The sequence below is a fragment of the Marinobacter maroccanus genome, from assembly GCF_002933275.1.
GTDB lineage: Bacteria > Pseudomonadota > Gammaproteobacteria > Pseudomonadales > Oleiphilaceae > Marinobacter > Marinobacter maroccanus.
In genome coordinates this window covers 1-57,671 of sequence record NZ_PSSX01000020.1, presented here as the reverse complement: position 1 = coordinate 57,671, position 57,671 = coordinate 1, and the positions used below count along the sequence as shown (strand labels likewise).

General features: G+C 57.2%; 51 protein-coding genes, 1 tRNA gene and 1 pseudogene. 31 read left to right on the top strand and 22 right to left on the bottom strand.

Features of this window, described 5'->3' with window-relative positions:
- The first annotated feature begins 158 nt into the window (after positions 1–158).
- The 18 genes and pseudogenes from leuB to cobA all read left to right on the top strand — a co-directional run.
- Positions 159–1,232 (top strand): 3-isopropylmalate dehydrogenase, encoded by a 1,074-nt coding sequence (gene leuB / locus KEHDKFFH_RS17305; RefSeq protein ID WP_104323067.1) that lies wholly within the window; start codon positions 159–161, stop codon positions 1,230–1,232.
- Positions 1,233–1,361: 129 nt separating this feature from the next.
- On the top strand, positions 1,362–2,477 hold the full coding sequence (gene asd / locus KEHDKFFH_RS17300) for an aspartate-semialdehyde dehydrogenase (protein ID WP_104323066.1): 1,116 nt from the start codon (positions 1,362–1,364) through the stop codon (positions 2,475–2,477).
- Positions 2,478–2,791: 314 nt separating this feature from the next.
- Positions 2,792–6,043 (top strand): FimV/HubP family polar landmark protein, encoded by a 3,252-nt coding sequence (locus KEHDKFFH_RS17295; protein WP_104323065.1) that lies wholly within the window; start codon positions 2,792–2,794, stop codon positions 6,041–6,043.
- Between the two features lie 106 nt (positions 6,044–6,149).
- A complete protein-coding gene (gene truA / locus KEHDKFFH_RS17290; protein WP_104323064.1) occupies positions 6,150–7,058 on the top strand; it encodes a tRNA pseudouridine(38-40) synthase TruA in 909 nt (302 codons plus the stop codon).
- Positions 7,055–7,684, top strand: coding sequence for a phosphoribosylanthranilate isomerase (locus tag KEHDKFFH_RS17285; protein WP_104323063.1), 630 nt, complete (start codon positions 7,055–7,057; stop codon positions 7,682–7,684). The genes truA and KEHDKFFH_RS17285 overlap by 4 nt, the downstream gene beginning before the upstream one ends.
- Positions 7,677–8,885, top strand: coding sequence for a tryptophan synthase subunit beta (trpB, locus tag KEHDKFFH_RS17280; RefSeq protein ID WP_422385704.1), 1,209 nt, complete (start codon positions 7,677–7,679; stop codon positions 8,883–8,885). The genes KEHDKFFH_RS17285 and trpB overlap by 8 nt, the downstream gene beginning before the upstream one ends.
- Positions 8,886–8,904: 19 nt before the next feature.
- The gene (gene trpA / locus KEHDKFFH_RS17275; protein ID WP_104323061.1) at positions 8,905–9,717 is read left to right on the top strand and encodes a tryptophan synthase subunit alpha; all 813 of its coding nucleotides are present in this window, start codon (positions 8,905–8,907) and stop codon (positions 9,715–9,717) included.
- A gap of 46 nt (positions 9,718–9,763) precedes the next feature.
- Complete coding sequence (gene accD, locus KEHDKFFH_RS17270) at positions 9,764–10,690, top strand: acetyl-CoA carboxylase, carboxyltransferase subunit beta (RefSeq protein ID WP_104323060.1); 927 nt, start codon at positions 9,764–9,766, stop codon at positions 10,688–10,690.
- A complete protein-coding gene (gene folC, locus KEHDKFFH_RS17265; protein ID WP_104323059.1) occupies positions 10,674–11,999 on the top strand; it encodes a bifunctional tetrahydrofolate synthase/dihydrofolate synthase in 1,326 nt (441 codons plus the stop codon). The genes accD and folC overlap by 17 nt, the downstream gene beginning before the upstream one ends.
- A 123-nt stretch (positions 12,000–12,122) precedes the next feature.
- On the top strand, positions 12,123–12,794 hold the full coding sequence (locus KEHDKFFH_RS17260) for an SPOR domain-containing protein (RefSeq protein WP_104323058.1): 672 nt from the start codon (positions 12,123–12,125) through the stop codon (positions 12,792–12,794).
- Between the two features lie 91 nt (positions 12,795–12,885).
- The gene (locus KEHDKFFH_RS17255; protein WP_104323057.1) at positions 12,886–13,419 is read left to right on the top strand and encodes a CvpA family protein; all 534 of its coding nucleotides are present in this window, start codon (positions 12,886–12,888) and stop codon (positions 13,417–13,419) included.
- A gap of 70 nt (positions 13,420–13,489) precedes the next feature.
- Positions 13,490–15,016: an amidophosphoribosyltransferase gene (purF, locus tag KEHDKFFH_RS17250; RefSeq protein ID WP_104323056.1), complete on the top strand. Its 1,527-nt coding sequence runs from the start codon at positions 13,490–13,492 to the stop codon at positions 15,014–15,016.
- A 26-nt stretch (positions 15,017–15,042) separates the two neighbouring features.
- Positions 15,043–16,284, top strand: a complete 1,242-nt coding sequence (locus tag KEHDKFFH_RS17245; protein WP_104323055.1) for an O-succinylhomoserine sulfhydrylase — start codon at positions 15,043–15,045, stop codon at positions 16,282–16,284.
- A 6-nt stretch (positions 16,285–16,290) separates the two neighbouring features.
- Positions 16,291–18,861 carry a DNA translocase FtsK gene (locus tag KEHDKFFH_RS17240; RefSeq protein ID WP_104323054.1) on the top strand — a complete coding sequence of 857 codons (2,571 nt, stop codon included), beginning with the start codon at positions 16,291–16,293 and terminating at the stop codon, positions 18,859–18,861.
- A 12-nt stretch (positions 18,862–18,873) separates the two neighbouring features.
- Positions 18,874–19,521: an outer membrane lipoprotein periplasmic chaperone LolA gene (gene lolA, locus KEHDKFFH_RS17235; RefSeq protein WP_104323053.1), complete on the top strand. Its 648-nt coding sequence runs from the start codon at positions 18,874–18,876 to the stop codon at positions 19,519–19,521.
- The gene (locus KEHDKFFH_RS17230) at positions 19,521–20,858 is read left to right on the top strand and encodes a replication-associated recombination protein A (protein ID WP_104323052.1); all 1,338 of its coding nucleotides are present in this window, start codon (positions 19,521–19,523) and stop codon (positions 20,856–20,858) included. The genes lolA and KEHDKFFH_RS17230 overlap by 1 nt, the downstream gene beginning before the upstream one ends.
- Before the next feature lie 87 nt (positions 20,859–20,945).
- Entirely contained in the window at positions 20,946–22,220 is a 1,275-nt protein-coding gene (gene serS / locus KEHDKFFH_RS17225; RefSeq protein ID WP_104323051.1) for a serine--tRNA ligase, read from the top strand.
- Positions 22,208–23,074, top strand: a pseudogene (gene cobA / locus KEHDKFFH_RS17220) (uroporphyrinogen-III C-methyltransferase); the annotation flags it as partial. The gene serS and the pseudogene cobA, both read left to right, overlap by 13 nt.
- A 27-nt stretch (positions 23,075–23,101) precedes the next feature.
- On the opposite strand, the gene KEHDKFFH_RS17215 reads toward cobA, so the two are convergent.
- A complete protein-coding gene (locus KEHDKFFH_RS17215) occupies positions 23,102–24,178 on the bottom strand; it encodes a 3-deoxy-7-phosphoheptulonate synthase (protein WP_008171726.1) in 1,077 nt (358 codons plus the stop codon).
- A 175-nt stretch (positions 24,179–24,353) separates the two neighbouring features.
- Here KEHDKFFH_RS17215 and KEHDKFFH_RS17210 point away from each other — a divergent pair, with 175 nt between their 5' ends.
- Positions 24,354–26,177 (top strand): DUF1631 family protein, encoded by a 1,824-nt coding sequence (locus KEHDKFFH_RS17210; RefSeq protein ID WP_104323049.1) that lies wholly within the window; start codon positions 24,354–24,356, stop codon positions 26,175–26,177.
- A gap of 25 nt (positions 26,178–26,202) precedes the next feature.
- Positions 26,203–26,607, top strand: a complete 405-nt coding sequence (locus KEHDKFFH_RS17205) for a PilZ domain-containing protein (RefSeq protein ID WP_104323048.1) — start codon at positions 26,203–26,205, stop codon at positions 26,605–26,607.
- Positions 26,608–26,676: 69 nt separating this feature from the next.
- On the opposite strand, the gene KEHDKFFH_RS17200 is transcribed toward KEHDKFFH_RS17205, so the two are convergent.
- The 7 genes from KEHDKFFH_RS17200 to gloB all read right to left on the bottom strand — a co-directional run bounded on the left by KEHDKFFH_RS17200 (position 26,677) and on the right by gloB (position 35,759).
- On the bottom strand, positions 26,677–27,462 hold the full coding sequence (locus KEHDKFFH_RS17200; protein WP_104323047.1) for an enoyl-ACP reductase FabI: 786 nt from the start codon (positions 27,460–27,462) through the stop codon (positions 26,677–26,679).
- A gap of 65 nt (positions 27,463–27,527) precedes the next feature.
- A complete protein-coding gene (locus KEHDKFFH_RS17195) occupies positions 27,528–29,132 on the bottom strand; it encodes an ABC transporter ATP-binding protein (RefSeq protein WP_104323046.1) in 1,605 nt (534 codons plus the stop codon).
- Between the two features lies 1 nt (position 29,133).
- On the bottom strand, positions 29,134–30,162 hold the full coding sequence (locus tag KEHDKFFH_RS17190) for an ABC transporter permease (protein ID WP_104323045.1): 1,029 nt from the start codon (positions 30,160–30,162) through the stop codon (positions 29,134–29,136).
- Positions 30,159–31,244, bottom strand: a complete 1,086-nt coding sequence (locus KEHDKFFH_RS17185) for a microcin C ABC transporter permease YejB (RefSeq protein WP_104323044.1) — start codon at positions 31,242–31,244, stop codon at positions 30,159–30,161. The genes KEHDKFFH_RS17190 and KEHDKFFH_RS17185 overlap by 4 nt, the downstream gene beginning before the upstream one ends.
- Positions 31,245–31,259: 15 nt before the next feature.
- The gene (locus KEHDKFFH_RS17180) at positions 31,260–33,083 is read right to left on the bottom strand and encodes an extracellular solute-binding protein (RefSeq protein ID WP_104323043.1); all 1,824 of its coding nucleotides are present in this window, start codon (positions 33,081–33,083) and stop codon (positions 31,260–31,262) included.
- Positions 33,084–33,095: 12 nt separating this feature from the next.
- Positions 33,096–34,796 (bottom strand): LysM peptidoglycan-binding domain-containing protein, encoded by a 1,701-nt coding sequence (locus tag KEHDKFFH_RS17175; RefSeq protein ID WP_104323042.1) that lies wholly within the window; start codon positions 34,794–34,796, stop codon positions 33,096–33,098.
- Between the two features lie 168 nt (positions 34,797–34,964).
- A complete protein-coding gene (gene gloB / locus KEHDKFFH_RS17170; RefSeq protein ID WP_104323041.1) occupies positions 34,965–35,759 on the bottom strand; it encodes a hydroxyacylglutathione hydrolase in 795 nt (264 codons plus the stop codon).
- A 96-nt stretch (positions 35,760–35,855) separates the two neighbouring features.
- Between gloB and KEHDKFFH_RS17165 the strand changes: the two genes are divergently transcribed.
- From KEHDKFFH_RS17165 to KEHDKFFH_RS17145, 5 genes are all read left to right on the top strand, one after another.
- The gene (locus tag KEHDKFFH_RS17165) at positions 35,856–36,650 is read left to right on the top strand and encodes a class I SAM-dependent methyltransferase (protein WP_104323083.1); all 795 of its coding nucleotides are present in this window, start codon (positions 35,856–35,858) and stop codon (positions 36,648–36,650) included.
- 28 nt (positions 36,651–36,678) lie between these two features.
- On the top strand, positions 36,679–37,122 hold the full coding sequence (gene rnhA, locus KEHDKFFH_RS17160) for a ribonuclease HI (protein WP_104323040.1): 444 nt from the start codon (positions 36,679–36,681) through the stop codon (positions 37,120–37,122).
- Between the two features lie 22 nt (positions 37,123–37,144).
- A complete protein-coding gene (gene dnaQ, locus KEHDKFFH_RS17155; RefSeq protein ID WP_104323039.1) occupies positions 37,145–37,855 on the top strand; it encodes a DNA polymerase III subunit epsilon in 711 nt (236 codons plus the stop codon).
- Between the two features lie 218 nt (positions 37,856–38,073).
- The gene (locus KEHDKFFH_RS17150; RefSeq protein ID WP_104323038.1) at positions 38,074–39,780 is read left to right on the top strand and encodes a FimL-related protein; all 1,707 of its coding nucleotides are present in this window, start codon (positions 38,074–38,076) and stop codon (positions 39,778–39,780) included.
- A gap of 4 nt (positions 39,781–39,784) precedes the next feature.
- Positions 39,785–40,432, top strand: coding sequence for a multidrug transporter (locus KEHDKFFH_RS17145; protein ID WP_104323037.1), 648 nt, complete (start codon positions 39,785–39,787; stop codon positions 40,430–40,432).
- Positions 40,433–40,497: 65 nt separating this feature from the next.
- Here KEHDKFFH_RS17145 and KEHDKFFH_RS17140 read toward each other — a convergent pair whose 3' ends face one another.
- Entirely contained in the window at positions 40,498–40,812 is a 315-nt protein-coding gene (locus tag KEHDKFFH_RS17140; protein ID WP_104323036.1) for an SCP2 sterol-binding domain-containing protein, read from the bottom strand.
- A 231-nt stretch (positions 40,813–41,043) separates the two neighbouring features.
- On the opposite strand from KEHDKFFH_RS17140, the gene sohB reads away from it, so the two are divergent.
- Both sohB and KEHDKFFH_RS17130 read left to right on the top strand, forming a co-directional pair.
- On the top strand, positions 41,044–42,105 hold the full coding sequence (gene sohB, locus KEHDKFFH_RS17135) for a protease SohB (RefSeq protein WP_104323035.1): 1,062 nt from the start codon (positions 41,044–41,046) through the stop codon (positions 42,103–42,105).
- A 23-nt stretch (positions 42,106–42,128) separates the two neighbouring features.
- Positions 42,129–43,127 carry a YhdH/YhfP family quinone oxidoreductase gene (locus KEHDKFFH_RS17130; protein ID WP_104323034.1) on the top strand — a complete coding sequence of 333 codons (999 nt, stop codon included), beginning with the start codon at positions 42,129–42,131 and terminating at the stop codon, positions 43,125–43,127.
- 205 nt (positions 43,128–43,332) lie between these two features.
- Here the strand turns inward: KEHDKFFH_RS17130 and KEHDKFFH_RS17125 are convergent, their stop codons facing one another.
- The 4 genes from KEHDKFFH_RS17125 to metH form a co-directional block, all read right to left on the bottom strand.
- Entirely contained in the window at positions 43,333–43,839 is a 507-nt protein-coding gene (locus KEHDKFFH_RS17125; RefSeq protein ID WP_104323033.1) for a DUF934 domain-containing protein, read from the bottom strand.
- Entirely contained in the window at positions 43,832–45,484 is a 1,653-nt protein-coding gene (locus KEHDKFFH_RS17120) for a nitrite/sulfite reductase (RefSeq protein WP_104323032.1), read from the bottom strand. The genes KEHDKFFH_RS17125 and KEHDKFFH_RS17120 overlap by 8 nt, the downstream gene beginning before the upstream one ends.
- A 361-nt stretch (positions 45,485–45,845) precedes the next feature.
- The gene (locus tag KEHDKFFH_RS17115) at positions 45,846–46,082 is read right to left on the bottom strand and encodes a DUF2970 domain-containing protein (protein ID WP_104323031.1); all 237 of its coding nucleotides are present in this window, start codon (positions 46,080–46,082) and stop codon (positions 45,846–45,848) included.
- A gap of 33 nt (positions 46,083–46,115) precedes the next feature.
- Positions 46,116–49,814 carry a methionine synthase gene (metH, locus tag KEHDKFFH_RS17110; protein ID WP_104323030.1) on the bottom strand — a complete coding sequence of 1,233 codons (3,699 nt, stop codon included), beginning with the start codon at positions 49,812–49,814 and terminating at the stop codon, positions 46,116–46,118.
- 232 nt (positions 49,815–50,046) lie between these two features.
- Here metH and nfuA point away from each other — a divergent pair, with 232 nt between their 5' ends.
- Entirely contained in the window at positions 50,047–50,634 is a 588-nt protein-coding gene (gene nfuA, locus KEHDKFFH_RS17105; protein ID WP_104323029.1) for a Fe-S biogenesis protein NfuA, read from the top strand.
- A gap of 223 nt (positions 50,635–50,857) precedes the next feature.
- Positions 50,858–52,051, top strand: coding sequence for a DUF445 domain-containing protein (locus tag KEHDKFFH_RS17100; protein ID WP_192875801.1), 1,194 nt, complete (start codon positions 50,858–50,860; stop codon positions 52,049–52,051).
- A 15-nt stretch (positions 52,052–52,066) separates the two neighbouring features.
- On the opposite strand, the gene KEHDKFFH_RS17095 is transcribed toward KEHDKFFH_RS17100, so the two are convergent.
- The 5 genes from KEHDKFFH_RS17095 to KEHDKFFH_RS17075 all read right to left on the bottom strand — a co-directional run bounded on the left by KEHDKFFH_RS17095 (position 52,067) and on the right by KEHDKFFH_RS17075 (position 54,255).
- Positions 52,067–52,393 carry a TusE/DsrC/DsvC family sulfur relay protein gene (locus tag KEHDKFFH_RS17095; RefSeq protein ID WP_104323028.1) on the bottom strand — a complete coding sequence of 109 codons (327 nt, stop codon included), beginning with the start codon at positions 52,391–52,393 and terminating at the stop codon, positions 52,067–52,069.
- 3 nt (positions 52,394–52,396) lie between these two features.
- Entirely contained in the window at positions 52,397–52,678 is a 282-nt protein-coding gene (gene tusB / locus KEHDKFFH_RS17090) for a sulfurtransferase complex subunit TusB (protein WP_104323027.1), read from the bottom strand.
- Between the two features lie 5 nt (positions 52,679–52,683).
- A complete protein-coding gene (locus KEHDKFFH_RS17085; RefSeq protein ID WP_104323026.1) occupies positions 52,684–53,034 on the bottom strand; it encodes a DsrE family protein in 351 nt (116 codons plus the stop codon).
- A gap of 2 nt (positions 53,035–53,036) precedes the next feature.
- Positions 53,037–53,453 (bottom strand): sulfurtransferase complex subunit TusD, encoded by a 417-nt coding sequence (gene tusD / locus KEHDKFFH_RS17080; RefSeq protein ID WP_104323025.1) that lies wholly within the window; start codon positions 53,451–53,453, stop codon positions 53,037–53,039.
- Positions 53,454–53,556: 103 nt separating this feature from the next.
- Positions 53,557–54,255, bottom strand: a complete 699-nt coding sequence (locus tag KEHDKFFH_RS17075; protein WP_104323024.1) for a Bax inhibitor-1/YccA family protein — start codon at positions 54,253–54,255, stop codon at positions 53,557–53,559.
- 211 nt (positions 54,256–54,466) lie between these two features.
- On the opposite strand from KEHDKFFH_RS17075, the gene KEHDKFFH_RS17070 reads away from it, so the two are divergent.
- A tRNA-Ser gene (locus KEHDKFFH_RS17070) sits at positions 54,467–54,557 on the top strand.
- Between the two features lie 207 nt (positions 54,558–54,764).
- A complete protein-coding gene (locus tag KEHDKFFH_RS20505; protein ID WP_277872185.1) occupies positions 54,765–54,896 on the top strand; it encodes a hypothetical protein in 132 nt (43 codons plus the stop codon).
- A gap of 47 nt (positions 54,897–54,943) precedes the next feature.
- On the opposite strand, the gene hemH is transcribed toward KEHDKFFH_RS20505, so the two are convergent.
- The 4 genes from hemH to KEHDKFFH_RS17045 form a co-directional block, all read right to left on the bottom strand.
- Positions 54,944–56,053 carry a ferrochelatase gene (gene hemH, locus KEHDKFFH_RS17060; protein ID WP_104323022.1) on the bottom strand — a complete coding sequence of 370 codons (1,110 nt, stop codon included), beginning with the start codon at positions 56,051–56,053 and terminating at the stop codon, positions 54,944–54,946.
- 37 nt (positions 56,054–56,090) lie between these two features.
- Positions 56,091–56,522 carry a protein tyrosine phosphatase family protein gene (locus tag KEHDKFFH_RS17055; RefSeq protein WP_104323081.1) on the bottom strand — a complete coding sequence of 144 codons (432 nt, stop codon included), beginning with the start codon at positions 56,520–56,522 and terminating at the stop codon, positions 56,091–56,093.
- Between the two features lie 96 nt (positions 56,523–56,618).
- Complete coding sequence (locus tag KEHDKFFH_RS17050) at positions 56,619–57,044, bottom strand: YeeE/YedE family protein (RefSeq protein ID WP_104323021.1); 426 nt, start codon at positions 57,042–57,044, stop codon at positions 56,619–56,621.
- Between the two features lie 4 nt (positions 57,045–57,048).
- Positions 57,049–57,486, bottom strand: a complete 438-nt coding sequence (locus KEHDKFFH_RS17045; protein ID WP_104323020.1) for a YeeE/YedE family protein — start codon at positions 57,484–57,486, stop codon at positions 57,049–57,051.
- Positions 57,487–57,671 lie beyond the last annotated feature (185 nt).

Genomic DNA, 57,671 nt, shown 5'->3' with positions numbered 1-57,671 from the left:
AGAGGCGTAATCCGACAGAGGCACAGCAGAAATCACAATCAAGTAGGTCGGATTGGCCAAGGGCGTAATCCGAAAGAGACCCGGTAGAAAATACAATCAAGTAGGTCGGATTAGCCAAAGGCGTAATCCGACATCAAGGAATGAAACAAGGAACCAGTATGTCCAGAACAATCCTGATGCTTCCCGGCGACGGTATCGGCCCGGAAATCGTTGCCGAAGCGGAAAAGGTACTTCACAAAATCAACGATCAGTTCAATCTGGGCCTGAGCTTCGAATCCGGCCTGGTAGGTGGCGCGGCGATTGATGAAGCCGACACGCCGCTTCCGAATGAGACCCTTGAGAAGGCGACCAAGGCCGACGCCATTCTGCTGGGCGCCGTTGGCGGCCCCCAGTGGGACAGCCTGCCCATGGCCAAGCGCCCGGAAAAAGGGCTGCTGGGGCTTCGCTCCAATCTCGAGCTGTTCGCCAATCTGCGACCGGCAATACTTTACCCGCAACTGGCATCCGCCTCGTCCCTGAAGCCTGAAGTTGTTTCCGGTCTGGATATCATGATTGTCCGTGAGCTGACCGGTGGTATCTATTTTGGTCAGCCTCGTGGCGTGCGTGAGCTTGAGAGCGGCGAACGCCAGGGTTACAACACTTACGCCTACACAGAATCGGAAATTCGTCGTATTGGTCGGGTCGCTTTCGAGGCCGCTCAGCAGCGGGGCAAGAAGCTGTGCTCCGTGGACAAGGCCAATGTGCTGGAAGTGACTGTTCTGTGGCGGGAAATCATGAATGATCTGCGTCGGGAATATCCGGACGTGGAGCTGTCCCATATGTATGTGGACAATGCCGCTATGCAGCTGGTCCGGGCACCCAAGCAGTTCGATGTGATTGTGACTGGAAACATGTTTGGTGATATTCTTTCGGACGAAGCGGCTATGCTCACCGGCTCCATTGGCATGTTGCCATCGGCGTCGCTGAACTCGGAAAAGCAGGGCATGTATGAGCCCTGCCATGGGTCTGCACCGGATATCGCCGGGCAGGGCATTGCCAATCCGCTGGCCACCATCCTCAGTGCTGCCATGATGCTGCGGTACAGTCTGAATGAGGAAAAAGCCGCCGAAGCCATTGAAGCGGCGGTCAGCAAGGTCCTGGATCAGGGGCTGCGAACAGCAGACATTATGTCTGAGGGCGCAAAGAAGGTGTCCACCCGGGAAATGGGTGAGGCGGTTCTGGCTGCGCTGTAAAGATCGGGCCCTGACAGGCGTATTTGAGACCCGACGGCAACGCGATGCAGTTGCCGCGGGATCATCCATCCTGTCCCTGCCAGCGATAAAGGCATGGGGCGGGCATAAAACGAGGTCTGAAGATCGCACATGAAGCGAGTTGGACTTGTAGGTTGGCGTGGCATGGTGGGCTCGGTCCTCATGCAACGCATGCGTGAAGAAAACGATTTCGCCGATATCGAACCGGTATTTTTTACCACGTCCCAGGCTGGCAAGCCTGCACCGGACGTGGGAAAAGACGACGTTCCGCCTCTGCAGGACGCGTTTGACGTCGAGATTCTGAAAACCATGGATGTGATCGTGACCTGTCAGGGTGGCGACTACACCGGCGAGGTTTATCAGAAGCTCCGGGACGCGGGCTGGGAAGGTTACTGGATTGATGCAGCGTCCACGCTGCGGATGGTCGATCACTCCGTGATTGTTCTGGATCCGGTCAACCGTAACGTGATTGATGCCGCGCTGGAGAAAGGGGTCAAGGATTACATCGGTGGCAACTGCACCGTGAGCCTGATGATGCTGGCGCTCGGTGGCCTGCTGGAGCAGGATCTGATTGAGTGGGTGTCGCCCATGACCTATCAGGCGGCTTCCGGTTCCGGCGCGCAGAACATGCGCGAGCTGTTGAACCAGATGGGCGAGCTCAATAACAGCGTCAAGACTGAGCTGGATGATCCGTCGTCCGCGATTCTGGAAATCGACCGCAAGGTAACAGAAACCATGCGGTCGGACGGTTTTCCGACCGAGCACTTCCAGGTGCCCCTGGCGGGCAGTCTTATTCCGTTCATCGACAAGCAGCTCGATAACGGCATGAGCAAGGAAGAGTGGAAGGCGGGTGTTGAGACCAACAAGATTCTTGGTCGCTCCGATAACCCGATTCCCATCGATGGCATCTGCGTGCGGATCGGTGCCATGCGCTCCCACAGTCAGGCACTGACCATCAAGCTGAAGAAGGATCTCCCGGTTTCTGAAATCGAGTCGATTCTTGCCAAGGCTAATGACTGGGTGAAGGTCATTCCCAATGATCGTGATGCGACCATTGAGGAACTGACTCCAGCAAAGGTTACCGGTACCTTGAGCGTGCCGATCGGGCGTATCCGCAAGCTGACCATGGGGCCGGAGTATATTTCCGCGTTTACCGTGGGTGATCAGCTGCTGTGGGGTGCCGCCGAGCCACTGCGTCGTATGCTCCGGATCCTTCAGGAGCGTTAAAAATTGTTACACAGAGGCAATAAATGCCAACTGTGTCCGGTTTCGGTAAACCGGTTAGGGGGCGGAGGCTGATTTCAGCCTCCGCCCCTGTTATTTTCAAGAGCGCTAGATAGTTCCGCGCGATTGATAAAAAAATGGTACAAGGATTGCGGCTGATTGATTGATAAAAGAGGTTTTATCAACAATACTTGCCGGACTGAAAATTAAAAAGAACACATAATAACGAGAATTATCCAGACGGAAGTCATCCAACCTCGTCCGATTCTGTTTGAAAGAGAGCAGTAACGAATAACGGAGACTGGAAAGGAAAAAGCATGAAGGTACGCAAGCTTGCGGTTGCCCTGGCTCTGGCGGGAGGGCTCGGATCCGGCGTCGCACAGGCCCTGGGGCTGGGTGAAATTGAACTTCAGTCCTATCTGAATGAGCCACTGGACGCAGACATCGTTTTGCGCCAGAGTAGTGGCGTCAATCCAGCGGACGTGTTCGTGAATATTGCTTCGGAACAGGCGTATGAGCGGGTGGGGCTGGATCGTAACCAGTTTCTCAGCAAGCTCCGGTTCCAGGTGGTTACCGGCAATGATGGTAGCCTCATTGTCAATGTCTCTTCCCGTGAACCACTCAGGGAGCCTTACCTTAACTTCCTGCTCGAGTTGACCTGGCCAAGCGGCCGGTTGATGCGGGAATACGCCGTGCTCGTCGACCCGCCCGTTTACGCGGAAGAGTCCGGCGTACAGGAGCAAGTCAGTACTCCAACCGTTTCTACGACTCAGACAACCAGTCAACCGACTACCACTCGCAGTGCCGAGTCCGTGCGCCGCCAGGCTCAGGCTGAGCGGTCCCTTGGCACCGGATATCAGGCCGATACCTTCGGGCCGACGGGCGCTTCAGACACACTGTGGACCATTGCATCCCGGATGCGCCCTGACAGCAGCGTTTCCATGCAGCAGGTCATGCTGGCAATCCAGGACCTGAATCCGAATGCCTTCATTGGTAACAACATCAATCGCCTGAAACGTGGCGAAGTTTTGCGTGCCCCTTCTCTCGATCAGATCCAGAGTCGGACCCGTGCCGAGGCTACCCGTTTGGTTGCCCAGCAGAATCAGGAATTCCAGGCCCCCCAGCGCATTGTGGATGCAACCGCTGAGCGGCAGCCCGAACCTGCGACCCAGCAGGAGGCCGCTTCCGGTGGCGATGAACTGAAACTGGTGGTCTCCGATGAAACCGGTACTGAGTCCAGTGAAAGTGGCTCTGCAGGTGGTGACAGCGAGTTGCCAGGCGGCGTTGATGCCGGCACGGCGGTGGCCATGGAAGAGCTTGAGAGCGCTCGTCGCGAAAACGAGGAGCTGAACAGTCGCGTTGATGATCTTCAGGACCAGGTGCAGACCCTGCAGCGTCTGCTTGAGCTGAAAAACACTCAGCTTGCAGAAATGCAGCAGGCAACCGGTGCGGAGCCGACAGAACAGACTGCGCCCGTTGAAGGCGAAGCCGCCGATGCAGCAACGGACGAAGCTGCTGAAGGTGAAACGCCCGTAGCCATTGATGCGGATATGGCGGACGGGGAGACAGAAGAGACTTCTGGTTCAGCAGGATCAACGGATATGGCCGAATCTGAGGCCATGGTCGATGACACTGAGGGAATGGCCGAGCCTGATGGTACAGCCGATGATCAGGTTGTTGGTGACGCCGGTGAGGCGCCAGAGCAAACAGGCATGGCCGCTGAGGAAGAGCCAGCGGGTTCGGACGCTGTCGAACCTGTTGAGGAAACGGCTGCAGCAGCGCCAGCCGCCTCAGAACCGGGTCAGGCAGAGGAGCCGGCTCCCAAGCCGACACCCCAGGCACCGGCAGCGGACAAGGGTTTTCCGGGTAACGTCATTGATGCCATTACCGGTAATCCGATGTATCAGATTGCCCTCGGTGGTGGCCTGATTGTTCTTCTGTTGTTGCTTCTGCTGCTGGCACGTCGCAATGCCAATCGGGAAAAGGCGTTCTATGAGCAGCTCAACAGTGAAGCCGACGAAGGAACAGACTCGTTTGATTTGAGCCTTGACGAGGAAGATCAGGAATCGGTTGCAGGCGACGCTTTGGCAGAGGCAGATTCCTATATTGCCTATGGCCAGCATGATCAGGCCGCACAAACACTGGAAACGGCAATCTCCCGGGAGCCCAGTCGGACTGATCTGCGCCTGAAGCTACTGGGTGTCTACGCGGACACCCAGGATCGCGACTCCTTCGAGAAGCAGTTTGGTGAAATCGAGGCTCTGGAAGACGAAGAGGCACTGACATCAGCCAATGAGCTGCGCGCAAGGTTGGAAGAGGCAGAGTCGATGCCCAGCATCGATGATCTCGAATCGCAGTTGCGTTCAGACTCCTTTGCAACTTCCTACGATTCCGAAGACGTTGGAGAGGCGCCGGCTGAACAGCAGGATAAGCCGGAATCCGATGAGCTTCTGGCCGATCAGTTCGATTCGGAGCAGGAAGAGCCTGCTGAGAATGAGTTCGGAGATTTTGACACGGATCTGTCAGAGACCGACCTGTCCGATTTCGAGCTTGACGAGCTTGAAGAACAGGAAGCCGCCAAGTCTTCCGACGGTGAAGAGGCTGAGGACGATAAGGAAGAAAGTCGGGACGACATGATCGAATATGATCTGTCGGGCCTTGAACTGGAATCTGATGAAGAAAAGTCCTCGACCGAAGACGCCTCGGAACTGGAAGAGTCCGGTGACTGGGACCTGTCGTCCGAGTTCGAGCAGGACTCTGACGAATTGACTCGTGCAGAGCCTGGAGTTGATGAATCCGAAGACGACCTGAGCCTTGACCTGGAAGAGGCTGATCTTGCTGAAGATGATCTGAATGACGAGCAGTCAAAGGCCGAACCGGAAACGTCATCGGAAGAGCTTTCAGAAACGGACGCCGATGCCGACATCGATTCTCTGGATGAATCCTTCCTGGATGAGCTCGATGCTGAACTGGACAAGGTAGCCGGCGAAGAAGATGAGCTGGGTGGCAGCGAGATTGAAGAATCCTCGCTGGACGACCTGGAGCTTGATGTCTCTGATGAAGATCTGGCTCTTATGGAAGAGTTTTCCGACACAGCCGATTCAGCGAATCCTGATGAGACCGAAGAAGCGTCTCTTGACGATGAGCTTGGCCTTGAAGACACGCTTGGTGAGGGCGATGCGGAAGAGGCTGATCCCGAGCAAACTGTCGAGGGTGCCGAGGAGCTCGAGCAGCAGGGCATTGTCGAAGAACTGGAAGAGCCCGAAGCGCCGGTCAGTGAAGAGGAGGCGCCCGAAGAGGATCTGGATCTGCCAGTGGCTTCTGATGAGGTTCCCGATGGATCAGGTAAGTCACAGGTCGCTGATATCGAAGAAAGCGAACTGGGTGATGAAGACGACTTCGACTTCCTCGCAGGAACCGATGAAGCTGCCACCAAGCTTGATCTTGCGCGGGCTTATATCGAGATGGGTGATGCGGACGGAGCCCGCGATATCCTAGAAGAAGTCGCACTGGAAGGAAACGACGATCAGAAATCCGAGGCGCAGGACCTCCTTAAAAATCTGTCCTGATCCGTTATAATCGGCTCTGACAGGCAGCAAGCGCCGGCTGCCGGGTTAATTCCCGGCAACAAGCCGGCGCTTTGTTTTTACAGTAACACTCTTTCCGGATTCTCACTTGTTTCTCGAAACCCAGCAACTGACTACGGATAACGCCATCGGGGCAGGGCGTGTCGCGCTCGCGTTTGAGTATGACGGGCGCGGTTTTCATGGTTGGCAGTTGCAGAAGTCCGGCGTCCGTTCGGTGGAAGCAGAACTTACCCAGGCTGTCGCAAAGGTTGCGGATCATCCGGTTGATCTGGTGTGTGCCGGGCGAACCGATGCCGGCGTTCATGCCAGTTATCAGATTGCCCATTTTGACACCCCCTCAGTGCGCAATCTCCGATCCTGGGTTATGGGTATCAATACAGCGTTACCCGAAGATATTTCCGTGCATTGGGCCGGGAATGGCGTCGGCGATTTCCACGCGCGATTTTCAGCTACCTACCGGCGCTACCGCTACATCATCTATAACCACCCCGTGCGTCCCGGTATTCAAAGAGGTCAGGTAAGCTGGACTTTCCGGCCGCTGGATGCGGAACGCATGCATGATGCGGCGCAGGCGCTGGCCGGAGAGCATGATTTTTCCTCCTTTCGGGCCGCCGGCTGCCAATCCCGAACACCCATTCGGTTTCTTGAGCGGATATCGGTAACCCGGAAGCGGGACTTTGTCGTAATAGACGTGCAGGCCAACGCGTTTTTGCATCACATGGTCCGGAATATTGCCGGTGCCCTGATGGCGGTTGGTTCGGGAAAGCAGCGACCGGACTGGATTCATGAGATACTGGTGGCCCGGGATCGAAGAGCTGCAGGTGTAACCGCACCTCCGTATGGTCTTTACCTGGTCGACGTGGGCTATCCTGACGAGCTCGGGGTACCGGCCGCCGAATGTGGTCCGGGTTTTCTGCGGCCATGGTTCAGCAGGACCGAAAACCGTCCGGTCACACCCACACACATTCATGTCAAACAGCGGGTTCCGAGCCAATGAGCGTAAGGGTCAAGATTTGCGGCCTCACTCGTCCCGAAGATATTGATGGCGCTGTTCAATCCGGTGCGGACGCACTGGGCCTCGTGTTCTATGAACCCAGTCCCCGTTCGGTGTCTGTACAACAGGCGGTGGAGCTGGCGAAACGCGTTCCTGCGTTTGTTTCGGTCGTCGGTCTATTTGTTAACCCCAGCCAGCAGGATGTTGAGACGGTTCTGGATCAGGTGCCGCTGGACTTGCTGCAGTTTCACGGCGACGAAGATGCCGGTTTTTGTGCCGGTTTCGGGCGACGCTGGATCAAGGCCATTCGGGTTCGGGAGGCGGGACAGATAGAAGCCGCCTTTGACGAGTTCCGGAATGCATCCGGCCTGTTGGTAGACGCCTGGGATCCGGACCGGTATGGCGGTACCGGGAAGTCGTTCAACTGGGATCTGATCCCCGACCATCGACCGCTCCCGATTATATTGGCCGGTGGGTTGTCATCTGATAACGTATTTGCCGCTGTCAAGCAGGTGAAACCCTGGGCTGTGGATGTCAGTGGCGGTGTTGAACAGGACAAAGGCATCAAGGACATCCAGAAAATTTCTCATTTCATTAAAGAGGTTCACCGTGTCTGTAAAACTGACTGAAGAAATGCTGAGCGCACTGCCGGACGCGCGGGGTCACTTCGGGGCCTTTGGCGGGCGGTTTGTTTCCGAGACTCTGATGGATTCCCTGATGACGCTCGAGAAAGAATACGCCCGTCTGAAGAAAGATCCGGAATTCCAGGCGCGGTTTGATAAGGAGCTGGCCGACTATGTGGGCCGGCCGACGCCTTTGTATTTCGCCGAGCGCCTCACCCGCGAGACCGGAGGAGCCCAGATCTGGTTGAAGCGTGAGGATCTTTGTCATACCGGGGCCCACAAGGTAAACAACACCATCGGGCAGGCCCTGCTTGCCAGTTTCCTCGGCAAGAAGCGGATTATTGCCGAAACCGGTGCCGGCCAGCACGGTGTTGCCACCGCCACGGTCTGCGCCCGTTTGGGGCTTGAGTGCCATGTGTTTATGGGGGCTGAAGATGTTCAGCGCCAGTCTCTGAACGTGTTCCGCATGAAGCTCCTCGGTGCAACGGTGCATTCTGTCCAGGGCGGTACCAAGACCCTGAAAGATGCCATGAACGACGCTATGCGTGACTGGGTGGCGAATGTGGACGACACCTTCTACATCATCGGTACCGTTGCTGGACCACACCCGTACCCGCTGTTGGTAAGGGATTTCCAGTCAGTGATCGGCCGTGAAACACGCCGTCAGGCCCTCGAGAAAACCGGAAAATTGCCGGATGCTCTGGTGGCCTGTGTCGGTGGCGGCTCCAACGCCATCGGGATGTTCTACCCGTTCCTGGCTGATGAGTCGGTAGAGCTCTACGGGGTAGAAGCCGGAGGCCTGGGTATTGAAACTGGCAAGCACGCAGCGCCGCTTTGTGCCGGCCGCCCGGGGGTTCTCCACGGCAACCGAACCTACCTGATGGAAGACGAGAATGGCCAGATCGCAGGCACCCATTCGGTCAGTGCCGGCCTTGACTACCCGGGTGTCGGACCCGAGCACAGCTGGTTGAAGGATATTGGCAGAGCGCACTACGTTTCCGTGACGGATGACGAAGCTATGGAAGGATTCCGGAAGCTGACCCGGGTTGAGGGCATCATGCCTGCTCTGGAAACCGCTCACGCAGTTGCCTATGCCATCAAATTGGCGGCGACCATGGATAAAGACCAGACCGTCGTTATCAACGTTTCCGGGCGTGGCGACAAGGACATCAACACGGTTGCCAAGCTTGAAGGCATCGAGATCTGAAGAATTAACAGGAGCAGGCATGAGCCGAATTGAAGGGGTCCTCAAGGCCCTGAAAGGACAAGGTCGAAAGGCACTTATTCCCTACATAACCGCCGGTGACCCCCATCCCGATGTCACGGTAGATCTGATGCATACGCTTGTGAAAGCCGGCGCCGACATTATTGAGCTGGGTGTACCGTTCTCTGATCCGATGGCAGATGGTCCTGTTATCCAGTTGGCCTGCGAGCGGGCACTGGTGCATGGCACCTCGCTGCGGCAGGTAATTGCCATGGTGAAGGAGTTCCGGAAGTCAGATGACCAGACTCCTGTGGTGTTGATGGGCTACCTGAATCCGATGGAGGCCATGGGCTACGAGCGCTTTGCAGACGCCGCCAAGGACGCTGGTGTGGACGGCATCCTGACCGTGGACCTGCCGCCGGAAGAGGCCGACGAGGTCGCTCCGCTGTTCACCCAGCGAGATCTCGACGCCATTTTCCTGCTGTCGCCAACGACCACCGATGACCGGATCCGGGCAATCAGTGAGCACTCATCCGGTTATGTGTACTATGTTTCTATCAAGGGTGTGACAGGATCCGCTTCCATTAACGTGGACGAAGTTGCCGCCAAGGTGGGTCATATTCACGAACTGACTGCACTTCCCGTTGGTGTCGGCTTCGGTATCCGTGATGCGGAAACGGCCGCAGCGGTTGGTCGGGTATCCGATGGTGTAATTGTTGGCAGCGTCCTGGTCGATACAATAGCCAGAAATCAGGCAGATACCGACCAGCTTAAACGGGCATTGACGGATCTGCTCCACCCGATGCGTGAAGCACTGGACAGTCTCGCCTCCTGATTGAAGGGGAGGAGGGCAAACAGGCGTCAAAGGACAGGATGAGACCATGAGTAACTGGCTGGACAAGATCATGCCGAGCAAGATTCGCTCGGAATCCAAGCAGAGAACTGGAGTGCCAGAGGGGTTATGGAAGAAGTGCCCCAAGTGTGGCGCCTTTCTCTACAAGCCGGAACTTGAGAAAAACCTGGATGTTTGCCCCAAATGCAACCATCACCTGAGGGTCGCGGCCCGCCGTCGTCTGGATGTTTTCCTTGATCCGGATGGGCGGGAAGAGATTGCCGCCGAGCTTGAGCCCTGGGATCGCCTTAAGTTCAAAGACAGTAAACGCTACAAGGATCGTCTGTCCCAGGCCCAGAAAGGCACTGGTGAGAAAGACGCACTGGTGGCTATGAAAGGCACGACGCTGGGTGTGCCTCTGGTTGCATGTTCCTTTGAATTTGGCTTCCTGGGCGGCTCCATGGGCCAGGTAGTCGGCGAAAAGTTCGTCCAGGCAGCCAATGTTGCCCTCAAGGAGCGAATTCCCCTGGTGTGTTTCTCTGCCAGTGGCGGTGCCCGGATGCAGGAAGCGATCCTGTCGCTGATGCAGATGTCGAAAACGGCCGCAGTGCTTGAGCGGATGAAGCTTGAGGGGATTCCCTACATTTCGGTAATGACAGACCCTGTGTTTGGTGGTGTTTCTGCCAGCCTGGCCATGCTGGGCGATCTCAACATTGCCGAGCCGAATGCATTGATTGGGTTCGCCGGCCCGCGGGTTATCGAACAGACGGTTCGTGAAAAGCTTCCCGAAGGATTCCAGCGCAGCGAGTTCCTGCTGGAGCATGGCGCCATCGACATGATTCTCCACCGTCACCAGCTGCGTGAGCGCATTGCCCACGTGCTGGCCAAGTTCACCGGCCAGGAGCGTCCCGGAACCGAAGAGCCCATCGAGTTTGAAGTGACGGAAAAGCCTGAAACCGATGCCCCCGCCGAGTAACCGTCCAGATCAGCCTCCGGCCTCGCCGGGGGTTGGTGCCACTGTCGATCAGTGGCTTGCCTACCTCGAAGCTATTCATCCCACAGAGATCGATCTGGGCCTGGATAGGGTGCTCGTGGTTTTGCGCCGGTTGTTCCGCCGAAAGCCGGGCGCCCGAATCATCACGGTAGCAGGTACCAATGGCAAGGGCAGCGCCGTGGCGGCTGTAGAGCGGCTGTTGCGTGCCGCCGGCCGCCGAACCGGAGCCTATACCTCACCGCATCTCCAGCGCTATAACGAGCGTGTGCGCCTGAATGGCGAGGATATTTCCGACGATGCCCTGGTTAAGGCGTTTGAGGCGGTTGAGGCCGCTCGTGGCAATGTCTCGCTCACCTATTTTGAATTTGGAACCCTGGCAGCCTTCGTGGCGTTTGATGAGGCCAGCCTGGATGACTGGGTCCTGGAAGTTGGCCTTGGCGGGCGGCTGGACGCGGTGAATGTTCTGGATGCAGATTTCGCCATACTGACATCGGTGGACATCGACCACGTTGCCTACCTTGGCGATAATCGGGAAGTCATTGGTTTTGAGAAAGCGGGGGTGCTCAGGCCGGGTATTCCCGCGGTCTATGCGGACGCCGATCCGCCACGCTCGGTGCTCCAGCAGTCGGCGGCCCAGAAGGTTCAGATGGCTATGTTCGGGCGGGATTATGAGTTAATGCCAGAAGCACAGACCGTGTCCGGATTTCCGTCAGTGGTGCTGAATTATCAGAACCAGCCGATTCGCTTGCCTGCCGGGCCGTTGCCGGTTAAGAGCGTTGCCGCGGCCGTCGTAGCAGTGCGACAGCTTGAACCAGGCCTGTCGGTTGCCGTTATTGAACAGGTGCTTTTAGGCCTTTGCGTGCCCGGCCGATTTGAGCGCCTTGGTTCCTCCCCGGATATTTTTCTGGATGTCGGTCATAATCCCCATGCGGCCGGTTGGTTGGCTGAACAGCTGGGTAGCGTGAAACCCCCTGGCCGGCGGGTCCATGCGGTTTATGGTGCCCTGGCGGACAAGGACGTCGAAGGTGTCGGAAAAGCCATGGCCGGGGTCGTTGATGTCTGGTACCTGGCCAGCCTGAATGTACCGAGGGGGCTTTCCGGGAATGAGTTGCAGGCAAGGCTGGCCGATGCCGGTATCGGTCATGCTCCGGCGTTCGAATCCGTAGGAGAGGCGCTCAAATCCTCGCTTTCTTCCGCTGCCCCGAATGATCTTGTCGTCGTTTTCGGTTCGTTCTTCACGGTCGCCGAGGGTCGGGAGATTCTGCTTGCTGACGATTCGGCAGAGAGTTAGAGTAGCCGCCTTAAACTTTGTCCATGGCGGCGGGTAGCACTTTGAGTTCCGGCTCCCGGGCAGTTAGTATCTGCGGATAGGTGCCTCTCGGGGCGCAGTCACAACAGTTGGGAGCCTAGCAACGTGGATGGACTGAAACAGAGAATAATCGGGGCGCTGGTCCTTGTTTCCCTGGCGGTTATCTTTGTTCCCATGCTCTTTGATGAGCCCCATTCCGAGCGTACCTCCACCACCATCAAGATTCCGGAGGAGCCACCGTTCCCCGAGGTGGAAGCACCCGAATCCGAACTGGAGCCCGCCCCATCCTACGGCCTTGAGTCCGGCGAAAGCAGTGTGGCAGCGCCACCGGTTGCAGAAGATGGCAGTGGCTCCCCGGGATATCGCATACTTGAGGAATCTCCGGGCGACGAAGCGACCTCCGAGGTGACACACTCGCCTGACGGCGAGCAGCCTTCGGCGGCCCCTGCCCAGGAGCAGGCCAGTGCCCCGTCCGAAACTGGGGATCAAGTCTCAGAGAGTTCGGCCAGGGAAACCGCTGAATACGAACGCTCCCTGGAAGGCGCCTGGGTGGTCCAGCTGGGAAGCTTCGGCAATTCCGACAACGCCCGCCGACTCAGGGATCAGGTGCGAGAGAAAGGCTATGGCTCTCATCTGCAGGAAGTTGTCCGCGGGGACACCACGCTGACCCGTGTTTTCAGCGGTCCTTTTGCATCCAAATCTGAAGCCGAATCCGCCAAGAGGGCATTGGACGATGCCTTTGGTCTGAACAGTCTGGTAACCTCCGGGGAAAAATAGCGGTCGGGTTCCGGTTTATGTGTGTCTGGCGGTTTGGCGAGCCGGGGTTTCCTGATAGAATTCGCGCTTCCTTTTCTCCACCGGGTTTTCAATGGAAGCGCTGATCTGGATTGACTGGGTCATTATCGCCCTCATTACAGTTTCCACCCTTATCAGTCTGAAGCGGGGCTTTGTTCGGGAAGCCTTGTCTCTGGTGACCTGGGTGGGGGCGTTCATTCTGGCCAGAACCTTCCATCCCCAGATGCAGTCCCTGCTGGAAAGCACGGTTGAAACGCCCCTGGTTCGGCTCATTGCGGCGTTTGCCATACTCTTCTTTGGAACCCTCATCGTCGGGGCCATCATCAATAACATGATTGGCCACCTGATTCGGGCCACTGGACTGTCCGCCACCGACCGGGTGCTTGGCATGGGGTTTGGGCTTTTGCGCGGTGTCGTGGTGGTGATTGTTGCCATTGCCTTCACCCGTTACACACCGCTCGCCCAGGATACCTGGTGGCGAACCTCGATTATCATTGATCGCCTGGCCGTGGTGGAAGACTGGTCCAGACGAACCCTGGGCGATGAATTTGCTCGTTTTCTGGGACCTGCGCCGGAAAACGCGCCGGAACCGGAATCCGGTACTTAGCAGGAAGGCGTGGAACCCGCGTCCACGTCCCGGTAACATTCAGTTTTAACACTCGGAGATTGCTTTATCCATGTGTGGCATTGTCGGCATCGTCAGTACTTCCAACGTCAATCAGTCGCTCTATGATGCGCTGACTGTACTTCAGCACCGGGGCCAGGACGCGGCGGGCATTGTGACATTTCAGGATGAGCGGTTTTTCCTCCGCAAGGACAATGGCCTGGTGCGGGATGTATTCCACACCCGGCACATGCGGCGACTGGTGGGGAATGTAGGCATCGGCCACGTTCGCTATCCGACAGCGGGCAGTTCCAGCTCCGCCGAAGCCCAGCCGTTCTATGTGAACAGTCCATACGGTATTACCCTTGCCCATAACGGCAATTTGACCAACGCTGATGACCTCAGCAAGGACCTGTTCCGGACCGATCTGCGGCACATCAACACCAACTCCGACTCGGAAGTACTGTTGAATGTGTTCGCCCATGAGCTGCAGAAGCTGGGCAAGCTGGACCCGACCAAGGACGAGATTTTCGCGGCGGTCAGCGCGGTTCACAAGCGCTGCCGGGGCGCCTACGCCGTTATTGCAATGATTACCGGTTACGGCATTGTGGGCTTCCGGGATCCGAATGGCATCCGGCCGGCCTGTTACGGTGAGCGCACTGACGAGAATGGCCGCAAGGAGTACATGATTGCTTCTGAAAGCGTTGCCCTGAATGCGGCGGGCTACACCCTCGTGCGCGACATTGCGCCAGGTGAGGCGGTCTACATCGAAACCGATGGTACCCTTTATACCCGCCAGTGCGCAGAGCAGCCCCATCTTTACCCATGCATTTTCGAGCACGTGTATTTTGCCCGGCCGGACTCCATTATTGACAAGGTGTCGGTCTACAAGGCACGTCTGCGTATGGGAGAAACACTGGCAGAGAAGGTCCTCCGGGAAACACCGGATCACGATATCGACGTGGTTATGCCGATTCCTGATACCAGCCGGACGTCGGCCATGCAGATGGCGCACCGTCTGGGCGTGAAATTCCGGGAAGGGTTTATCAAGAACCGGTATATCGGTCGGACCTTTATCATGCCGGGCCAGAAAATGCGCAAGAAATCGGTCCGCCAGAAACTCAACCCGATCGATCTGGAATTCCGGGGCAAGAATGTGATGCTGGTGGATGATTCCATCGTGCGTGGCACCACCTGTAAGGAAATTGTCCAGATGGCCAGGGATGCCGGCGCCCGCAAGGTTTATTTTGCATCCGCGGCGCCCCCCGTGCGCTACCCGAACGTTTACGGTATCGATATGCCGTCGGCCAGCGAGCTGATTGCCCATGGCCGCACCGTTGAGCAAATCCGGGAACTGATCGGCGCCGACTGGCTGCTCTATCAGGATCTGGAAGACCTGATAACCTGCGTCAGTGACGTGAACGATGACGTCGAGGGTTGGGAGTGCTCGGTCTTTACCGGCAACTACGTGACCGGTGATATCGATGAAGCGTATCTGAGCCGGATCGACGGCTTGCGGAACGACGAAAAGCGATCCGAGGGTGCCAGCGGCGCCGACGGGGATAACGGTATTATTGACTTGCATAACGACGAAGACTGAACGCCGCTTTCAGGCAGGAGATGTAGATGACCTTTCGCCGCGAAGAAACTGTCTGGATCCCGGAATCCGATCTGGAGGGGATGTCCGTGGATACCCTGGCCGTGAGGGCAGGGCAGATCCGCACCGGGCAGCTTGAGCACAGCGATGCCATATTCCCGACGTCCAGCTTCGTGTATGGCAGCGCGGCACAGGCGGCGGCGAGATTTGGCGGCGAAGAGCCCGGCAACATCTACTCCCGGTTTACCAACCCTACGGTCCAGGCGTTTGAAGGCCGGATCGCTGCCATGGAGGGCGGTGAGCGTGCGGTCGCCACGGCCTCTGGTATGTCCGCCATTCTGAGTACCTGCATGGCGCTGCTGCAGAGCGGCGACCACGTGATCTGCTCCCGGGGTGTATTCGGCACCACTAATGTTTTGTTCCAGAAATACATGGCCCGTTTTGGCGTGGAAACCACGTTTGTCAGTCTCACGGATATGGACGAGTGGCAGGCGTCGGTGCGTCCTGAAACCCGGATGCTGTTCATTGAAACTCCGTCCAATCCCCTCTGTGAAGTGGCGGATATGGCGGCGCTGGGGCGGTTGGCTCATGATAACGACGCGCTGTTCGTGGTGGATAACTGTTTCTGCACCCCTGTGCTGCAGCGTCCCCTGGAGCAGGGCGCGGATATCGTGATCCACTCGGCCACAAAGTACCTGGATGGCCAGGGCCGCTGTGTCGGTGGTGTAGTGGTCGGGTCCGAAAAGATGATGGAAGAGATCTATGGCTTCCTGCGGTCGGCCGGTCCCACCATGAGCCCCTTTAATGCCTGGGTGTTCCAGAAGGGATTGGAAACCTTACCAATTCGTATGCGCGCCCACTGTGACAATGCGTTAGAGTTGGCGCTGTGGCTGGAGCAACAGCCGGCGGTTGAGCGTGTTTTCTATGCCGGGCTCCAGAGTCATCCGCAACATGAGTTGGCGAAGAAACAGCAAACCGGATTTGGTGGTGTGCTGTCGTTCCAGCTCAAGGGTGCGCGGGAAGAGGCCTGGTCCTTCATTGATGGCACCCGAATGATTTCCATCACGGCAAACCTGGGTGACGTTAAAACCACGATCACACATCCGGCCACGACGACTCACGGGCGCTTATCGCCGGAGGATAAGGCGCGGGCCGGGATTACGGAAAACCTGATCAGGATTTCCGTGGGAATCGAAGCTGTTGAAGACCTGAAAACCGACCTTGAAAGGGGCTTTCAGGCGCTTCGGAACGCAAGCACCGATAACGTCTGAGCAGTCATGGCCGAATCTGCAAAAGCGAAGAAAGCACCACAGGAACTGACAGAGAAGCAGCTGCGCTTTCGCCGCCTGGCAGCCCAGGGCGCCCGTGAAGGCGCTGTTATCGCGCTGATAGCCTTGTCTATATACCTTTCCATGGCACTGGTTACCTTCAGCCCCTCGGATCCGGGTTGGGCAAGTATTGGCCATGACACCAGCGTGCAGAACTATGCCGGTCGCACCGGCGCCTGGCTGGCCAGCCTTTTCATGGACTTCTTTGGCCACGTCGCGTATCTGTTCCCGGTGATGATCGCCGGCTACGCGCTGATGCTCATCCGTCGGCGCAACGATTCCCTGGATTTGCACTGGCCGCTCTTCATGATGCGGTTTGGTGGCTTCCTGCTGATCCTTCTCTCGGCAACCAGCCTGTTGTCGCTTTATTCGGTGTTTGGTCTCGGGGTCTCCTCGGGCGGTGTGCTTGGAACGGCCGTAGCCGATGCCATGGTGCGTTTTTTCAACCTGCCGGCCACGACGCTTTTGCTGATCGCCATCTTCCTCTTCGCACTGACTGTCACCACCGGCCTGTCCTGGTTCTGGTTGATGGATCAGTTGGGTGGCCTGACCCTCAGAACGGGGCAGGCCATCAAGAGCCTTTTCAAAGGCAAGCCGAAGCCAGAAAAACCAGAGCCCAAAGCTGAGCCCCCGGTGGTCAAAGACCGAGTTCCGCCCGTTGATAACGCACGGAAAAAGGCTGATACCAATAAGCCGCGCTGGTGGCAGCGGATTCCCGGTTTCGGTCCGAAAAAGCCGAAAACCCCGAAGGCTGCCCCCAGGCCGGAAGCCGGTCGAAAGGAGCCAGCACTGGATGGTCTCTCTGCCGAGGTGGACCCGGAACCGGCGAGACTTGAAAGTTTCAGCTCTCGCGATGAGGGGCCCGCTGCTAACGGGAAGCCAGCCAAGGCTGAGCCTACTCCTCAGCCCGCCGGGCGCTCTCTGAAGATTTCCCCTTTCAAGAAAGATGAACAGCCGTCCCAGTCGAAAGACAAGGGCAGCAAGCAGCCCTCATTGCTCGAAGATATTGAGAGCCCGATTCCACCGATTTCCCTGCTGGATCCGCCCGAGGAGCATAAGGAAAGAGGCTACTCGGAAGAGTCCCTCGAACATATGTCCCGGCTGCTTGAGGAAAAACTTGGTGATTTCGGGGTATCTGTTGAAGTTGTCGAGGTCAATCCTGGCCCTGTCATTACCAGGTTCGAGATCAAACCGGCCCCGGGCGTGAAAGTCAGCAAGATTTCCAACCTCGCCAAGGATCTGGCCCGTTCCCTGGCGGTACTCAGCGTTCGGGTGGTCGAGGTAATTCCCGGCAAGTCCGTCGTCGGTATCGAGATTCCCAACGAAGAACGGGAAATGGTGCGGCTCAGCGAAGTGCTTGGTGCGCGGGTGTTCCAGGAGTCCAGCTCGCCACTGACCCTGGCGCTGGGTAACGACATTGGTGGCAACCCGATGGTTGCCAATCTCTCCAAGATGCCACACCTGCTGGTAGCGGGCACCACCGGTTCCGGTAAATCCGTTGGCGTAAATGCCATGCTGCTGAGCATGCTGCTGAAGGCGGGTCCGGAGGATGTCCGGTTCATCATGGTGGATCCCAAGATGCTTGAACTGAGCATCTACGACGGGATTCCACACCTGCTGGCGCCGGTAGTTACGGACATGAAAGAAGCTGCCAATGCGTTGCGCTGGTGTGTGGCTGAGATGGAGCGCCGGTACAAGTTGATGGCCAGCCTCGGGGTTCGAAACCTCGCTGGCTACAATCGCAAGATCAAGGACGCAGTGGCCGCAGGTGAACCGCTCCTGGACCCTTTCTGGAAGCCGGACGAGTATCTCGCCAACGATGAGCAGGAGCGCCCGGAGCTCGACACCCTGCCATTTATCGTGGTGGTTATCGACGAATTCGCCGACATGATGATGATCGTCGGCAAAAAGGTCGAGGAGCTGATTGCCCGTATCGCCCAGAAAGCGCGGGCGGCCGGTATTCACCTGATCCTTGCCACCCAGCGGCCTTCGGTGGATGTGATAACGGGCCTCATCAAGGCCAACATTCCCACCCGGATGTCGTTCCAGGTCTCATCCAAGATCGATTCCCGGACGGTGCTGGATCAGGGCGGCGCTGAGCAGCTTCTGGGGCACGGTGACATGCTCTACTTGCCACCGGGCTCCGGGTTACCGGTTCGGGTCCATGGTGCTTTTGTGGATGACGATGAAGTCCATCGCGTGGTCAGCGCCTGGAAAGCCCGGGGCGAACCGGTGTATGTGGACGATGTCCTGAACGGCGCTGAAGGCGAGAGCCTGCCCGGGGTACCCAACCTTTCAGAAGGCGGTGGAGACAGCGAGGGCGATGCGCTCTATGACGAAGCGGTTGCGTTCGTGACTGAAGGGCGCCGTGTTTCGATTTCCTCGGTGCAGCGAAAATTCAAGATCGGGTACAACCGGGCGGCAAACCTGGTTGATGCCATGGAAGCATCCGGCGTGGTAAGCGCCGCCGGCCACAACGGTGCCCGGGAAGTTCTGGCACCACCGCCACCCAGAGATTAGGAGTAAGGATTAATGCAACAGTCTTTTCTGAAATGCCTGGCCACCCTGATCATGGCGGTGTTTATTGCCGGCCCTGTGAGTGCGAGCGAAGGCAGCGATAGCGCGAACGAGTTGGCCTCGTTGCTGAAAAGCTACGAATCCTATCAGGCGGATTTTATCCAGATTGTGGTCAACGAGAATGGTAACAAGGTTCAGGAAACCCGGGGTTCCCTGAAAGCCAAGCGCCCTGGATTGTTTTACTGGGAAACCAGTGCGCCCCTTTCGCAGTTTATTGTGAGTGATGGCGAAACGGTGGAAGTCTACGACCCGGATCTTGAGCAGGTCACGATCCACAATCTCGATGACCGGGTGCAATCCACCCCGGCTCTCCTGCTCAGCGGTGAGGTGGATAACCTGGAGGAAACCTACAAGGTGTCCGGTCGCCAGATCGGGGACAACACCCGTGAATTCACATTGGAACCACGGAGCCCGGACTCCCTGTTTACTTCCCTGAGACTGACCTTTTTCAAGGGTGAGCTTCAGGAGATGCGCATGCAGGACTCCCTGGCCCAACTGAGTGTGCTGAGTTTTGACCGGATCAGGCTCAACGAGCCGGTTGAAGCCGGAGCGTTCACCCTCGACTACCCGGAGGGTGTGGATATTATCCGGGACGGGGCCTGATGCAGGACAGCCTATTCGCGGAATCCGCAGGGTTCCGGCCTTTGGCCGCGAGAATGCGGCCCGCGACCCTGGATGATTATGTCGGCCAGGTCCACCTGGTTGGGCCCGGCAAACCGCTTCGGCGCGCGGTCCAGCAGGGCCAGCTTCACTCCATGATTCTCTGGGGGCCTCCCGGAGTAGGTAAGACCACCTTTGCCCAACTTCTGGCGAACGTCAGCGACCTCAGCTTCGAGACGGTTTCTGCCGTACTGAGCGGTGTGAAAGAGATCCGGGCCGTTGTGGAACGCGCCCGCAATCGGAAGCAGTCTCAGGGCCGGGATACACTGCTGTTCGTGGATGAAGTGCACCGCTTCAACAAAAGCCAGCAGGATGCGTTTCTCCCTCACATTGAAGACGGTACCTTCATCTTTGTTGGTGCCACCACCGAGAATCCCTCTTTTGAGCTTAACAGCGCCTTGCTGTCCCGGACCCGGGTCTACGTGCTCAAGAACCTCGAGGAAGAGGACATTCTCCAGCTGTTACGCCGTGCGCTGACAGCTGACGAGGGCTTTGGTGGGCGCCTGCGGGTTGATGACGACGTGTTGACCCTGATGGCCTCTGCGTCTGGTGGTGATGCTCGCCGCGCCCTGAACATCCTGGAAGTAGCAGCGGATCTGGCCGAGCCGGATGAGTCCGGAATCGACCGTGTCACGGCCGATCAGCTCGAACAGGTTATGCAGACCAGCCTGCGTCGGTTCGACAAAGGCGGCGATGTGTTTTACGACCAGATATCGGCCCTGCACAAATCCGTTCGTGGCTCAGATCCGGACGGCTCGCTGTATTGGCTGTGCCGGATGCTCGATGGCGGCTGTGATCCGCTCTATGTTGCCCGCCGCCTGGTGCGGATAGCAAGTGAGGACATCGGTAATGCCGATCCGCGAGCCCTGCAGCTAAGCATGGAGGCCTGGGACGCTCAGGAACGCCTGGGGTCTCCGGAAGGGGAGCTGGCGCTGGCCCAGGCAGTGACCTACCTGGCCCTGGCGCCCAAGAGCAACGCTGTTTATAACGCCTTCAATCGGTGCATGGCGGACATCCGCCAGGATCCGGACTATGAAGTGCCAGTACACCTGCGTAATGCGCCCACCAAACTGATGAAAAGCATGGGCCACGGGGATACTTACCGCTACGCTCATGATGAACCCGAAGCCTTCGCCGCCGGGGAGTCCTACCTGCCCGAGGCCATTCATCAGCGCCGGTATTATGAGCCCGTAAACCGCGGGCTTGAGATCAAACTGGCGGAAAAGCGCCAGCGTCTGGATTCCCGTAACGCTGAAAGTCCCCGCAAACGCTACACCTGAGCCTGTTGTTGCGGTAGCCACGAGCGCCAGTGCAGGTATAATGGCCAGTCATTCAAAACATCGCTAACCGGAAGATTCAGGATAATCATGCTCGATCCCAAACGTGTCCGCACCCAGACAGAAGAGATCGCCCGTCGGCTGACCATCAAGAATTTCAAATTCGATACCGCCGCCTTCGAGCAGCTTGAGGAACGCCGTCGTGCCCTCCAGGTAAGCACGGAAACCCTGCAGAGCGAGCAGAACAAGCGATCCAAGTCCATTGGTAAGGCCAAGGCTGCCGGTGAGGATATCCAGCCACTGCTGGACGAGGTGGAAGACCTGAAGAAACAGAAGTCAGAAGCCGAGGACGAGCTTCGCACCCTGCAGGAAGAACTCAACGCCTTCCTGGCCGGTATCCCGAATCTTCCGGATGAAGATGTTCCGGCAGGGGACAGTGAAGACGACAACGTCGAGATTCGCACCTGGGGCACGCCGCGGAACTTTGATTTCGAGCCCAGGGACCATGTTGCCCTGGGCGAGGGGCTGAAAGGCCTGGACTTTGAGACTGCTACCCGTCTGGCGCACTCACGGTTTGCGGTCATGCGCGGACCGGTAGCGCGGCTGCATCGGGCACTGGCCCAGTTCATGCTGGATCTGCATACCCGCGAGCATGGCTACCTGGAGACCTACGTACCGTACCTGGTCAATGCCGATAGCCTTTACGGCACCGGTCAGCTGCCCAAGTTCGAGGAAGATCTGTTCAAAACCGAGGGCGAGCATCCACTGTACCTGATTCCCACTGCGGAAGTGCCTGCCACCAACCTGGTATCGGACTCGATCCTTGATGCCGCAGAGCTGCCGTTGCAGATGGTTTGCCATACGCCTTGCTTCCGCAGCGAAGCGGGCTCCTACGGCCGGGATACCCGGGGCATGATCCGTCAGCATCAGTTCGACAAGGTGGAGCTGGTCCAGGTGGTTCGTCCGGAGGATTCAGACGCCGCGCTGGAAGCCCTGACCGGCCATGCCGAAAAGGTGCTTCAGTTGCTGGAGCTGCCGTACCGCGTTGTTGCTCTCTGTGGGGGCGACATGGGCTTTTCGGCGGCCAAGACCTACGACCTGGAAGTCTGGTTGCCGGGGCAGGACAAGTTCCGTGAAATCTCTTCCTGCTCCAATACCCGTGATTTCCAGGCACGCCGCATGCATGCCCGTTGGCGTAACCCGGAAACCGGAAAGCCCGAACCCGTCCACACCCTGAACGGATCGGGTCTTGCCGTTGGTCGCGCCCTGATTGCGGTCATGGAGAATTACCAGCAGGCAGACGGCAGCATTGTGGTTCCGGAGGTTCTCAAGCCGTATATGGGAGGCGTCGACAGAATCCAATGAGTGATCAGCCAGATAACGCACCAGGGAAGGGCGTTGGTGCAACCCCTGCACCAGTAAGGTACAGGGTGAACCCGATTACCTCGAATCCGAACACATCTGCAGGCGAGGTGGCCCTGGTCGGGGCCGGGCCGGGAGATCCTGAACTGCTGACACTCAAGGCCTGGAGGCTGATTACGTCCGCTGAGGTTGTCCTCTACGATCGTCTGGTTTCTCCGGAAATACTGGCCATGATCCCGGACACCGCCGAGATGATTCATGTTGGCAAGCAGCGGGCCAACCACACCTTGCCTCAGGATCAGATCAATCAGCGGCTGGTAGACCTGGCCAGACAGGGACGAAAGGTGGTTCGTCTCAAGGGTGGTGATCCGTTTATCTTCGGTCGCGGTGGCGAAGAGATTGAAACCCTCGCCGATGCCGGCGTCCGGTTCCAGGTTGTGCCGGGTATAACTGCCGCCTCCGGCTGTGCCGCCTACGCCGGCATTCCTCTGACCCACCGGGACTACGCTCAGTCTGTGCGGTTCGTGACCGGCCACCTCAAGAACGACACCTGCGATCTACCCTGGAAGGACTTTGTCCAAAACAACCAGACCCTGGTGTTCTACATGGGGCTGGTTGGCCTGCCGATTATCTGCCGGCAGCTGGTCGCCCATGGCATGTCCCAGGATATGCCCGTGGCATTGGTCTCGAAAGGGACTACAAGGGATCAGCGTGTGGTGACAGGGAATCTCTGCAACATCGTCAAAAGGGTGGAGGCGGAAGCGGTCCAACCGCCAACACTGGTGATTATCGGCAACGTGGTGGCGCTGAGAGAAAGGCTGGATTGGATAGGTGGGGGTATGACAACGGGGAGCTGAGACTCCCCGTTTTACATCAGGCGTTGATCAGCCGATCTTGCGCTTGGGCAGTACGTCTTTCAGCTTGTCGCGCATATCCCGAATCGCCTTTTCCGTGGTTGGCCAGTCAATACAGGCGTCTGTCACGGACACCCCGTACTTCAGGTCCGCCAGGTTCTCGGGGATAGACTGGTTACCCCAGTTGATGTTGCTCTCCACCATCAGGCTCTGGATCGAGGTATTGCCTTCCAGGATCTGATGGGTCACATCCTGCATGACCAGTGGCTGAATGGCCGGATCCTTGCTGGAGTTGGCATGGCTACAGTCAATCATCATCGACTTGCGCAAACCTGCTTTATCCAGCGCCTGTTCGCACAGGGCGACGCTCACGGAATCGTAGTTAGGTTTACCACCGCCACCACGAAGAACAACGTGGCCGTAGTTATTGCCTTTGGTGCGGATAATCGCCACCTGTCCCTGCTGGTCGATGCCCAGGAAGCTGTGGGGGTGAGACACGGATTTCATCGCGTTCACCGCAACGTCCAGGCTGCCGTCGGTGCCGTTCTTGAAACCGATCGCCATGGACAGGCCGCTGCTCATTTCCCGGTGAGTTTGTGACTCAGTGGTACGGGCGCCGATGGCGGACCAGGCGATAGTGTCCTGCAGGTACTGCGGGGAAATCGGGTCGAGCGCTTCGGTGGCTGCGGGCAGGCCAAGTTCGTTGATATCCAGCAGCAGACGACGACCGATGTGAAGGCCCTGCTCAATATCAAAGGTATCGTTCAGGTGCGGGTCGTTGATCAGGCCTTTCCAGCCAACGGTTGTGCGAGGCTTTTCGAAATAGACACGCATAACGATCAGCAGGGTATCGCTGACTTCATCGGCAAGCTTCTTGAGACGCGCGGCGTAATCCCTGGCGGCCTCGACATCGTGAATGGAGCAGGGGCCCACCACGACAAACAGCCGGTGGTCTTTGCCGTCCATGATGTCATAAATGGCCTGACGGCCTTTTGAGACGGTTTCTGCGGCCTTGTCGGAGAGCGGCATCTCCTTCTTCAGCGCTTCAGGAGTGATCAGTGCTTCCTGGCTCGCCACATTCAGATTCTCTAGTTTGTTGCCCGACATGTTGTTCTGCTTCCCCGATTCTGATCGTTGCAGCCCTGATGGACTATTCATTGTGCCAACAGGGTTGCAGATTAACGCGAATAACGCCGGTGCACGGTTGCGGTAAACCCCGGCGAGTTGGTTATACTGCGTCATTTACAGGGCCTTTTCAACGCTTCTTAGGTATGGGGAACGGATGTCGCAAAACAGGCAGAGACCGAAGGATGTGCCTTCCGTCGCAACGGTTTCAGGCAAGATAGACGATGTCCTGGCCGGCATACGTGTTCCTGACCTCCCATACCCGGCGGGCAAGCTCGAACCCGACGCTGTCAGCGACTGGCGCCCTTTGTTGATTTCCTGCTGGTCCGAACAGCGCAATGAGCGCGTCACCCACGTGATCCGTTCTGTCCATCTGGAGTGGTCAGCACGCCAGGTTAACGCGGCCTACGTTGCCGACCGCATCATGGATGTCTTCCTGAAAACCAGTGGCCTGCACCCGAGCCTCGCCCGCCGCGTGGCAAGGCTGCGTTTCTACCTTGCCTGGCGAATGGATCTCGAAGGAAAAAAGGCGTTCAGCAAGCCGGTTCTATCCTGGCTGGACAGTTTGCAGGAGTGGCGGGGCTGGAGTGACTCCGGAGGCCGTTCGTCCAAAGTGCTGCTCGACCAGCTGGACTCGCTGGTTATCGCGGTGTCTGCCAGTTTCGAATCTGGCAGAACAGATCCTGTGGAAGATTTCTGTCACCAATGGCAGGAGGATGCCGCCAGGAGGGATTCCCAGGCGGGAAAGCTCAGGCAGCGCCTGCTGGAAACTGAGCAGGGGGCTGCCAGACAGCGCAAGGCCGACCAGACTGCCCGGGCGCTCATCGGCCGTGCTCTTCAGGGCCGCAGACTTCCGATACCAATTGTTCGGTTTATCCTGGATTACTGGCAGGGCCTGCTGAAGCAGTCGGTCTGGGACACGGGGCTGGAAGGTGAGACCTTCCGGCATGGCAGCAAGCTTCTTGAATGGCTGGTCTGGATCGGCGATCCCTCGCTGTCCGACGAAGACAGGAACCGCCTGTATCACGTTGGTGAGCAGATCGGTGACCGTATTCTCGACGTCTGGAAGCGGGTTTACAACAAAGCGCTCCCGGCGGAGTCTCTGGCAGGTATCGAAGCTGTCATGGTTTCCAGGCTCAGAGGAGAGGCACCCGATCTGGTGGAGGCGTTACCGGCAGCGGGGAGTTTCCAATGGGATAGCAACTGGCTGACCTTCGAGGTGCCCGCCGCAGAAGCCTTTGAACCTTATGAGGAGCAGTGGTTTGTCGAGGGCGAGGGTACCGGAGAGCAGCGGCGTTATTTCTACGCGTTTCTACCCGAGTCGGCAGAAATCCTCTGGACCAACGGCGCCGGGGTAAAATTGGGTTTGCAGACCTGGGGCGAATTCCAGGCGGCCCTGGCAAAAGAACAGATCCGGCCCCTGCCAAAGCTGACGTCGTTTGGGACGGTTCTGTCGGAAACCGTCGAACTGCTGGCGCGTGTGTGTGAGAAACAGCGTCGGCAGAGGGAACAGGCCGCGGAAGCCGCAAGGCTCAGGGCCGAGGAGTTGAGGCGGGAGAAAGAGGCCGCTGAGGCACGACGCAGGGCTGAGGAAGCGGAGCGGGAAGCAGAACTGGAGCGCCAGCGTCAGGCCGCTGAAGACCAGCGCATCGCCGATGAAAAGGCCGAGGAAGAACGGATCCGGAAGGAACGCACGCTGCTGGCAGAAAAACAGGTGGACGCCATCAAGCTGGGAGGCTGGATTGTCGTTGAACCAGATGAAGTGTCGGGCCAGCCGACCCGTCTGAAACTGGCCGTGCGCATCAATGCGTCCAGGAAGCTGGTGTTTGTGGATCGCCTGGGCCTTAACCGACGTGAGTTTCTCGAGGACGCCCTTGTGCAGGGGATTGTCGAAGGCCGGATCCGGGTTTTGGGAACCTCGGCAGAATTCGATGAGACCCTAAGCAGGGTTGTTGGCCGAATCCGTGTAGGCCGCAACTGACATTGCCGAAGCAGGAAAAACAACAATGGCAGATAACGATTACAACTTTGGAACCCGGAATGATCCGCCTGTTGATCAGGATAACCGTGCCGATTACCGCCTGACCGCACGAGCCCGTGCAATTCTTGAGCTTGAATCCGGATTGCCGGAAGAGGCAATGCCCGAGGCAAAGGAACTCGTCTGCGGTATTCGTGATATTTCTGCGAGCGGTCTTTGTCTGTCTTCCGGGGAACCCCTGTCTCTGGGCGCCCTGTTACCAGCGAGCGTATACCTCGGGAACCACGCCGAGCCATTCGGTTTAATGGTTGAAGTAGTCTGGTGTCGACCAAATGAGTCAGGGTTTCTGGTGGGCGTGCGGATTATCGAGTCCGACGAAACAGCCTACGTTGAGTGGGTAGAAGCCGTGGCGTCGGCGATGGACCAGGATTGATAAAACACCGCGCCCTTAAACGAGAAGAGCCGGCATAAAGCCGGCTCTTCTGCATCCGGGGAGGGCAACTTACTCTTCCAGTTCGCCCATCCCGGTGATGTTGAAGCCGCCGTCCACGTACATGATCTCGCCGGTAATGCCACTGGACAGGTTGGAACCCAGGAACGCGGCGGCATTGCCCACTTCATCGATGGTGACGTTCCGGCGCAGCGGGGCACGCCTGGCATTTTCGGCCAGCATCTTGCGGAAGCTCTTGATGCCGGAGGCGGCCAGGGTCTTGATCGGACCGGCGGAAATGCCGTTTACGCGAATGCCGTCACGGCCCAGGCTGGCAGCCATGTAGCGAACGTTGGCTTCCAGGGAGGCCTTGGCCAGGCCCATCACGTTGTAGTTCTGAAGAACCTTCTCGGCGCCCAGATAGCTCAGGGTAATCAGTGAGCTGCCTTCGTGCATCATGCTGCGGGCACCCTTGGCCAGGGCCACAAAGCTGTAGGAGCTAATATCGTGGGCAATGCGGAAGCCTTCACGGGTAGTGACGTCCACGTAGTTGCCGTCCAGCTCGTGACCCGGGGCATAGCCAACGGCATGAACAATAATGTCGATGTTGTCCCAGTGCTTGCCCAGCTCCTTGAAGACATTCTCGATTTCTTCGTCGCTGGCGACATCGCAGGGGAAGGTCAGCTTGCTGCCCCACTGTTCGGCGAATGTCTCAACCCGTGGCTGGAGCTTTTCGTTCTGGTAGGTGAATGCCAGTTCGGCGCCTTCGCGGGCGAATGCCTCGGCGATGCCGTAAGCAATGGACAGTTTGCTGGCTACGCCAACGATCAGTGCTTTCTTGCCACTGAGGATTCCCATGGGTCGTTCTCCCTGTGTTCCTGATTTGGGTGCATTATCCCTGAGTGCTCTGGCCGGGGTAACGCTCAAATAGTCGTAGTTGTGTTCTGGTAAAAGAACGCGGCATTCAGCAGCTCGCGGGTATAATCCGCGCGAGGTGTATGGAAGATCTCGGCAGCGGCACCATACTCCACGATCCGGCCATGCTGCAGCACCAGTAGCTTGTGGCTCAGGGCGCGGACAACGGCCAGGTCATGGCTGATAAAGATATAGCTTAGACCATAACGGGTCTGGATATCCCTCAACAGTTCAATGACCTGCTTCTGCACCGTTCGGTCCAGGGCAGAAGTGGGTTCATCCAGAATGATCAGATCGGGCTGCAGCACCAGAGCCCGTGCGATGGCAATTCGCTGGCGCTGGCCGCCGGAGAATTCGTGGGGGTACCGGTGGCGTGCCTCCGGATCCAGGCCGACATCGGTCAGCGCGTGAATCACTTTCTGGTCATGTTCGGCGGCGTTATCCGCGTCATGAATTTCCAGACCCTCCCGGACGATTTCGGCAATGGACATTCTCGGGCTCAGGCTCCCGAAAGGGTCCTGGAAGACGATCTGGACACGCCGCCGCCAGGGCCGAAATTCCTTCTGGTTCATAAACGCCAGCTCTTCTCCGGCAAGGCGGATGCTGCCTGTGCTGGCGGTAAGCTTGAGCAGGGCATGGCCTATGGTGGTTTTGCCACTGCCGCTTTCACCGACGATCCCGAGTGTTTCACCCCGATTGAGTTGAAAATTTAAACTCTGTACGGCATGAAACGATTCCTTGACCTTGCCAAGGAGATTTTTGCGGATCGGGAAGCGGACGTCCAGGCGTTCAACGGCCAGCAATGGCTCCGCGCGTTTACCCAGGGCCAGGGGAGCTTCCGGAGGCTCCGCATCCAGCAGTTTTCGGGTGTAGGCGTGTTGCGGGCTTGCGAACAGGGTGTCGGTATCGGCTTCTTCCACGAGTTTTCCATGCTCCATCACCGCCACACGGTCCGCGTAGCGTCGCACAATGGTCAGGTCATGGGTAATCAGCAGAATGGCCATCCCCAGTTTCTTCTGAAGATCCCGGAGCAACTCGAGAACCTGTTTCTGTACGGTCACATCCAGGGCAGTGGTGGGCTCGTCCGCGATAAGAAGGTCTGGTTCGTTGGCCAGGGCCATGGCGATCATCACCCGCTGCTTCTGGCCACCTGACAATTGGTGGGGATAAGCGCCCAGCTTGGTTTCCGGGCTCTGTATACCTACCAGTTCCAGCAGCTCCAGACAGCGCTGCCTGGCCTGAGGTCCCCGCATTCCCTTGTGCAATTCCAGAGTCTCGCCAATCTGTTTTTCCACCGTGTGTAATGGGTTCAGGGACGTCATTGGCTCCTGGAAGATCATGCCAATCTCCCGGCCCCGAATCTGGCGCATTCGCTTCTCGGTCGCAGTCAGCAGATCTTCACCCCGGTAGCGTATCTGCCCGCTGGGGTAGCTGGCATGGCGTGCGTCCAGGAGGCGCAGGATCGACAGTGCGGAAATGGATTTTCCGGAGCCGCTTTCGCCCACCAGGGCCAGGGTCTCGCCCTCGCGAACAGCCAGCGACAGTGATTCAACTGCCGCGGGCCCCTGATCGAAACAGATGGTGAGGTCGGAGATCTGAAGCAGTTGGTTCATATCAGCTCTTCCTCGGATCAAAAGCATCGCGCACGGCTTCGCCCACAAACACCAGCAGGGTGAGCATCAGCGACAACGAGACAAAGGCAGAAATGCCCAGCCAGGGTGCATGCAAATTGGCCTTGCCCTGGGCAATCAGCTCACCGAGGGACGGTGAGCCGGAGGGCAGACCAAAGCCGAGGAAATCCAGAGAGGTCAGCCCGGTGATTGCGCCTGTAAGAATAAACGGCAGGAAGGTGAGGGTGGCCACCATGGCGTTGGGCAGGATATGCCGGAACATGATCTTGCGGTTGTCCAGGCCGAGCGCTCTGGCAGCCTTCACATACTCGAAGTTACGGGCCCGCAGGAATTCCGCCCGGACCACATCTACCAGCCCCATCCAGCTGAACAACAGCATAATGCCGAGCAGCCACCAGAAATTCGGCTGGACAATACTGGAAAGAATGATCAGCAGGTACAGTACCGGCAGACCGGACCAGATCTCGATAAATCGCTGGCCCAACAGATCGATTTTGCCGCCGTAAAATCCCTGGATGGCACCAACAATAACGCCAACAATGCAGCTGGCAATCGTCAGGGTCAGACCAAACAGCACTGAGATACGGAAGCCATAAATCACCCGGGCGGCAACATCTCGCCCCTGGTCGTCGGTCCCCAGCCAGTTCTCGGCACTCGGTGGCGCCGGTGAGGGTACCTCGAGATCGTAGTTGATGGTGTTGTAGCTGAACCGGATCGGCGGCCAGACCATCCAGCCGTTGGCGCTTATCTCGTCGGCGATGAAAGGGTCCCGATAATCCGCCTCGGTGGGCAGAAAACCGCCGAAGGTCTCTTCCGGCACGGACTGGACCACCGGAAAATACAGATCACCCTTGTAGGACACGATCAGTGGAGAATCGTTGGCAATCAGTTCTGCCACTAACGAAAGGCCGAATAGCGCCAGAAAGACCCACAACGACCAGAAACCCCGACGGTTCTTCCTGAAATTCCGCAGGCGTCTTTGCTGGATCGGAGTGAGGGAACGGAAGCTCACGCGCCCTCCCGGCTTTCAAAATCGATCCGCGGGTCGACCAGGACATAGGTGATGTCGCTGATCAGTTTCAGGATGAGTCCCATCAGGGTGAATATGTACAGGGTGCCGAAGATCACCGGATAGTCGCGGTTCAGAGCAGCCTCAAAGCCCAGTAACCCAAGCCCGTCCAGGGAGAAAATGACTTCAATGAGCAGTGAGCCGGTAAAGAACAGAGCGACCAGAACGCCGGGCAGACTGGCAATCACAATCAGCATGGCATTCCGGAACACGTGGCCATACAGCACTTCTTTCTGGTCAAGCCCCTTGGCGCGGGCGGTCACCACGTACTGTTTTCCGATCTCGTCCAGGAAGGAGTTCTTGGTGAGCAGGGTCAGAGTGGCAAACCCTCCAATCACATTCGCGGTGACCGGCAGCGCCAGGTGCCAGAAATAGTCACCGATTTTCTGATACCAGGTAAGTTCGTCGAAATTCGAAGACGTCAGGCCCCGCAGCGGAAACCAGTCGAAATAACTGCCGCCGGCAAAAAGCACGATCAGCAGTATGGCGAACAGGAAGCCCGGTATGGCATAGCCCACCACAATGGCGGAGCTGGTCCAGACATCAAACCTTGAACCATCCGTAACGGCCTTTCGGATACCCAGGGGGATGGAAATAAAGTAAATGATGAGTGTCGACCAGAGGCCCAGTGAAATGGATACGGGCATTTTGTCGAGGATCAGGTCAATAACGCTCTTTTCCCGGAAGAAGGAATCGCCGAAGTTAAAGGTGGCGTAGTCGCCGAGCATTTTGAAAAAACGCTCATGAGGCGGTTTGTCGAAGCCATACATGACTTCGATTTCCTTCAGGAGCTCCTCGGGGATACCCCGGGAACCGCGAGTATCGCCAGAGGAATCCGCTACCTCACCACCGGTACCGCCGCCGGAGGCCCGGGCCAGAGCGCTGCCGCCGTGGCCTTCCATTTCCGCAATAAGCTGCTCAACCGGGCCGCCTGGTGCGGCCTGAACGATGACAAAATTGAGCAGCATGATTCCGATCAGCGTGGGAATGATCAGCGCCAGACGCCTGAGTATGTAGATGCCCATTTAGCGGCGTTTTCCTCAGGGCTTCGCCCACCAGTTGTCCAGGTCGATGCCGTTCTTGGGCGTCTCGGCCGGACGTTGGAGATGGTTCCAGTAGGCAACTCGGTCGCTTCTCAGGTGCCAATGGGGAATGACATAGTGATGGTGCAGGAGAACACGGTCCAGCGCACGAACCCGATGCACCAGTTCTTCACGGTCCGGTGCCTGAATCACCATGCTTACCAGCTCATCGATCACCGGATCGTTCACGCCCATGTAGTTCCTTGAGCCTTTGGCATCCACGGTGGAGGAATGCCAGTATTCCCGCTGCTCGTTGCCCGGTGAATCCGACTGGCCGAACACCTGAGTAATCATATCGAAATCAAATTCCCGCAGGCGCTGGATGTACTGGTTGCTGTCTACCAGGCGGACGGTCACATCTATACCAAGCCGGCCGAGGTTGTTTTTGAAGGGTAAAACCACCCGTTCAAAGCTCTTCTGGAACAGCAGGATCTCGAACGCCAGGGGTTCACCTGTTTCGCCGTTTACCATCTTGCCATCGCGGATGACATACCCAGCGGACTTGAGCAGCTCCATCGCGGTTCTCAGGTTCTCGCGCAGCCCCTGTTGACCTTCGGTTGTGGGTGGCTGGTACTCCTCGGTAAACACATCTTCGGGTAACTGATCCCGGTAAGGTTCGAGTATTTCCAGTTCACGGCCGGTGGGAAGACCCGAGGAAGCGAGGTCACTGTTCTCAAAATAGCTGTCGGTGCGGGTGTACTGGTCAAAGAACAGGTTCTTGTTGGCCCACTGGAAGTCGAAACCATAAGCCAGGGCTTCGCGCACGAGCGGGTCGGAAAACACCTTGCGCCGGGTATTGAAGGCAAAGCCCTGCATGCCCGAGGGGCGATGGTGCTCAATGGCCTCTTTGATAATCGTGCCATTCTCGAATCTTTGACCGGTGTAGGCGGTGGCCCAGTTCTTGGCAGAGGATTCCAGTCGGAAATCAAAACTACCGGCTTTGAAGGCTTCCAGAGCCACGGTGTCATCGGTGTAGTAATCGTAGGTGATCCGATCAAAATTGAACCGGCCTTTACGGACACTCAGGTCTTTGGCCCAATAATCCTCAGCCCGTTCATAGGTTATGGATCGGCCAGCCTCGAAGTTGCCAATCCGGTAGGGGCCACTGCCAACCGGTGGGTTGAGGCCATTCTTGCCAAATTCACGATCGACCCAGTAATGGGATGGCAATATTGGCATCTGGCCGAGGATCAGCGGCAGCTCACGATTGCTGGTGTCACTGAAATCAAAACGTATCCGGCGAGGGCCCTCTACCGTGACGGTGCTGACGTCCGCGTAGTAGTTCCGGAAGAAAGGATGTCCCTTGGTGGTGAGAGTGTCGAAAGAAAATTTCACGTCCTCGGCGGTGATGGCTTCGCCATCGTGGAACCGCGCCTGCTCCCGGATGTTAAATACCACGTAGCTGCGGTCTTCGGGGGTTTCCAGGGATTCGGCAATCAGACCGTAGGCAGAGAAGGGCTCATCGTCGGAGGATTCCAGCAGAGTGTCGTAGAGGTAGGTGCTGATTCCCGCCGCAGCCACACCCCGGATATCAAACGGATTGAAGGAATCGAAGCCGTTGGCGACGACGGCCATCTTCAGCGTGCCGCCTTTCGGGGCGTCCGGATTAACGTAATCGAAGTGACTGAAACCTGCCGGATATTTGGTTTCGCCGTGCATGGCAATGCCATGTGTTGGCATTGCCTCTTTGGCGACGGAAAACGGAGAGATGAGCGGTGTGGCAATAATTGCCAGGGCTGAAAAAAACGACGTAAGGGATGAGGCTTTCCGTGTTCTTGTCATGAGTCTCGCACGTCAGGGACTGTTTCGGATATCAACGTAGAGTACCAGACTTTGCCCGGGTTGCAGATAACGGGCCGTATTCAGATCGTTCCAGCTTGCGATATCCCGCACATTCACGGAAAACCGGCTGGCAATCCGGGCCAGGGAGTCGCCTTTGCGCACCCGGTAGCCTACCTTGCGAACCATCGCCTCACCACGGCCACTGTTGGCGGCCATCACGGTGGGCTGACTGGTTTTGGACCAGATAACCAGTTCCTTGCCAGGCATCAGCGGGTCGCCGGGTGCCATACCATTCCAGGCAGCAACTTCCCGAACAGAAACCCGGTGCTCGCGGGCAATATCCCAGAATGTGTCACCTTTGCGAACCGTGTAGCGCACCTTGTTCCCATCCCGCTTTCGCTCCTGTTTGCGCTCAAGCCGCTGGGAGGCACTCAGGGCGTAAGCGTCGCTGCCCTTGGAAGCGGAAGGTATCATCAGCCGTTGGCCGACACGTATCAGATCGCTGTTCAGGTTGTTCACCTGCAGGAGTACCGACGGTGTCGTGGAGAATTTCCGGGAAATTGAATTAAGGCTGTCGCCGGATTTAACCTCATAGTTGCGCCAGGAAACCCGTTGATCGGCAGGAATTTGCGCCAGTGCCGCACGGAAGTTCTCAGCGTTCTGAACTGGAACGAGCAATCGGTGAGGGCCGTCCGGTGAGGTGGCCCAGCGGTTGTAGGACGGGTTAAGCAGGTAGATCTCATCAACATCCACGCCGGCCAGTTCCGCCGCCTGGGCAAGATCCAGCTGGGAGCCGGTTTCAACCGCCTCGAAGTAGGGCTCGTCTTTCAGGGCTGGCAGCTCGATGCCATAGGCCTCGGGATTGTCGAAGATCTTAGCCAGTGCAATAAGCTTGGGAACGTAATGGCGCGTTTCCCGTGGCAGCTGCAAGGACCAGAAGTCGGTCGGCTTGTTGCTGTTCCGGTTGCGGCGCATGGCGCTTGAGACCGTGCCGCCACCGCTGTTGTAAGCGGCCAGGGCGAGGGTATGGTCGCCATCAAAACGGTTGGCAAGGCGGTCAAGATAGGTCAGGGCGGCGTCGGTGGCGGCAATAACATCCCGACGCTCATCGTGCCACCAGCTCTGGGTCAGGCCGAAGTACTTTCCGGTTGACGGAATGAATTGCCAGAGGCCCGCGGCGCGGCCATGGGAATAGGCGAAAGGATCAAACGCGCTTTCAACAATTGGAAGCAGGGCATACTCGGCTGGCAGGCCTCGCTTTTCGGTCTCATTAACAATGTAATGAAGGTAGCGGCTACCACGCTCCACCACCCGGTCGATGTATCCGGGGTGACGGGCATACCAGTTCAGCTGGTCCCGGACGCGTTGATTGTCGATGTCATGGTCCAGTACAAATCCCGAGCGCAGTCGGCCCCAAAGATCCTGCTCGGCTGCCTCTGTTTCCGCGGTTTTCTGAACCGGATTGTCGAGCTTTTCACGGGCATCCCTGGCAGCGTCCTTCAGCTCAGGCGCAATGGCCTCGTCCAGTGGCTCATTGCGGGCCGCGTCTCCGTTTTCCCCGGTTTCGACAGCCTTCTTCAGCCCCTCATCGCCCGCGGCAACGGTGACTTCCTGCGTGTTCAGCGGGTTTTCCTCACCTTGGCTGATCAGGCTGCTGCAGCCACTTGCGAGGGCTCCGGTTAAAAACAACAACGACAATCGTCCGACCGACATAAAGGCATCCGGTTACTGGTTGAAGCCGGGCTCAGAGTCTGAAAACCCGGCATATTGAACAATTTACGGTCACAAAGTTGAAACGATTCTATGGGACCGCTTTTTAAAGCGTCAAGAAACCTCTCGTTACGGCTGTGAGAGGATTTGTTAAGTGCGTATTGCCGGGCGTCAGAAGTTATCCTTGCCGTGGCGGATAGCCGCAAAAATGGCGTTATCGGAATCTGCCGGCAAGCCGTGGCTGGCGCAATAGGCACGGGCGGAGTCCACCACAGCCGGGTCGTCCCAGCGCAGGAAGGGATTCAGCCGCTTCTCCTCTTCAAGCACGGAAGGAACAGTCGGTTTGCCTTCATTGCGGGCGTTCTGACACTGCTGCTCAAAATCCCGGAGTCCTTCATCTTCCGGAAGCCAGCTGCGGGCGAAACGAAGATTGGCGAGGGTGTATTCGTGGGCGCAATAAACGGCAGTTTTGCCCGGCAGCGCCCTCAGGGTCTGAAGAGATTGGCGCATCTGCTCCGGAGAACCTTCGAACAGGCGGCCGCAACCACACACAAACAGGGTGTCACCGCAGAACAGGACTGGCCGGTTATTAACCTCGACGTCCGTGAAATAGGCAATATGGTCCAGGGTATGACCGGGCACACCGAGAACCTGGAAGGTGATGTCTTCCCAGATCACCTCATCGCCCGGGTGAACCAGATTCGTACTACCCTTGAAAGGGGATTCAGCGGGACCGGTTACACGGCAATCCGGAAAACGGGAAATCAGTTCTTTGACACCGCCAACATGATCGGGGTGGTGATGGGTCACCAGGATGGTGTCGAGCTTCAGACTGTTCTCGGCCAGATGATCGAGAACCGGCTGGGCCTGGCCTGGATCGACAATCAGCGCTTTGCCGCTGGAAGGGTCGGAAAGGCACCAGATATAGTTGTCACTGAAGGCGGGTATGGCAGAAATGGTCAGCATAGGGCCCCACATGTGCTTATCGAATGTGACTGATATGATAGAGCATTAAATACAAGGCCCCAACCAAAGGTTCGGGCTTCCGGGAGTGGCGCATTGGTGAGTGAATCCGACGCAGTTGATTATTCGGCCAGACATGAGAGCTTTGAGCGCTGGTTCCAGACGCCGCTGGGCAGGGCACTGCTGGCGGATCAGAGGCGGTTTGTCGACGCCGAACTCCAGCGTCTGACAGGTGCCAGGCAGTTGCAGGTGGGCATAAGCCATCGGCTACCACTGGCCACGGGCACGGATTTCTCCCAGAAGATCATAACAGCGCCCCGATGGTATCCCCACATACCCGAGGGAGTTGCCATTTGCGATGCCGACGAGCTGGCCTTTCCGGGTGACTCCATGGATCTCGTGGTATTGCACCATACTGCTGACTTCTCACCCTACCCGCACCAGGTGATTCGGGAGGCTGCGCGAGTACTCAGGGGAGAGGGCACCATGGCCATGTTCGGCTTTAATCCGCTCAGCCTCTGGGGCGCTCGCAAATTGATGACCAGAAGCAGCGAGGGCCCCTGGGGCGGTCGTTTTCTGTTGCGCGGGCGGATGGAAGACTGGCTTCACCTCCTGGGGTTCAATGTCGAGGCGTCTGTTACCCGTTTTTTCAGAACCCCACTGCAACGCGCCGGCCGCAAACCAGTGAGCCGGATTGACAGCCGCCTGTCTGGAAATCGGCTCCTGCCAGTGGGCGCCTATTACTGTATCCTTGCCAAAAAACGCGTGCATGCACGGCTGCCGAGACGCCCGGTTTGGCGACAAAGCAAGGTCATTGCCCTGCCGGGGACTGGCACTGTTGGCGCCTCCCGAAGCTGCAGCCGAAGTGGCGCGCCCGTAAGCAAGCTAAAGTGAATTATTGATAACCGATCCAGGAGACTGAATGGCCGGCAAGGTAATCCTGTATACAGATGGCGCCTGTAAGGGCAACCCTGGCCCAGGCGGTTGGGGTGTGGTTTTGCGCTATGGTGATAATCGCAAAACCCTGCACGGCGGCGAAGCCAAAACCACCAACAATCGTATGGAGCTCATGGCGGCCATTCGGGGCCTGGAGGCTCTTAAGCGCCCCTGCGAGGTAGAGCTGTATACGGACTCGCAGTACGTGCGTAAGGGGATCACCGAATGGATGGCAGGCTGGAAGCGCAATGGCTGGAAAACCTCTGCGAAAAAACCAGTCAAGAACGAAGATCTCTGGCGCGAGCTGGATTCAGAAGTCGCCCGCCACAAGGTCAACTGGCACTGGGTAAAGGGGCACTCCGGTGTTCCCGACAACGAGTTGGCGGATGAACTCGCCAACCGCGGTGTCGAAGAGCTTTCCAACGCATAAAAGCAGATAACCAGGACAGGTAATGAGACAGATCGTACTGGATACAGAAACCACGGGTATCGATCCCGCCGAAGGCCATCGGATCATTGAGATCGGCTGTGTTGAACTGATGGAGCGCCAGCTCACCGGGCGCAACTATCATGTTTACATCAATCCGGACCGTGAGGTCGAGGCCGAAGCAATAACCGTTCACGGTATCACCAACGAGTTCCTGGCCGACAAGCCCCGTTTTGCCGAGATTGCCGACGAGTTCTTCGAATTTATAAAAGGGGCTGAACTGGTTATCCATAACGCCGCCTTCGACGTCGGCTTTATGGATTCGGAATTCGCCCGGCTGAAACCGGTGCGCAAAACCGCTGACCATTGCTCAATTGTCGATTCTCTTGCCATCGCAAGGGCCCGCCATCCGGGCCAGAAGAACAACCTGGATGCGCTCTGCAAGCGCTACGGCGTGGACAACAGCAACCGTGACCTCCACGGGGCGTTGCTGGATGCGGAGATCCTGGCCGACGTTTACCTGCTGCTCACCGGTGGCCAGACCGCGCTGTCACTGGATGCGGGATCCGAAAACGGTGGCGGCAACGGCGGAATCAGAAGGCTACCCGCGGACAGGGCACCACTCTCGGTGGTTCGCGCCTCCAGTGCGGAAAATGAAGCCCACGTGGAGTTCATGTCGCTGCTCGAAAAACAGGCCGGCGAAACCGTTTGGGCCAAACTCCAGAGCGCAGAATGAGAACTGGGTCGGTCTGTACCAAATGTTACATTCCGCCTTTCTTGAGGTACTTGAGTTTTATGTTATAAGTAATGATAAGTTCGCCAGTTTTTTGCGAACTGGCTTTGGCCGGAAAAGGGGTTAACCGGCCCAGAACAAAAAGGCCTGGTCCGCTATTGCCCGACCAGTGACCACCAAAGAAGATGCGGTAGTCTCCGCAACATTAACGGGAAGCGTTTATGGTTCAGTCGTCTCTCGCGACGAAATCGCAGTCGTTTGATCTGGTCAAAAGTGAAATAGAACAGACCATCAAGCAGGCAGAATCCAGCCTTGAACGCTTTCAGGAAAACCGCGAAAGGGGTGAGGATCTCCAGAACTGCGTTGATTTCATCAATCAGTTGCGGGGCATTTTTATCCTGGTGGAGCTTCGTGGCGGCACCCTGCTTTGCCAGGAAGCGGTCACCATGGCCAACGATGTACCCGTTGGTGCCAACGACGACAAAAACATCCTCCTCACCACACTCAACAGCGCTCTGTTTATTCTCCGCCGCTATGTAGAGTATTACCACCAGCAAAGGGAAGATCATCCCGAATTGCTGCTTCCTGTTATCAATGATCTTCGGGAGGCTCGACGGGAGAAGCCCTATCCCGAATCCTGCTTTTTCGATGTCGACGTCAAGGAACGCCCCGATTTCTGTGCCGGCCTGACTTTACAGCCATTTGAAGGCAATGAGGCTGATTACGAAATCATGGCCCGTCGCATGCGCCTGACCTTTCAGGTGGCACTTCTGGGTATTCTGCGCGACCGCAACGACGCGGTGAACAAGAAGCTGATCGGGCGGGCGTCCCGGGGTCTCGCGCGCCTTTGCCAGGGTGCCCCCATGGGGCAGATGTGGTGTCTCGTTAGCATCGTTGCGGATACCATGCTTGATCGGGCGATGGTATTTAGCAAGGCCCGCAAGCGCATGTTCATGCGGATTGAAAAATACGCCCGGGAAGTGGTTTACGTGGGAAAGGTCGCCACTGGCAAAGACGCGCCGGATTCGCTGATCCGGGATCTGGTCTACCTGCTATACCGCAGTGGCTCCGCTAACCCTGAAGTTACCCAGGTACTCTCGGCTTACCATCTCGCACCGGCCGATTTCCCCGATTCCATGCTCGAGGCCCATGCGCGCAGGTTGTATGGCCCTGGCAGCGATGTTCTCAAATCCCTGTCAGAAGCCTTGCAGGATGAATTGAACCAGTTGAAAGACAAACTGGACATTATCGAGCGTGGTATTGAGCCGGATCTGGCAGAGTTGTCTTCCATTGCTGATGCCCTCGAGCGTCTTGCCAACACGCTGGTCATGCTCGACCTGAACAAGCTGGCGGGCATTTCCCGGGAAGAAGCGGGTAAATTGCGCGGTTGGGAAGAAGAGTCCCGGTTGCCCGGTGATGATGAGCTATACCGTCTGGCTGATTCCGTGCTTGGTATTGAAGATGCCGTGATGCAGATCGTGACCCGGGGTATCACCTCGGAAACCGACGCACTTGCCGGAGGCGAGCGCAAGCGTGAAGAGTCTGTGTATCTTCGTGAGGCGTTGTATGTAGTTGCCGATGAGGCCCGTGGAGCGCTGACCCTGGCAAAACGCGCGATTACTGCGTTTATTGAATCCGACTATGACAAACTCCATTTGGCCAACCTGCCTGCAACCCTGCACAGCATCTGGGGTGGTCTGCAGATGGTCAATGACCCCGGAGCTGCAGGGGTTCTTGAGCGTGTAGCAGCCTCCATTCAGGAGCGTTTACTGGATGCCAAGGAAGCCCCGGCAGCTCAGGTCCTTGAGGCACTTGCCGACGCGCTGACCTCGCTGGAATACTACATCGAGAGCATCGGCAAGAGCGAAGATCGCAACGTTGACCTGCTGAAGCTGGCAGAATCGTCGCTGGACGATGTAGGTTTGTAGTTTCATGTCCCATACGCTCGCAACCATTGTACTGGCCGCTTCAGGCGCGGTAATGGTGATCGCGGGCCTGCTGTTTTTCAGGCACCCCCGTTGGTTGCTGACCTGGCTGAAGGGAATGGCGGTATTTGCCGTGATTCTTGCCGGGCTTTACGTTCTGGCGGTTGCGGTAAATCTCACCAGCTACCGGCCATTGGTCGGTATGCAGACCGTTGCAACCATCTCCACGCAGCGACAGGCTGAGCAGATCTGGCAGGTTACGCTCCAGAGTCAGGGGCAAATAGCAGCGGTAAGGACACTTCAAGGGGATCAGTGGCAGATCGACGCCCGAATTATCCGATTTTCCGGGCCCTTCCGATGGCTTGATATCGCACCGGGCTATCGGTTGGAGCAATTGAGCGGACGGTATACGTCCCTGGAGCAGGAGCGGTCTGCTCCCAGAACCGTCATCGGACTTGCCGGGGGCATCTGGCCGGATCTCTGGCAGTGGGATCAGCAGTTCAACTTGCCGTTTTTGGAGGCTGTCGATGGGAGCATGACCTTCATGCCGATGCGGGATGGGGCTGTTTTCGAGGTAAAGCTTTCCTCCTCGGGCCTGGTCGCCGTCCCGGTTAATGATCAGGCGAGGGCGGCCGTCCAGTTCTGGAATCAGTAGAAATCCAGGGCACAAAAAAACCTGCGTCGAAACGCAGGTTTTGTCACAGCGCTTGCCGGGGGCAATCAGCCCATCTTGAACAGTTCGCCCAGCTTGGTTGCCAGCATCATATCGCCTTCAGCGCGCAGCTGACCCGCCATGAATGCCTGCATGCCGTCAGTCTCGCCGGAAACGATGCCCTGCAGGGTTTCGGAGTTCATGATCAGGGTAACGGAAGGATCGTCATGAGCGCCTTCGTGCTTACTACAGGTGCCGTCATTGATGACGAGGTGATAGGTCTTGTCGTCTTCGATGTCGAACTGGAATACCAGGTCCAGGCCTTGAGCTGCGTCTGCGTTGAAATTCTGTTCGAGTTGTTCAAATACCTGAGCTACAGACATTATTTTACCCTTTTGATGGTTGTCTAGTCATGATCACGACGGCTTGATGTCCCTGGCTGCACGAGCCTGATCGGGTGCCCGGGTAGAGCCGACCTCGCAATCCGACTTTATGGTTAGCGGTCGGCTCTGTCAAGATCGATCGAACGCTTGTTTTAATTTTTTTGCTCTCCTTATCACCATAAATTCGGTAAGTTACACTCTGGTCTTTGTACATCCAGTTGGAGAAGCACTTTGGAGTTCCTGACAGAATACGGTTTGTTTTTGGCCAAGATCGTTACTTTCGTGGTGGCGGCTCTGGTGGTGATCTCTGTCATCATGTCTGCCGCCCAGAAGGATCGGGGCGATAATGAGGGCGAGGGAGAGCTCAAGATCCGGAAGCTCAACGAGAAGTACGAAAAACTTCGCGAAACGATTCAGTCCCGGCTGATGTCTGATCAGCAACGCAAGGCGTTCCAGAAAGCCCGTAAGAAAGAGCAGAAGGCCGAGAAAAAAGCGGCCAAGGCGAAGAAAGATAACGCCGGGCAGGACGACAGTCGTGGTCGGGTTTACGTTCTCGATTTTGACGGTGATATCAAAGCCAGTGATACAGATCCGCTTCGCCGTGCCATTACCGCGGTATTGAGCACTGCTGATCCGGAAAAAGACGAAGTGGTTATCCGTCTGGAAAGCGGCGGCGGACTGGTTCACTCCTATGGTCTTGCGGCCGCCCAGCTGGATCGCATTCGCAGCAAGGGTGTGCGCCTTACCGCCTGTGTTGACAAGGTCGCGGCCAGCGGTGGTTACATGATGGCCTGTGTTGCCGACCGGATCGTCGCCTCGCCGTTTGCCATCCTGGGTTCTATTGGCGTGGTTGCCCAGCTCCCGAATTTCCACCGTTTTCTCAAAAAGAACGATGTGGACTTTGAAGTGCTGACCGCCGGCGAGCACAAACGCACCATGACCATTTTCGGTGAAAACACCGACAAAGGGCGTCAGAAATTTCTGGAAGATCTGGAAGACACCCACGGTCTCTTTAAAGAGTATGTGAGCGAACGACGCCCTGATCTGGACATTGCCGCGGTTGCCAATGGCGATATCTGGTTTGGCAAACGGGCGCTGGAGGTAAAACTGATCGATGAGATCAAAACCTCCGACGAATATCTCATTGAAGCCTGCGACCGCGCAGACGTAGTCTCAGTGGCATACCAGCGCAAACGCACCCTTCCGGAAAAGCTCGGGTTGGCAACCAGTGCGGCGCTTGAACACACGGTCTGGAAAGTGCTGGGTGCCTTCCGCAACCAGAAGTTCCAGTAGACCACTGAAAACGGGGAACAATGATGACAACCAATACCGAATTCAAAGCCTGGCGTGTTGAAGAGCAGAATGGTGAATATGTCGGTGCCGAGAAAACTCTGAGCACCAGCGACCTGCCCGATGGCGAGGTTCTGATCCGGGTCAGCCACTCCTCGCTTAACTACAAGGATGCGCTGTCAGCCTCCGGCAACAAGGGTGTCACCCGTTCTTTCCCCCATACACCGGGTATCGACGCCGCCGGTGAGGTTGTTGACTCTGCCACGGGCACGCCGTCGAATGGCAGCCCCGTTATCGTGACCGGCTACGATCTGGGTATGAACACCGACGGCGGCTTTGGCGAATACATCCGCGTGCCTGCTGCCTGGTGCGTCCCCATGCCTGCCGGCTGGAACGCTCGCACCGCCATGATCTATGGCACCGCCGGCCTCACCGCCGGGCTTTGTGTCCAGAAACTCCTGACCATGGGCGCCAAACCGGAGCAAGGCAAAGTCGCCGTTTCCGGAGCCTCCGGTGCTGTTGGCACCGTTGCGGTTGAGCTGCTTGCCAAACTCGGGTTTGACGTTGTCGCCATCAGCGGCAAGGCTGACCATGCGGACGATCTCAAGGCTCTTGGCGCCAAAGAAGTGGTCGGCCGTGAGACCCTGGCGGAAGAGAAGAAACCTCTGGTTAAACCTGCGTTTGCCAACGCCGTGGATACTGTAGGTGGTGGCCCGCTGGCGGAACTACTCAAGCAGATTCAGCCTGGTGGTTCCGTATCCTGCTGTGGCCTTGTCGCCGGTCCAAGTCTTCAGACCACCGTGCTGCCGTTTATCCTGCGAGGCGTGAATCTGCTGGGTGTGGATTCGGTAGAGATTCCGCTGGCGGACAAAGAAGCCGTGTGGAAGAAATTTGCCGGGGAGTGGGCATGTCCGAAAACTGAAGCTGCTGCCCGTGATATCGGCCGGAAGGACCTGGATGGCGCGTTGAAGGCGTTTCTGAAAGGTGAGTCGTCCGGGAAGATTGTTCTGGATCACTCCAGGTAATTCTTTCCGGTTGGTGTTGTTTGTCGGATTACGGCTTTGCCTAATCCGACCTACCGAACTCCGAAGCTTGGATAGAAGAGAGAGGATTCACTTTCCAAAACTGTGCGGAGCCATGGATGGCGGAGCCCAAGCGTCACAGGGATGTGCCGCAAGGAGCGTGTTTTGGAAAGTGAATCCTCTCTCTTCGTACTCTAAAGTCTGAAAACTAAGACGCCCGACGCCGGAACAGAGGGATTTCGGTGTCGGTTGCAGCCTGGTAGCCCTGACTGAAGAAGTTCAGGCATTTCTGCGCCTTGGTGATGTCCTTGTCGGCCCTCAGCACATAGGCATCGAATCCACAACGCTTCATGAACTGCAGCTGATCCAGCAGCACATCGCCGATGGCGCGTAGCTCATTCACGTAGCCAAAGCGCTCACGCAACAATCGGCCAATGCTATAACCCCGGCCATCACTGAACTTCGGGAAATTCACCGCAATCACCGGCAGCTCATTGACCCGGCCATCCAGGATCTCCGGTTCGTCGTGGCTGTCAAACCATACGCCGATATCCTGCCTTCCGGTGAAGTGCTCATAGCCGGCCAGCCAAAGATCCGCCGGGATCAATGCCGGCTGGTCCGCCGGAATGTCCAGCGATTCGCCTTCGGCCGGGCGGGGCACCACAACCCAGTTGTCCTGACGGATGCTGCCATCCGGAGAAATAACGTTAGGCATATACCCGCTCCTTGAAAGGATCAATTCCTACACGACGATAAGTATCCAGGAAGGTCTCTTCTTCCGTGCGCTTATCAACGTAGACATCAATGATTTTTGAAATCACCTGAGGCATCTCGTCTCGGGCAAACGACGGTCCCAGGATCTTGCCAATTGAGGCATCGTGATGGGACGACCCGCCAAGGCTGATCTGATAGAACTCCTGGCCCTTCTTGTCGACGCCGAGAACACCGATATTGCCAACATGGTGGTGCCCGCAGGCATTCATGCAGCCGGATATGTTCAGATCAATGTTGCCAAGGTCGTACAGGTAGTCCAGGTCATCGAACTGCCGCTGGATGGCCTCGGCCACCGGGATGGACTTGGCATTGGCCAGCGCGCAGTAATCGCCACCGGGGCAGCAGATGACATCCGTCAGGGTATTCAGGTTCGCGGTACCGAAGTCCATGGGGGTAATCGCCTGCCACAGCTCAAGCAGGCGATCCTGGCGCACATCGGCGAGAACAACATTCTGCTGGTGGGTTACCCGGACTTCGCCAAAGCTGAACTCGTCTGCCAGATCGGCAATCTGTTCCAGTTGTTTGTCGCTGACATCACCCGGAGGCGTGCCGGTCTTCTTCATGGTCAGTGTGACAATGGCGTAGCCCGGCTTTTTGTGGGTATCGACGTTGTGGGTCAGCCACTGATCGAAGCCCCGGTTCTCGAACCGCTGGCTCGCCAGCAGGTCCGTGGCATTATCCAGCACTGCGTAATCCGGCTCGGTGAAGTAGGCCTGAATGCGTTGAACCGCCTCCGGTGTCAGCCGGGTAGGGGAATCCTTGATGTGCTGCCACTCGGCTTCCACCTTCTCGGCAAAGCCCTCAGGCGTGAGCGCCTTCACCAGAATCTTGATCCGGGCCTTGAACTTGTTGTCCCGCCGGCCATAGCGGTTATAAACGCGTAGCACAGCTTCGAGATAGGTCAGCAGGTCCAGCTCCGGAAGGAACTGGCGAATAACCGGCCCGACCATGGGGGTGCGGCCGAGGCCACCGCCAACATGAACGCGGAAGCCGAGTTCACCAGCCTCATTGCGCACCATCTGCAGCCCGATATCGTGCACCTGGATGGCTGCGCGATCGGTATGCTCGGACGCATTCACGGCAACCTTGAATTTCCGTGGCAGGAAGGCGAATTCCGGGTGAAATGTGGACCACTGGCGAATAATTTCGCAATAGGGACGCGGGTCAGCGATTTCATCAGACTGGACGCCGGAGAACTGATCTGTGGTGGTGTTACGAATGCAGTTGCCGCTGGTCTGGTTGGCATGCATTTCCACTTCCGCAAGCTCTGCGAGAATGTCGGGAACGTCCTCCAGTGCCGGCCAGTTGAGCTGCACGTTCTGGCGGGTGGTGAAGTGCGCATAGCCTTTGTCGTAGTCCCGGGTAATCCGGGCAAGCCGGCGAAGCTGGTCCGAACGCATCATGCCGTAGGGAACACAGATCCTGAGCATAGGGGCAAGACGCTGAACGTACAGGCCGTTCTGCAGGCGAAGGGGAAGAAACTCGTCTTCTGCCAACTCTCCGGCCAGGGCCCTTTCGGTCTGATCACGGAACTGGGCAACCCTCTCGGCAGCCATTTGCCGATCGTGTTCATCGTATACGTACATAGTGGGAAGATCCTGCTTGAAAGCGACATATCGAGGCCGACGGCCTTATATCTGATGGGAAGGATAACAGCGGGTTTTTATTCTTAAAATGATTATTTCAAAATATGTTTATCGATTCAGGCGATAAGCAAGGGGAACAATGGACTGGACGAATATCAATTAACTGCTTAACTTAATAGAGGCAGCAGGGCCGCTGTGCTGTGCTGCCTGAAAATAAGAAAAACACGAGACACAACTCGGAAAGAGGAACAGACATGAAAAAGACCGTACGCTCTGATAGTCAGGCCGATGCCGTTGCCGCCGTTCTCCTGGTGGTCCTTGCCGTTGCGTTCGCCGTAGTCTGGGTGGCTGGCCAGTAATCCTACTGGCTTGCCAAGACCAGATTGACGATAACAATCAGGCCCACCACGAAGCTGGCTGTGAAAAGAATGCCGGCGATGATATAAGGCCAGGGGCTATGGCTTGAGAAGTCCTCTTCCCGGCGCTTGTCGGACTGCACTCCGAAAGCGCCGGCCAGAATGCTCTGCATGACTTTGAAAACGCCAGGTCCGCGTTGTTTTTTTTGATCCTTTTTCTCCGTCTCTGAAGACTGCGTCATACATCTGCCCCTGATCTCTGTCCCGACTGAAGCTTACTCTGCTGGATCGTAGGCCAGGCTTGGTGCAAGCCAGCGTTCCGCTTCCGCCTTGGAAATGCCTTTGCGTTCAGCATAGTCCTCAACCTGGTCGGCGCCAATTTTCCCTACCGCGAAGTACTTGGATTCCGGGTGGGCAAAGTACCAGCCCGACACTGCCGCGGTCGGGAACATGGCGAAATGCTCCGTCAGCTCGATGCCTGCAGTATCAGTGGCCTCCAGCAAGTTGAACAGGGTTTCCTTTTCGGTGTGGTCCGGACAGGCCGGATAGCCGGGCGCCGGGCGTATCCCACGGTACCTTTCCTTGATAAGGTCGTCATTGGCCAGCTTTTCACCAGCTGCGTAGCCCCAGAACTCCTGACGTACCCGCTCATGCATACGCTCTGCAAAAGCCTCCGCCAACCGGTCGGCCAAGGCCTTGACCATGATGGCGTTGTAATCGTCGTTGGCATCCTTGAACTCGACGGAAAACTCCTCTGCACCAATCCCGGTGGTCACAGCGAAACCGCCGACGTAATCCACAGTACCGGAGCCTTCAGGGGCGACGAAATCAGACAGTGCCATCATCGCTTTGCCGGGTGCTTTTTCATCCTGCTGCCGGAGGTGGTGCAGGGTGGTCAGTTCCTCGCTGCACGAATCATCGGTGTACAACACGATATCGTCGCCGCGGCGGTTGGCGGGCCAGAACCCGATGACGCCACGGGCTGACACCCGTTTTTCATCAATCATCCGGTGCAGAATCTTCTGGGCATCATCAAAGAGGTGACGCGCTGCCTCGCCCCGCTTGGGATCATCAAAGATAGCCGGGTACTTGCCGGAAATGTCCCAGGACAGGAAGAACGGTGTCCAGTCGATGTAATCCACAAGCTCATTAAGATCATATTCCTCGAACACCCGAATACCGGTGAACGCCGGCTTGGGAGGCTGGTAGCCCTCGAAGGAGATATCCGGGGCGCGATCGCGGGCTTCCTTCAGGGAGACCAGTTTGGTGCGGTCGCCCCGGTTCTTGCGGCGCTCGCGGATCTCGTCGTATTCCGTGCGGGCAGCTTCCACCAGATCCGGTTTCGCGGTTTTACTGAGCAGCTGGGATGCCACGTTCACGCAACGAGACGCGTCCGACACGTACAGAGCGATATCGTTCTTGTACTGGGGCTCGATCTTCACGGCCGTGTGGGCCTTCGAGGTTGTAGCACCGCCGATCATCAGCGGAATGTTGAAATCCAGACGCTGCATCTCACGGGCCACGTGCACCATCTCATCCAGCGATGGTGTGATCAGACCGCTGAGACCAATGATGTCGACATCGTGCTCCTTGGCGGCGGCCAGGATCTTGTCGCAGGGCACCATCACGCCGAGGTCGATCACCTCATAGTTGTTGCACTGCAGTACCACGCCCACGATGTTCTTGCCGATATCGTGCACATCGCCTTTCACCGTGGCCATGAGGATCTTGCCCTTGGCTTTCTGGTCTTCGGTTTTCTCCGCCTCGATATAGGGGATCAGGTGCGCCACCGCCTGCTTCATTACCCGGGCGCTCTTCACCACCTGGGGCAGGAACATCTTGCCGTCACCAAACAGGTCGCCGACCACGTTCATGCCATCCATCAGGGGGCCTTCGATCACCTCGATGGGATGTGTGGCCCTCTGGCGGCAGGCTTCGGTGTCGTCCACGATGTAGGTGGTGATCCCCTTGACCAGCGCATGCTCCAGGCGTTTTTCCACTGGCCACTCACGCCAGGCGAGGTCTTCCTCCTGGGTTTTGCCGCCTTTGCCTTTGTAGCGCTCGGCAATCTCGAGCAGCCGGTCGGTGCCATCGTCCCGGCGGTTCAGGACAACGTCTTCGACCAGCTCTTTCAGCTCCGGGTCGATCTCATCGTAGATCACCAGCTGGCCGGGGTTCACAATCCCCATGTTCATGCCAGCCTTGATGGCGTGATAGAGGAAGACCGAATGAATGGCCTCCCGGACCACGTCATTGCCCCGGAATGAGAAGGATACGTTGCTCACACCACCGGAAATGGAGGTATGGGGCAGGTTGTCACGAATCCAGCGGGTGGCGTTGATAAAGTCCACCGCGTAGTTGTTGTGCTCTTCGATGCCGGTGGCAATGGCAAAGATGTTCGGATCGAAAATGATATCGGCGGGGTTAAAGCCAATTCCGGTCAGGACATCGTAGGAGCGCTTGCAGATTTCGGTCTTGCGTTCGTAGGTGTCAGCCTGGCCCTTTTCATCAAAAGCCATCACGACCACTGCCGCGCCATAGCGCATGCAGTCTCTGGCGCGCTTGATGAACTCCTCCTCGCCTTCCTTGAGGCTGATGGAATTCACCACGGCCTTGCCCTGGATACAGCGCAGGCCCGCCTCGATCACATCCCACTTGGAGGAGTCGATCATGATCGGCACCCGCGAGATATCCGGCTCGGAGGCGACGAGGTTCAGGAAGGTAACCATCACCTCCTTCGACTCCAGCATGCCTTCATCCATGTTGATGTCGATAATCTGGGCACCGTTTTCAACCTGGTCCCGGGCAACGCTGAGGGCTTCTTCGTACTGCTCTTCCTTGATCAGACGCAGGAAGCGCTTGGAGCCGGTAACGTTGGTTCGCTCTCCCACGTTAATGAACAGAACGTTGTCGTCACCGGTGAACGGCTCGAGGCCGGACAGGCGCAATGCCTTGGGGCGCTCGGGAATCTTCCGGGGTGGGTACTTGGCGACTGCCTGGGCAATCGCTTCGATGTGGTCCGGTCGTGAGCCACAGCAGCCACCGATGATGTTCAGGAAGCCGTCACGAGCGAAGCCTTCAATGATCTCGGCCATTTCCTCGGGTGTCTGATCGTATTCACCAAACTCGTTGGGAAGCCCGGCGTTCGGGTGGGCGCTGACATAGGTTTCCGCCTTGGCCGACAGCTCTTCAACATAAGGACGCAGGGCGTCCGCACCCAGCGCGCAGTTCAGGCCAACGGAAATGGGTTTGGCGTGGGCCACGGAGTTCCAGAAGGCTTCAGTGGTCTGACCGGAAAGGGTTCGGCCGGAGGCATCGGTGATGGTGCCGGAAATCATGATCGGCAGGGTGATGCCGCTGTTTTCGAAGTACTGCTGGGTAGCGTAGATTGCCGCCTTGGCGTTGAGGGTATCGAAAATGGTTTCGATCAGGATCAGGTCGCAGCCGCCCTCAACGAGGCCTTCTACCGCCTCGTAATAGTTGTCGACCAGGGTCTGGAAGTCGACGTTCCGGTAACCCGGGTTGTTCACGTCCGGGGAGATGGAGGCCGTGCGGGATGTGGGCCCAACTGCACCGGCCACAAAGCGCGGCTTGTCCGGATTTTTGGCGGTGTATTCATCCGCGATCTGACGGGCCAGCTGGGCGGCGGCCACGTTGAGTTCCTTGGCAATCTCCTCCAGTCCGTAGTCTGCCTGGGAAAGCTGTGTGGAGTTGAAGGTATTGGTTTCGATGATGTCGGCGCCAGCGTCCAGGTAATCCGCATGGATGTTGCGGAGCAGGGCGGGCTGGGTCAGGTTCAGGAGGTCGTTGTTACCCTGGACTTCCCGGTCATAGTCGGCAAACCGATCGCCACGGAACGCCTTCTCGTCCAGCTTGAGATTCTGGATCATGGTGCCCATGCCGCCATCAAGGATCACAATGCGTTCCTTCAGGGCCTTGTGGAGCTGGTCGAGACGAGTGCTGCGATCGGTCATAGAATTACTTCCGGATGTCGTTAATAACGCTGTAATAATTTCAATGGCGCGGGATCATAGCAAAAATGCCTGAGCCCGTCTTAGTACGAATGACGATTATCAATTGCCTTTCGCAAATACCTGCCAATACGGGAAATTCATTACCTTCGTAAAGCCCGACTATTTTACTTGGTCTTTCATGTTCCCGCGAACTCCCTTAAAATGAACTCAAACTTTCAAACGGGTTGAAAACATGGCTCAGGTTACTGTGACAGATCCCGCACGGGATTATCTTGCACAACTTATCGAAAAACAGGACGTGGAAGGCATGGGCGTGCGTATTTTCGTTACCCAGCCCGGCACCAAGAATGCCGAGACCTGTCTGGCCTACTGCCCGCCCAATGAGGTAGTGCCTACGGACGAGCAGGTGGATCTGGACAAATTCATCCTGTACCTGGATCACAATTCCATGCCTTTTCTGGAAGAGGCGTACGTGGATTACTCCAAGGACCAGATGGGTGGTCAGCTCACCATCAAGGCACCAAATGCAAAAGTGCCCAAGATTGATGACGATGCGCCTCTACCGGATCGGGTGAATTATATTCTGGCTTCCGAGATCAATCCGAACCTGGCTGCCCATGGCGGCGAGGTATCTCTTGTAGAGATCGTCGACGAATCCGTGGCGGTGCTGCGTTTCGGCGGCGGTTGTCAGGGTTGCTCTGCGGTAAGTCTGACCCTGAAGCAGGGCGTTGAATCAACTCTGAAGGAGCGCGTACCGGAAATAACGGCCGTACGTGATGTGACCGACCACTCCTACACTGAAAACGCTTACTACCAGTAAGAAGGCTATCTCTCCCAGGTGTATCGCGTCCCTCTGGACGCGATACCTGTTTCTCGCTGCCGCAATACCGTCGTCACCATGGCTACACGGCCAATGTTGTGACATTTCAATTACTTCATCATTCGTCGCATACACAGAAACATCAGGCAGGTACTATCCTGTTTGCCTGATAACGGCACTATTACCGGCTTAACCGGATTACATTCTCACACCGGGGTCACACTTGTTCGACGTTGCGCTTCTGTCCGTGCCTCTCATGGCTGCCGTGGTTGGCTGGCTGACCAACTGGCTTGCCATCCAGATGTCCTTCTATCCGGTCCAGTTCATCGGCCTGGGCCTGGTGGGCTGGCAGGGGGTTATCCCCCGCAAGGCAGAGAAAATGGCCCACATCTGCATCGACAGGACCCTCCAGCAATTCGGCGACCTGAACGCCGTCTACCAGAAGCTCGAACCCCAGCGCATCGTTGAACAGGTTATTTCCCAGGTTACCCCAAGGATGGATGAGTACATTGATGAAGTCATGTATGAGATCCAGCCCGTTCTCTGGGACAACCTGCCTTTGTTTGTGAGAAACCGGATATACCAGTGGGCCCGGGAGCAGATGCCGTCCAGGGTCGAGGATCTGGTTGAGGACTTCGGCGACGATCTGGATGAGCTGGTGGATCTCAAGGCGCTGCTCAGCCGGGAACTGGAGAAGCATCCGGATATGATGAACCGGATCTTCCAGCAAGCCGGTGCAGTGGAACTGCAATCGGTGATCAACCGTGGCGCGATTATCGGCGGCATTCTGGGAGCGGTTCTTGTGCCTTTATGGACTCGCTATCCGGAGCCCTGGCTGCTGCCACTGGGGGGCTTTGTGGTCGGGCTTGTAACCAACTGGATTGCGATCAACCTGATCTTTGCGCCTCTCAGGCCCCGGCGGTTTCTGTTCTGGAAAATCCAGGGGCTGTTTCTGCGCAGGCAACCGGAGATCAGCGATGTCTGGGCAAGACTGGTGGCGGAAGAGCTGATCACGGTCGAGAAAGTCGCCGACGCCATGATCAACGGCAGCCATGGCGACAGGACCCGGGCGATCATCCAGAAACACTTGCGGCCCCTACTGGACAACTCTGTGATCATGAAGCTGACAGCTCAGGTGACCATGGGCATGACGGGTTATACGGAGCTGCAAAGGGTCATGAACCAAAAGGCCGTCTTGGCTACCGGGGATGTGTTCAGTGATCCGGCGTTCAACCGGGAGCGGGCACCCGTAGTCGCAGAAGTTCTGTCGGGCCAGATGAAAGCGCTAAAACCCGATGAATTCCAGGATATTCTTCGCCCGGCGTTCCGGGAAGAAGAAGCACAGTTGATGTTCGTGGGAGGTCTTTTCGGCGCTCTGGCCGGGCTGCTTCAGTTTCTGTTCCTCGCGGGCTTTTAAAATGGCCTCAAAGCACTAAAGACAATTTGTGGGGCGTGGCAGGCCGGCAATCCGGCAAGCGGTTTTTGCAGGTGTGCCGGGAAACAACTGCATCAAATAAATGCTGTTGCCCTTTTCTTCGCCCAGCGCCTCTTTAACCGCCTTCACGAACAGGCGGTTTGAGGGTGGCGACATTTCATGTTCTTTATAAAAAGAACGAAGGAACCTTATGATTTCCCAGTGTTTCTCACTGAGATCCACCTCATCCTCGGCCGCAATGGCCGCCGCGACACCTTCTGTCCATTCCTGAGCGTCTTCAAGAAAGCCTTCGTTGTTTCGTTCTGGCATTACGTTACTGACCATGGTCTACCAACTGATTACCTTTTGCGCCTCTAATGTAAGAGTAACCATCTCCGTGAAGTCCACGGAGATGGCATTGCCCGCAATATGTCCGAGCCCACGTGCATCAACGTCTGGAGCGAGGGCAAATACCTTGCTGGCGTCCGGCAGTTGCCCGGTCGCCAGCAAAAGGACGCCACTGCCGGTCAGTAGAAGGCCATCTCCGGCCGCCATCATTTCCATGCATCGGTTCGCCCGCGGATGTTCCGGGGATTTATTCAATATGTGCAATGTCTGGATGTCAGTCATCGGGGCTAACCTGCGAACGCAGTATGGTCATATTCAGAGAGGAGAGCGGCATCATTATTCACCAGAGTCACGCCGTCAATCAGCGAGCTCTCTTCAAGGCCGTAGCTTTTACAGGAGGCCCTATCAGCCAGGATTGCTTCAATCCCGAAGATCGGCGCTGCAGACAGATTCTTTTCCACGGTCTTCTGTCCGATCCCTCCGGCGTCCTGAGATTGCCTCAGCCAGTTAACCCCGGCCCCGGTGAAAAGCAATGATGCCGGCTGGTCGAACGCTGCCAGCGAAAACGCCATGTCCAGGGCTTCCCGGCCGGTCCACGCGCCGTAGGGGGGCTGGTCAATCATGATCAAAGTACTCATGGTCAGTCTCCGGCGTGGAAGTAGAGCGTGCGCGTGGATTTGATGCGTCCTTCGACCCATTCTCCGAGACCGGCGATTTCAAACGGGTGACGCAGGTTGGCCGCCGGCAACTCATAGCGTTTCTGCTCGGTTTCGTCGACCAGGCCGCGACGCAGGGCCGAGGCAATGCAGGCAACGCCGGAAATACTGTGATCGGCCAGGAACCGGGACCACTCTTCTGGCCAGTGGGTTTCGTCAGACGGTGGCGCGCAAAGTGCGGAGGCAAGATGCACTCCGTCACCGTAGAGAAAAACCCGGTCAATGCGGTGACCGGCATTTACGGCAGCCTGTGCAAAACCAAGCGCCGTCTCGGGCGCCTGGGACGAGTAGGGCGCGCCGGTGATTACCAGAGTGAAGGTTTCAGAAGCGGTTTCCGACATGGTTCCTGTTCGTTCCTGATCTGCCGTGTACAGGCTTTCAGTGTACCGAAAGCAAAAACCCCGGCAACTGCCGGGGTTTTCAAGCGGCTAATTCAGCCTGGTATCAATCTCCGCCACTGAACGCAGACAGCAGGTGCAGCAGGCTGACGAACAGGTTGTAGATGGATACATACAGACCCACGGTGGCAATCACGTAGTTGCGCTCACCACCCTTGATGATCTGGCTGGTCTCAAACAGGATCATGATGGACGCAAAAATGGTGAAGCCAGCGGATACTGCCAGATGCAGAACCGAGCTCTCCATCAGGAAGGCCAGCAGCATGGCGCCGATCAGCACAAACGCACCAGCGGTCAGGAAGCTGGACATGAAGCTGAAGTCTTTTTTGGTGATGATTGCTGTGGCGGACAGACCGACAAACGCAACAGCGGTCAGTGTCAGCGCCTGGGCGACAATCGAGGACGCGCCGGCAGCCACAAACGCGCCGATGATCGGGCCCAGGGTGTAACCCATGAAGCCGGTCAGGGCGAACGTGGTCAGAATGCCCCAGGGGCTGTTCTTCAGCTTATAGGTTGCGAACAGCAGGCCAATGTAGCCCACGATAGTGATCAGGAAGCCCGGGTGGGTTCCGTTCATGTTCAGGAATGCTGTCAGCGCCGAGAAGGCGAGGGTCATGCCCAGCAGCATGTAGGTGTTGCGCAACACCTTCATCGCATCATCGCTGATGCCTGTAGTCGCGCGCTCCGTCTGGGGAGTCGAATAGGCTCCCTGAGAGTTCTGAACGCCGAATCGTCTGTCTTCCATTGTCATCTCCGTTTATAACGACTGGATACTGTGTCCCATAATAGTGTCAGATACGCAACTTTCAATCATTTACGACAGGAAACCGCCTCCCGGATTCCATTAAAAACCGTTAATGTTGAAAAATGCGGCGGGTTTTATGCAGAGCGTTGACAGCACAGGCAATTCCGGTATCATGCACACCGCTGTCGCAATGGCGGCGAATGGAAAAACCGGTGGGCTGGCAGAGTGGCTGAATGCAGCGGTCTTGAAAACCGCCGAAGGTTAGTAGCCTTCCCGGGGTTCGAATCCCTGGCCCACCGCCATTTTTTCCTCTTATCTTTTCTTCTGAAGTGCCTCCTCTCCCAAAGCGTCAACTGTTCTCGAATCGCCGTGGTTATCCCTACTTGGATTGGGGCCAGTTAACCCTCATCATTAGAGTGTAGATTCTTCGAGGGCTTGTTATGACCGACTTTCAACATCTTGAGTCACCTGACTCCAGTTCAGCCGAACGTCGCGATCGGAAGTTTTCTGTGTCCGCAAATCGGGGCAAGGCGAGTCATAAGGTGCGTTACGTGGAAGCCGGCGGTGCAGCGGTGGATACGGAAGAGTGCACGTTCTGCCAGTCTGTACCGGATCTTTCCGTAGATACGAAGGAGAAGTGAGAAAACCGGAGCAGCTGATGCCGCCCCGGTACTGAGGCTGTGTCGGATCAGAGATCCCGGCCCGGATAAATCATCTCTTTCTGCTCATCGGCTCTTTGTTGCCTGGCAGCCAGAGCCTCAGGTTCGTTCTTCGGCACCTGCCAGCCTTCCAGGTTCTCTTCGATCAGTTTCACCAGGGCTTCGATATGACCGGGTGTGGCGTTCAGCGCGGTTATATAGCTGAATCCTTCGCCACCGGCCTCCATGAAGTACTCTCGGTTCTCCTCGTCGATTTCCTCAATGGTTTCCAGGCAATCTGATGAGAAGCCGGGGCAGAACACATCAATAGATTTCACGCCTTTGCCTGGCAGGGATTTCAGGGTTTCATCGGTGTACGGCTTGAGCCACTCTTCCTTGCCAAATCTTGACTGGAAAGTGGTCATGTAGTCTTCCTTGCTCAGACCGAGCCGTTCCGCCAGCAGTCGTGAGGTTTTGTGGCACTCACAGTGATATGGATCGCCTTTGGTGAGGTACTTCAGTGGCACCCCGTGGTAGGAGAGCACCAGCTTCTGGTTGCGCCCGTGGTTCGCCCAATGCGCTTCGATATGGCGCGCCATGGCTTCAATGTAAGGCGGGTAATCCGGGTAGTGGGAAATAAACCGGAAATCCGGCAGCCAGCGTCGCTTGGTGAAATCTTTGGCAATGGCATCGAAGGTGGATGCAGAGGTCGAGGCGGAGTATTGCGGATACAGCGGCAAAACCAGCAGCTTCCGCACGCCCTGTTCCTGCATCTCGTCCAGAACCCGGGCGATCGACGGGTTGCCATAACGCATGGCAAACCCGACGACCACATTGGGGCCATACTTGCGTTTCAGCGCCTCACGGATGCCCTCGGCCTGCTTTGCGGTGTGCAGCAGCAGGGGAGAACCCTCGGGCTGCCAGACGCTGGAATAGGCCTCTGCGCTCCGCTTGGGACGAATTCGCAGGATTACTCCGTGCAGGATCAGCCACCACAGAGGCCTTGGCAGCTCCACCACCCGCGGGTCGGAGAGAAATTCAGCCAGGTAGCGGCGGAGTGCCGACGTGGTCGGGGCGTCCGGGGTACCCAGGTTGGTGACCAGCACGCCCAATCGGTCAGATTGGTTGTGGCTGAAATTCTCGGAACCTTTGTATTGCATGCGGTGGATCCTGAACGTTGATTAGGCGGTTGGTTTATCAGCCTTTCTCTGCGGCTTGCTGTGCCATCCTTGGAGCAAGGCCGGAAATGTCGTAACCGGCGTTGCGTGCCTTGGTAAAGATTTCATTGGCTGACGTGTTTCGCGCCGCACTCAGTGCCCAGAGAACGGTACACCGGGTTCCGGAGCGGCAGAATGCCAGTACGGGTTTTTCGGCGTCCCGGATCATTGGTGCAAAGCGGTTTACGTCGTCATCAGTGATATTGCCCGACTCCACTGGCATGTACACCCACTCAAGGCCCTGTTCCCGGGCCGCTGTTTCAATGTCCGCCATAGCCGGCTGGCCGGGCTCTTCGTGATCGGGGCGGTTTGCCACCAGGGTCTTGAAGCCCAGCTTCGCGGCTTCCGCCACATCTGCGACTGAAATCTGGGGCGCTACGGAAATGTTGTCATCGATCTTTCTGATATCCATGAATGCCTTCTCCGAATCGGGTATTGAAGCTGCCGCCATGATCGCACAGCCTCCGCGCTGTGTCAGAGTGGCGGCAGGGAATTTAACAGAAACTACTCAAGCTTTCGCTCGGCTGCGCTCAATCACCTCGAAGATGCCCATGCCCGCGACCATGGCTGCTAAAAACACCGCCGCCTTGATTTCACCGGCACCGAGCGCTACCAGCCCCGGTCCGGGGCAGAAACCGGCAATGCCCCAGCCAACACCAAACATCAGACCGCCCAGGATCAGCCGTTTATCGATGTGACTGCTGGATGGCATTTTCATGTGGTAACCGAGGAAGGAAAGGGTGCGCTTGCGGGCTACGGCAAACGCGACCACGCCAACCATGATGGCGCCGCCCATCACAAAGGCCAGTGACGGATCCCAGAGACCAGCAATATCGAGAAAGCCAAGCACCTTCTCGGGATTTGCCATACCGGATACGATGAGGCCCAGACCAAACACCAGGCCGGCAAACAGGGAAGCAAGAGAAAATTTCATAGCATCAGACTCCCAGCAGATGACGAATGACATACACGGTGACAAACCCGGCACCCATGAAACTCAGGGTGGCTGCCAGGGAGCGAAGCGATAGCCGAGAGAGGCCGCAAACCCCATGCCCACTGGTGCAGCCGGAACCGTATCGAGTGCCGACACCCACCAAAAGCCCGGCAATAATCAGCGCCGGGTACCCGGCCTCGATTTCAATGGGAGGAAGTTCAGCGGCCAGTATCCAGACGACCGGTGCGCCGATCAGCCCGGCGAGGAACGCCAACCGCCAGGCTATATCGCCCTTTGCCGGTGAAAGAAGGCCGCCAAGTATTCCGCTGATCCCTGCAATCCGCCCATTCAAAAGCAGAAAGCTGGCTGCGGCAATGCCCACCAGAATGCCACCCACCAGTGCGGACCAGGGGGTGAAGTTACTCCACGCGATTTCAATCATCTGATACTCCGAACGTTAGACGTGGTTGATTTGGAATAAGCATATATCTTGGGGCAATAATACCAAAAAAAAGGTTCATCGCAGGTTAGCGTGAAAAAGTAGGAGACGGCGGTAAAACCGGTTAGTTTTGAGTTCGCCAAAACAACAAAATTAACCAATCCACCGCCGTCCCTATGAATGCTAAT

Coding starts and splice junctions, on each gene's coding strand:
- KEHDKFFH_RS17095 (WP_104323028.1), bottom strand. CDS start 52,393: ATGGTCAGTAACGTAATGCCAGAACGAAACAACGAAGGCTTTCTTGAA.
- KEHDKFFH_RS17205 (WP_104323048.1), top strand. CDS start 26,203: ATGGCAGATAACGATTACAACTTTGGAACCCGGAATGATCCGCCTGTT.
- KEHDKFFH_RS17240 (WP_104323054.1), top strand. CDS start 16,291: ATGGCCGAATCTGCAAAAGCGAAGAAAGCACCACAGGAACTGACAGAG.
- tusD (WP_104323025.1), bottom strand. CDS start 53,453: ATGTCGGAAACCGCTTCTGAAACCTTCACTCTGGTAATCACCGGCGCG.
- KEHDKFFH_RS17150 (WP_104323038.1), top strand. CDS start 38,074: ATGGTTCAGTCGTCTCTCGCGACGAAATCGCAGTCGTTTGATCTGGTC.
- KEHDKFFH_RS17180 (WP_104323043.1), bottom strand. CDS start 33,083: ATGACAAGAACACGGAAAGCCTCATCCCTTACGTCGTTTTTTTCAGCC.
- gloB (WP_104323041.1), bottom strand. CDS start 35,759: ATGCTGACCATTTCTGCCATACCCGCCTTCAGTGACAACTATATCTGG.
- tusB (WP_104323027.1), bottom strand. CDS start 52,678: ATGACTGACATCCAGACATTGCACATATTGAATAAATCCCCGGAACAT.
- KEHDKFFH_RS17145 (WP_104323037.1), top strand. CDS start 39,785: ATGTCCCATACGCTCGCAACCATTGTACTGGCCGCTTCAGGCGCGGTA.
- KEHDKFFH_RS17255 (WP_104323057.1), top strand. CDS start 12,886: ATGGAAGCGCTGATCTGGATTGACTGGGTCATTATCGCCCTCATTACA.
- dnaQ (WP_104323039.1), top strand. CDS start 37,145: ATGAGACAGATCGTACTGGATACAGAAACCACGGGTATCGATCCCGCC.
- KEHDKFFH_RS17075 (WP_104323024.1), bottom strand. CDS start 54,255: ATGGAAGACAGACGATTCGGCGTTCAGAACTCTCAGGGAGCCTATTCG.
- metH (WP_104323030.1), bottom strand. CDS start 49,814: ATGACCGATCGCAGCACTCGTCTCGACCAGCTCCACAAGGCCCTGAAG.
- folC (WP_104323059.1), top strand. CDS start 10,674: ATGCCCCCGCCGAGTAACCGTCCAGATCAGCCTCCGGCCTCGCCGGGG.
- KEHDKFFH_RS17295 (WP_104323065.1), top strand. CDS start 2,792: ATGAAGGTACGCAAGCTTGCGGTTGCCCTGGCTCTGGCGGGAGGGCTC.
- lolA (WP_104323053.1), top strand. CDS start 18,874: ATGCAACAGTCTTTTCTGAAATGCCTGGCCACCCTGATCATGGCGGTG.
- KEHDKFFH_RS17215 (WP_008171726.1), bottom strand. CDS start 24,178: ATGTCGGGCAACAAACTAGAGAATCTGAATGTGGCGAGCCAGGAAGCA.
- accD (WP_104323060.1), top strand. CDS start 9,764: ATGAGTAACTGGCTGGACAAGATCATGCCGAGCAAGATTCGCTCGGAA.
- KEHDKFFH_RS17200 (WP_104323047.1), bottom strand. CDS start 27,462: ATGGGAATCCTCAGTGGCAAGAAAGCACTGATCGTTGGCGTAGCCAGC.
- KEHDKFFH_RS17130 (WP_104323034.1), top strand. CDS start 42,129: ATGACAACCAATACCGAATTCAAAGCCTGGCGTGTTGAAGAGCAGAAT.
- KEHDKFFH_RS17120 (WP_104323032.1), bottom strand. CDS start 45,484: ATGTACGTATACGATGAACACGATCGGCAAATGGCTGCCGAGAGGGTT.
- KEHDKFFH_RS17185 (WP_104323044.1), bottom strand. CDS start 31,244: ATGGGCATCTACATACTCAGGCGTCTGGCGCTGATCATTCCCACGCTG.
- KEHDKFFH_RS17125 (WP_104323033.1), bottom strand. CDS start 43,839: ATGCCTAACGTTATTTCTCCGGATGGCAGCATCCGTCAGGACAACTGG.
- purF (WP_104323056.1), top strand. CDS start 13,490: ATGTGTGGCATTGTCGGCATCGTCAGTACTTCCAACGTCAATCAGTCG.
- KEHDKFFH_RS17140 (WP_104323036.1), bottom strand. CDS start 40,812: ATGTCTGTAGCTCAGGTATTTGAACAACTCGAACAGAATTTCAACGCA.
- hemH (WP_104323022.1), bottom strand. CDS start 56,053: ATGCAATACAAAGGTTCCGAGAATTTCAGCCACAACCAATCTGACCGA.
- KEHDKFFH_RS17055 (WP_104323081.1), bottom strand. CDS start 56,522: ATGGATATCAGAAAGATCGATGACAACATTTCCGTAGCGCCCCAGATT.
- KEHDKFFH_RS17085 (WP_104323026.1), bottom strand. CDS start 53,034: ATGAGTACTTTGATCATGATTGACCAGCCCCCCTACGGCGCGTGGACC.
- rnhA (WP_104323040.1), top strand. CDS start 36,679: ATGGCCGGCAAGGTAATCCTGTATACAGATGGCGCCTGTAAGGGCAAC.
- serS (WP_104323051.1), top strand. CDS start 20,946: ATGCTCGATCCCAAACGTGTCCGCACCCAGACAGAAGAGATCGCCCGT.
- leuB (WP_104323067.1), top strand. CDS start 159: ATGTCCAGAACAATCCTGATGCTTCCCGGCGACGGTATCGGCCCGGAA.
- KEHDKFFH_RS17195 (WP_104323046.1), bottom strand. CDS start 29,132: ATGAACCAACTGCTTCAGATCTCCGACCTCACCATCTGTTTCGATCAG.
- KEHDKFFH_RS17050 (WP_104323021.1), bottom strand. CDS start 57,044: ATGAAATTTTCTCTTGCTTCCCTGTTTGCCGGCCTGGTGTTTGGTCTG.
- KEHDKFFH_RS17175 (WP_104323042.1), bottom strand. CDS start 34,796: ATGTCGGTCGGACGATTGTCGTTGTTGTTTTTAACCGGAGCCCTCGCA.
- nfuA (WP_104323029.1), top strand. CDS start 50,047: ATGGCTCAGGTTACTGTGACAGATCCCGCACGGGATTATCTTGCACAA.
- asd (WP_104323066.1), top strand. CDS start 1,362: ATGAAGCGAGTTGGACTTGTAGGTTGGCGTGGCATGGTGGGCTCGGTC.
- KEHDKFFH_RS17045 (WP_104323020.1), bottom strand. CDS start 57,486: ATGATTGAAATCGCGTGGAGTAACTTCACCCCCTGGTCCGCACTGGTG.
- KEHDKFFH_RS17210 (WP_104323049.1), top strand. CDS start 24,354: ATGTCGCAAAACAGGCAGAGACCGAAGGATGTGCCTTCCGTCGCAACG.
- trpA (WP_104323061.1), top strand. CDS start 8,905: ATGAGCCGAATTGAAGGGGTCCTCAAGGCCCTGAAAGGACAAGGTCGA.
- KEHDKFFH_RS17245 (WP_104323055.1), top strand. CDS start 15,043: ATGACCTTTCGCCGCGAAGAAACTGTCTGGATCCCGGAATCCGATCTG.
- KEHDKFFH_RS17230 (WP_104323052.1), top strand. CDS start 19,521: ATGCAGGACAGCCTATTCGCGGAATCCGCAGGGTTCCGGCCTTTGGCC.
- KEHDKFFH_RS17115 (WP_104323031.1), bottom strand. CDS start 46,082: ATGACGCAGTCTTCAGAGACGGAGAAAAAGGATCAAAAAAAACAACGC.
- KEHDKFFH_RS17285 (WP_104323063.1), top strand. CDS start 7,055: ATGAGCGTAAGGGTCAAGATTTGCGGCCTCACTCGTCCCGAAGATATT.